58 protein-coding genes and 1 pseudogene (1 of these 59 only partly in view) are annotated in these 54708 nt (G+C 58.8%); 33 read left to right on the top strand and 26 right to left on the bottom strand.

The window, feature by feature from the left end; genetic code table 11:
* Positions 1 to 529: the 5' portion of a thioredoxin-disulfide reductase gene (gene trxB / locus ACR0AI_RS17365; RefSeq protein WP_480675868.1), read on the bottom strand. The gene continues 413 nt to the left of window position 1, outside the view; the window shows 529 of its 942 coding nt (coding positions 1–529); its start codon is at positions 527 to 529; its stop codon lies beyond the left edge, outside the window.
* Between the two features lie 225 nt (positions 530 to 754).
* On the opposite strand from trxB, the gene ACR0AI_RS17360 reads away from it, so the two are divergent.
* Positions 755 to 1255, top strand: coding sequence for an Lrp/AsnC family transcriptional regulator (locus ACR0AI_RS17360; protein ID WP_170637470.1), 501 nt, complete (start codon positions 755 to 757; stop codon positions 1253 to 1255).
* A gap of 117 nt (positions 1256 to 1372) precedes the next feature.
* Here ACR0AI_RS17360 and ACR0AI_RS17355 read toward each other — a convergent pair whose 3' ends face one another.
* From ACR0AI_RS17355 to lgt, 5 genes are all read right to left on the bottom strand, one after another.
* Positions 1373 to 2155, bottom strand: a complete 783-nt coding sequence (locus tag ACR0AI_RS17355; RefSeq protein ID WP_170468290.1) for a Hint domain-containing protein — start codon at positions 2153 to 2155, stop codon at positions 1373 to 1375.
* Positions 2156 to 2480: 325 nt separating this feature from the next.
* Positions 2481 to 2609: a hypothetical protein gene (locus ACR0AI_RS17350; RefSeq protein WP_480675866.1), complete on the bottom strand. Its 129-nt coding sequence runs from the start codon at positions 2607 to 2609 to the stop codon at positions 2481 to 2483.
* A gap of 273 nt (positions 2610 to 2882) precedes the next feature.
* The gene (gene pgeF / locus ACR0AI_RS17345; RefSeq protein WP_480675864.1) at positions 2883 to 3641 is read right to left on the bottom strand and encodes a peptidoglycan editing factor PgeF; all 759 of its coding nucleotides are present in this window, start codon (positions 3639 to 3641) and stop codon (positions 2883 to 2885) included.
* On the bottom strand, positions 3638 to 4705 hold the full coding sequence (locus tag ACR0AI_RS17340; RefSeq protein ID WP_480675862.1) for a class I SAM-dependent methyltransferase: 1068 nt from the start codon (positions 4703 to 4705) through the stop codon (positions 3638 to 3640). Before ACR0AI_RS17340 ends, pgeF begins: the two co-directional genes overlap by 4 nt.
* On the bottom strand, positions 4702 to 5589 hold the full coding sequence (gene lgt, locus ACR0AI_RS17335) for a prolipoprotein diacylglyceryl transferase (protein WP_480675860.1): 888 nt from the start codon (positions 5587 to 5589) through the stop codon (positions 4702 to 4704). Before lgt ends, ACR0AI_RS17340 begins: the two co-directional genes overlap by 4 nt.
* Before the next feature lie 97 nt (positions 5590 to 5686).
* On the opposite strand from lgt, the gene ACR0AI_RS17330 reads away from it, so the two are divergent.
* From ACR0AI_RS17330 to ACR0AI_RS17310, 5 genes are all read left to right on the top strand, one after another.
* Positions 5687 to 5935: an accessory factor UbiK family protein gene (locus ACR0AI_RS17330; protein WP_050604795.1), complete on the top strand. Its 249-nt coding sequence runs from the start codon at positions 5687 to 5689 to the stop codon at positions 5933 to 5935.
* Positions 5936 to 6245: 310 nt separating this feature from the next.
* Positions 6246 to 6746: a type III secretion system chaperone family protein gene (locus tag ACR0AI_RS17325; protein WP_170468281.1), complete on the top strand. Its 501-nt coding sequence runs from the start codon at positions 6246 to 6248 to the stop codon at positions 6744 to 6746.
* A gap of 38 nt (positions 6747 to 6784) precedes the next feature.
* Positions 6785 to 7600: a pyrroline-5-carboxylate reductase gene (gene proC, locus ACR0AI_RS17320; RefSeq protein ID WP_480675858.1), complete on the top strand. Its 816-nt coding sequence runs from the start codon at positions 6785 to 6787 to the stop codon at positions 7598 to 7600.
* Entirely contained in the window at positions 7593 to 7931 is a 339-nt protein-coding gene (locus tag ACR0AI_RS17315) for a tRNA-binding protein (RefSeq protein ID WP_480675856.1), read from the top strand. Before proC ends, ACR0AI_RS17315 begins: the two co-directional genes overlap by 8 nt.
* The gene (locus ACR0AI_RS17310) at positions 7931 to 8881 is read left to right on the top strand and encodes a 2-hydroxyacid dehydrogenase (RefSeq protein ID WP_480675854.1); all 951 of its coding nucleotides are present in this window, start codon (positions 7931 to 7933) and stop codon (positions 8879 to 8881) included. Before ACR0AI_RS17315 ends, ACR0AI_RS17310 begins: the two co-directional genes overlap by 1 nt.
* Here the strand turns inward: ACR0AI_RS17310 and ACR0AI_RS17305 are convergent.
* A complete protein-coding gene (locus ACR0AI_RS17305) occupies positions 8878 to 9456 on the bottom strand; it encodes a thymidine kinase (RefSeq protein ID WP_480675852.1) in 579 nt (192 codons plus the stop codon). The genes ACR0AI_RS17310 and ACR0AI_RS17305 overlap by 4 nt on opposite strands.
* A 358-nt stretch (positions 9457 to 9814) precedes the next feature.
* Between ACR0AI_RS17305 and ACR0AI_RS17300 the strand changes: the two genes are divergently transcribed.
* A complete protein-coding gene (locus tag ACR0AI_RS17300; protein ID WP_170374695.1) occupies positions 9815 to 10276 on the top strand; it encodes a hypothetical protein in 462 nt (153 codons plus the stop codon).
* A gap of 87 nt (positions 10277 to 10363) precedes the next feature.
* Here ACR0AI_RS17300 and ACR0AI_RS17295 read toward each other — a convergent pair whose 3' ends face one another.
* Complete coding sequence (locus ACR0AI_RS17295; RefSeq protein ID WP_480675850.1) at positions 10364 to 11488, bottom strand: beta-ketoacyl-ACP synthase III; 1125 nt, start codon at positions 11486 to 11488, stop codon at positions 10364 to 10366.
* A gap of 168 nt (positions 11489 to 11656) precedes the next feature.
* On the opposite strand from ACR0AI_RS17295, the gene ACR0AI_RS17290 reads away from it, so the two are divergent.
* Genes ACR0AI_RS17290 through ACR0AI_RS17280 form a run of 3 tightly spaced genes read left to right on the top strand, consistent with a single transcriptional unit; the run spans position 11657 to position 16211 of the window.
* A complete protein-coding gene (locus tag ACR0AI_RS17290; protein WP_170718857.1) occupies positions 11657 to 12124 on the top strand; it encodes a MarR family transcriptional regulator in 468 nt (155 codons plus the stop codon).
* Positions 12121 to 13158 (top strand): efflux RND transporter periplasmic adaptor subunit, encoded by a 1038-nt coding sequence (locus tag ACR0AI_RS17285; RefSeq protein ID WP_480675847.1) that lies wholly within the window; start codon positions 12121 to 12123, stop codon positions 13156 to 13158. Before ACR0AI_RS17290 ends, ACR0AI_RS17285 begins: the two co-directional genes overlap by 4 nt.
* Positions 13159 to 13169: 11 nt before the next feature.
* Positions 13170 to 16211: an efflux RND transporter permease subunit gene (locus ACR0AI_RS17280; protein ID WP_480675845.1), complete on the top strand. Its 3042-nt coding sequence runs from the start codon at positions 13170 to 13172 to the stop codon at positions 16209 to 16211.
* Between the two features lie 55 nt (positions 16212 to 16266).
* On the opposite strand, the gene carB is transcribed toward ACR0AI_RS17280, so the two are convergent.
* Positions 16267 to 19611 carry a carbamoyl-phosphate synthase large subunit gene (gene carB, locus ACR0AI_RS17275; RefSeq protein WP_480675843.1) on the bottom strand — a complete coding sequence of 1115 codons (3345 nt, stop codon included), beginning with the start codon at positions 19609 to 19611 and terminating at the stop codon, positions 16267 to 16269.
* Positions 19612 to 19788: 177 nt separating this feature from the next.
* Between carB and ACR0AI_RS17270 the strand changes: the two genes are divergently transcribed.
* From ACR0AI_RS17270 to aspS, 4 genes are all read left to right on the top strand, one after another.
* Entirely contained in the window at positions 19789 to 20916 is a 1128-nt protein-coding gene (locus ACR0AI_RS17270; RefSeq protein WP_480676123.1) for an aminodeoxychorismate synthase component I, read from the top strand.
* Positions 20871 to 21515: an aminotransferase class IV family protein gene (locus tag ACR0AI_RS17265; protein ID WP_480675841.1), complete on the top strand. Its 645-nt coding sequence runs from the start codon at positions 20871 to 20873 to the stop codon at positions 21513 to 21515. Before ACR0AI_RS17270 ends, ACR0AI_RS17265 begins: the two co-directional genes overlap by 46 nt.
* Positions 21512 to 22183 carry a CPBP family glutamic-type intramembrane protease gene (locus tag ACR0AI_RS17260; RefSeq protein WP_480675839.1) on the top strand — a complete coding sequence of 224 codons (672 nt, stop codon included), beginning with the start codon at positions 21512 to 21514 and terminating at the stop codon, positions 22181 to 22183. Before ACR0AI_RS17265 ends, ACR0AI_RS17260 begins: the two co-directional genes overlap by 4 nt.
* Positions 22184 to 22260: 77 nt before the next feature.
* On the top strand, positions 22261 to 24036 hold the full coding sequence (gene aspS / locus ACR0AI_RS17255) for an aspartate--tRNA ligase (protein ID WP_480675837.1): 1776 nt from the start codon (positions 22261 to 22263) through the stop codon (positions 24034 to 24036).
* Between the two features lie 327 nt (positions 24037 to 24363).
* Here aspS and ACR0AI_RS17250 read toward each other — a convergent pair whose 3' ends face one another.
* Positions 24364 to 25080, bottom strand: coding sequence for a response regulator (locus ACR0AI_RS17250; RefSeq protein WP_480675835.1), 717 nt, complete (start codon positions 25078 to 25080; stop codon positions 24364 to 24366).
* Between the two features lie 135 nt (positions 25081 to 25215).
* Here ACR0AI_RS17250 and mce point away from each other — a divergent pair, with 135 nt between their 5' ends.
* Both mce and ACR0AI_RS17240 read left to right on the top strand, forming a co-directional pair.
* Complete coding sequence (gene mce, locus ACR0AI_RS17245) at positions 25216 to 25620, top strand: methylmalonyl-CoA epimerase (protein WP_480675833.1); 405 nt, start codon at positions 25216 to 25218, stop codon at positions 25618 to 25620.
* Between the two features lie 21 nt (positions 25621 to 25641).
* Positions 25642 to 25914 (top strand): DUF1467 family protein, encoded by a 273-nt coding sequence (locus ACR0AI_RS17240; protein ID WP_170374730.1) that lies wholly within the window; start codon positions 25642 to 25644, stop codon positions 25912 to 25914.
* Positions 25915 to 25916: 2 nt separating this feature from the next.
* Here ACR0AI_RS17240 and ACR0AI_RS17235 read toward each other — a convergent pair whose 3' ends face one another.
* The 3 genes from ACR0AI_RS17235 to ACR0AI_RS17225 all read right to left on the bottom strand — a co-directional run bounded on the left by ACR0AI_RS17235 (position 25917) and on the right by ACR0AI_RS17225 (position 27611).
* Positions 25917 to 26609, bottom strand: a complete 693-nt coding sequence (locus tag ACR0AI_RS17235; RefSeq protein WP_480675831.1) for an EI24 domain-containing protein — start codon at positions 26607 to 26609, stop codon at positions 25917 to 25919.
* Positions 26606 to 27184, bottom strand: coding sequence for a nitroreductase family protein (locus tag ACR0AI_RS17230; RefSeq protein ID WP_480675829.1), 579 nt, complete (start codon positions 27182 to 27184; stop codon positions 26606 to 26608). Before ACR0AI_RS17230 ends, ACR0AI_RS17235 begins: the two co-directional genes overlap by 4 nt.
* A gap of 187 nt (positions 27185 to 27371) precedes the next feature.
* Positions 27372 to 27611 carry a hypothetical protein gene (locus ACR0AI_RS17225; protein WP_170460576.1) on the bottom strand — a complete coding sequence of 80 codons (240 nt, stop codon included), beginning with the start codon at positions 27609 to 27611 and terminating at the stop codon, positions 27372 to 27374.
* Between the two features lie 120 nt (positions 27612 to 27731).
* On the opposite strand from ACR0AI_RS17225, the gene ACR0AI_RS17220 reads away from it, so the two are divergent.
* The 4 genes from ACR0AI_RS17220 to ACR0AI_RS17205 all read left to right on the top strand — a co-directional run bounded on the left by ACR0AI_RS17220 (position 27732) and on the right by ACR0AI_RS17205 (position 29402).
* A complete protein-coding gene (locus tag ACR0AI_RS17220) occupies positions 27732 to 28433 on the top strand; it encodes a M48 family metallopeptidase (RefSeq protein ID WP_480675827.1) in 702 nt (233 codons plus the stop codon).
* A complete protein-coding gene (locus ACR0AI_RS17215; RefSeq protein ID WP_170460595.1) occupies positions 28430 to 28798 on the top strand; it encodes a YigZ family protein in 369 nt (122 codons plus the stop codon). Before ACR0AI_RS17220 ends, ACR0AI_RS17215 begins: the two co-directional genes overlap by 4 nt.
* A gap of 68 nt (positions 28799 to 28866) precedes the next feature.
* Positions 28867 to 29118, top strand: coding sequence for a DUF6455 family protein (locus ACR0AI_RS17210; protein WP_170492215.1), 252 nt, complete (start codon positions 28867 to 28869; stop codon positions 29116 to 29118).
* Positions 29119 to 29132: 14 nt separating this feature from the next.
* Positions 29133 to 29402, top strand: coding sequence for a DUF6455 family protein (locus ACR0AI_RS17205; RefSeq protein ID WP_170637424.1), 270 nt, complete (start codon positions 29133 to 29135; stop codon positions 29400 to 29402).
* A gap of 23 nt (positions 29403 to 29425) precedes the next feature.
* Here the strand turns inward: ACR0AI_RS17205 and ACR0AI_RS17200 are convergent, their stop codons facing one another.
* A complete protein-coding gene (locus ACR0AI_RS17200; RefSeq protein WP_170718881.1) occupies positions 29426 to 29668 on the bottom strand; it encodes a CDGSH iron-sulfur domain-containing protein in 243 nt (80 codons plus the stop codon).
* A 229-nt stretch (positions 29669 to 29897) separates the two neighbouring features.
* Between ACR0AI_RS17200 and ACR0AI_RS17195 the strand changes: the two genes are divergently transcribed.
* Both ACR0AI_RS17195 and ACR0AI_RS17190 read left to right on the top strand, forming a co-directional pair.
* The gene (locus tag ACR0AI_RS17195; protein ID WP_425085163.1) at positions 29898 to 30083 is read left to right on the top strand and encodes a hypothetical protein; all 186 of its coding nucleotides are present in this window, start codon (positions 29898 to 29900) and stop codon (positions 30081 to 30083) included.
* 139 nt (positions 30084 to 30222) lie between these two features.
* Positions 30223 to 30579, top strand: a complete 357-nt coding sequence (locus ACR0AI_RS17190) for a diacylglycerol kinase (protein ID WP_480675824.1) — start codon at positions 30223 to 30225, stop codon at positions 30577 to 30579.
* 34 nt (positions 30580 to 30613) lie between these two features.
* On the opposite strand, the gene ACR0AI_RS17185 is transcribed toward ACR0AI_RS17190, so the two are convergent.
* Together ACR0AI_RS17185 and rimO are read right to left on the bottom strand one after the other, a co-directional pair.
* Positions 30614 to 30901 carry a hypothetical protein gene (locus ACR0AI_RS17185; protein WP_480701414.1) on the bottom strand — a complete coding sequence of 96 codons (288 nt, stop codon included), beginning with the start codon at positions 30899 to 30901 and terminating at the stop codon, positions 30614 to 30616.
* A 154-nt stretch (positions 30902 to 31055) separates the two neighbouring features.
* The gene (gene rimO, locus ACR0AI_RS17180; protein WP_480675820.1) at positions 31056 to 32444 is read right to left on the bottom strand and encodes a 30S ribosomal protein S12 methylthiotransferase RimO; all 1389 of its coding nucleotides are present in this window, start codon (positions 32442 to 32444) and stop codon (positions 31056 to 31058) included.
* 97 nt (positions 32445 to 32541) lie between these two features.
* On the opposite strand from rimO, the gene ACR0AI_RS17175 reads away from it, so the two are divergent.
* On the top strand, positions 32542 to 34488 hold the full coding sequence (locus ACR0AI_RS17175; RefSeq protein ID WP_480675819.1) for an AsmA family protein: 1947 nt from the start codon (positions 32542 to 32544) through the stop codon (positions 34486 to 34488).
* A gap of 28 nt (positions 34489 to 34516) precedes the next feature.
* Here ACR0AI_RS17175 and ACR0AI_RS17170 read toward each other — a convergent pair whose 3' ends face one another.
* Genes ACR0AI_RS17170 through ACR0AI_RS17155 form a run of 4 tightly spaced genes read right to left on the bottom strand, consistent with a single transcriptional unit; the run spans position 34517 to position 39073 of the window.
* Positions 34517 to 36013, bottom strand: a complete 1497-nt coding sequence (locus ACR0AI_RS17170; RefSeq protein ID WP_475216533.1) for a phosphomannomutase/phosphoglucomutase — start codon at positions 36011 to 36013, stop codon at positions 34517 to 34519.
* Positions 36014 to 36028: 15 nt separating this feature from the next.
* Positions 36029 to 36862, bottom strand: coding sequence for a 3-deoxy-8-phosphooctulonate synthase (kdsA, locus tag ACR0AI_RS17165; RefSeq protein ID WP_170689277.1), 834 nt, complete (start codon positions 36860 to 36862; stop codon positions 36029 to 36031).
* A gap of 5 nt (positions 36863 to 36867) precedes the next feature.
* Positions 36868 to 38436, bottom strand: coding sequence for a KpsE/RkpR family capsule polysaccharide export protein (locus tag ACR0AI_RS17160; protein WP_480675816.1), 1569 nt, complete (start codon positions 38434 to 38436; stop codon positions 36868 to 36870).
* Positions 38414 to 39073, bottom strand: coding sequence for an ABC transporter ATP-binding protein (locus tag ACR0AI_RS17155; protein ID WP_480675814.1), 660 nt, complete (start codon positions 39071 to 39073; stop codon positions 38414 to 38416). The genes ACR0AI_RS17160 and ACR0AI_RS17155 overlap by 23 nt, the downstream gene beginning before the upstream one ends.
* A 237-nt stretch (positions 39074 to 39310) precedes the next feature.
* Here ACR0AI_RS17155 and ACR0AI_RS17150 point away from each other — a divergent pair, with 237 nt between their 5' ends.
* Both ACR0AI_RS17150 and ACR0AI_RS17145 read left to right on the top strand, forming a co-directional pair.
* Positions 39311 to 39898, top strand: a complete 588-nt coding sequence (locus ACR0AI_RS17150) for a uracil-DNA glycosylase family protein (RefSeq protein ID WP_480675812.1) — start codon at positions 39311 to 39313, stop codon at positions 39896 to 39898.
* On the top strand, positions 39891 to 40679 hold the full coding sequence (locus ACR0AI_RS17145) for an SseB family protein (protein ID WP_480675810.1): 789 nt from the start codon (positions 39891 to 39893) through the stop codon (positions 40677 to 40679). Before ACR0AI_RS17150 ends, ACR0AI_RS17145 begins: the two co-directional genes overlap by 8 nt.
* A 58-nt stretch (positions 40680 to 40737) precedes the next feature.
* On the opposite strand, the gene yghU is transcribed toward ACR0AI_RS17145, so the two are convergent.
* On the bottom strand, positions 40738 to 41616 hold the full coding sequence (gene yghU / locus ACR0AI_RS17140) for a glutathione-dependent disulfide-bond oxidoreductase (RefSeq protein ID WP_480675808.1): 879 nt from the start codon (positions 41614 to 41616) through the stop codon (positions 40738 to 40740).
* A 229-nt stretch (positions 41617 to 41845) separates the two neighbouring features.
* Between yghU and ACR0AI_RS17135 the strand changes: the two genes are divergently transcribed.
* Positions 41846 to 42364 carry a YHS domain-containing (seleno)protein gene (locus tag ACR0AI_RS17135; protein WP_170643114.1) on the top strand — a complete coding sequence of 173 codons (519 nt, stop codon included), beginning with the start codon at positions 41846 to 41848 and terminating at the stop codon, positions 42362 to 42364.
* A 70-nt stretch (positions 42365 to 42434) separates the two neighbouring features.
* On the opposite strand, the gene ACR0AI_RS17130 is transcribed toward ACR0AI_RS17135, so the two are convergent.
* Positions 42435 to 43097, bottom strand: a complete 663-nt coding sequence (locus ACR0AI_RS17130) for a J domain-containing protein (protein ID WP_480675806.1) — start codon at positions 43095 to 43097, stop codon at positions 42435 to 42437.
* Positions 43098 to 43281: 184 nt separating this feature from the next.
* Positions 43282 to 44148: a methylenetetrahydrofolate reductase [NAD(P)H] gene (gene metF, locus ACR0AI_RS17125; RefSeq protein WP_480675804.1), complete on the bottom strand. Its 867-nt coding sequence runs from the start codon at positions 44146 to 44148 to the stop codon at positions 43282 to 43284.
* A 94-nt stretch (positions 44149 to 44242) separates the two neighbouring features.
* On the opposite strand from metF, the gene ACR0AI_RS17120 reads away from it, so the two are divergent.
* Both ACR0AI_RS17120 and ACR0AI_RS17115 read left to right on the top strand, forming a co-directional pair.
* The gene (locus tag ACR0AI_RS17120) at positions 44243 to 45148 is read left to right on the top strand and encodes a LysR family transcriptional regulator (RefSeq protein WP_170374775.1); all 906 of its coding nucleotides are present in this window, start codon (positions 44243 to 44245) and stop codon (positions 45146 to 45148) included.
* 98 nt (positions 45149 to 45246) lie between these two features.
* The gene (locus ACR0AI_RS17115; RefSeq protein WP_480675802.1) at positions 45247 to 46032 is read left to right on the top strand and encodes an inositol monophosphatase family protein; all 786 of its coding nucleotides are present in this window, start codon (positions 45247 to 45249) and stop codon (positions 46030 to 46032) included.
* A gap of 6 nt (positions 46033 to 46038) precedes the next feature.
* On the opposite strand, the gene ACR0AI_RS17110 is transcribed toward ACR0AI_RS17115, so the two are convergent.
* Together ACR0AI_RS17110 and putA are read right to left on the bottom strand one after the other, a co-directional pair.
* The gene (locus ACR0AI_RS17110) at positions 46039 to 46782 is read right to left on the bottom strand and encodes a rhomboid family intramembrane serine protease (RefSeq protein WP_480675800.1); all 744 of its coding nucleotides are present in this window, start codon (positions 46780 to 46782) and stop codon (positions 46039 to 46041) included.
* A 42-nt stretch (positions 46783 to 46824) separates the two neighbouring features.
* On the bottom strand, positions 46825 to 50223 hold the full coding sequence (gene putA, locus ACR0AI_RS17105; protein WP_480675798.1) for a bifunctional proline dehydrogenase/L-glutamate gamma-semialdehyde dehydrogenase PutA: 3399 nt from the start codon (positions 50221 to 50223) through the stop codon (positions 46825 to 46827).
* A 103-nt stretch (positions 50224 to 50326) separates the two neighbouring features.
* On the opposite strand from putA, the gene ACR0AI_RS17100 reads away from it, so the two are divergent.
* The 3 genes and pseudogenes from ACR0AI_RS17100 to ACR0AI_RS17090 form a co-directional block, all read left to right on the top strand.
* Positions 50327 to 50815 (top strand): Lrp/AsnC ligand binding domain-containing protein, encoded by a 489-nt coding sequence (locus ACR0AI_RS17100; RefSeq protein ID WP_170637391.1) that lies wholly within the window; start codon positions 50327 to 50329, stop codon positions 50813 to 50815.
* 30 nt (positions 50816 to 50845) lie between these two features.
* On the top strand, positions 50846 to 51412 hold the full coding sequence (locus tag ACR0AI_RS17095) for a tetratricopeptide repeat protein (protein ID WP_480675796.1): 567 nt from the start codon (positions 50846 to 50848) through the stop codon (positions 51410 to 51412).
* A 257-nt stretch (positions 51413 to 51669) separates the two neighbouring features.
* Positions 51670 to 52375: pseudogene (locus tag ACR0AI_RS17090) on the top strand (integrase arm-type DNA-binding domain-containing protein); the annotation flags it as partial.
* A gap of 213 nt (positions 52376 to 52588) precedes the next feature.
* Here ACR0AI_RS17090 and ACR0AI_RS17085 read toward each other — a convergent pair.
* Positions 52589 to 53467: a LysR substrate-binding domain-containing protein gene (locus tag ACR0AI_RS17085; protein ID WP_480675794.1), complete on the bottom strand. Its 879-nt coding sequence runs from the start codon at positions 53465 to 53467 to the stop codon at positions 52589 to 52591.
* A gap of 98 nt (positions 53468 to 53565) precedes the next feature.
* Here ACR0AI_RS17085 and ACR0AI_RS17080 point away from each other — a divergent pair, with 98 nt between their 5' ends.
* Together ACR0AI_RS17080 and ACR0AI_RS17075 are read left to right on the top strand one after the other, a co-directional pair.
* A complete protein-coding gene (locus ACR0AI_RS17080) occupies positions 53566 to 54270 on the top strand; it encodes an SDR family oxidoreductase (RefSeq protein ID WP_480675792.1) in 705 nt (234 codons plus the stop codon).
* On the top strand, positions 54260 to 54514 hold the full coding sequence (locus tag ACR0AI_RS17075) for a DUF6552 family protein (RefSeq protein ID WP_480675790.1): 255 nt from the start codon (positions 54260 to 54262) through the stop codon (positions 54512 to 54514). The genes ACR0AI_RS17080 and ACR0AI_RS17075 overlap by 11 nt, the downstream gene beginning before the upstream one ends.
* Positions 54515 to 54708: the final 194 nt, after the last annotated feature.

Below are 54708 nucleotides of genomic sequence, written 5' to 3'. Positions count from 1 at the left end.
GGTGGATCAAGGTCACCTTGCTGGCGAAATTGGTGAGGAATAGCGCTTCTTCCACGGCGGTGTTGCCGCCACCGATCACAACGATCTCCTGCCCGCGATAAAAGAACCCGTCGCAGGTCGCGCAGGCCGAGACGCCGAAGCCTTTGAATTTCTCTTCCGACGGCAGGCCAAGCCATTTGGCCCGTGCGCCGGTCGCCAGAATGACCGCGTCAGCGGTGTAAACCGTGCCGCTATCCCCTTTTGCGGTGAAGGGACGTTTCGAGACATCCAGATCGCTGATGATGTCGCCGATGACCTCGCAGCCCATCGCCTTGGCGTGGTCCTGCATACGGACCATCAGATCGGGGCCTTGTACCTCGGAATCGCCGGGCCAGTTTTCGACCTCGGTGGTGGTTGTCAACTGGCCGCCGGGCTCGATCCCTTGCACCAGAATGGGTTCCAGCATCGCGCGGCTTGCATAAACCCCGGCTGTATAGCCTGCGGGCCCCGACCCGATGATCAGAACCTTGGTGTGTCGTGTGTCGGCCATGGTACCCCCGCTCGAACTGCCTGAATTGGGCCTTTTACCCGTCGCAAGGATATAGCGATGGGCGGGCAGGGCTTAAAGCCCCTTCATGAAGGGAACCTGATATGCCTTGTCGGTATGGCCCTGCGCAAATGAGCGATCTGAAAACAAAGAAAATTGCGCAGCTACGAAACATTATTGCGCGTGGGCTGGGTGCTGATATAAGAACCGAAAAATCAGGAGCGTTTTATGGTCACGACCCGGCTGGATGAAATTGATCGCAAGATTCTGGCGGAATTGCAGGCAGACGGTCGCATGACCAATGTGGAGTTGGCCAAAAGGGTCGGTATCTCAGCCCCTCCGTGTCTGCGCCGCGTCCGTACGTTGGAGGAATCGGGTTATATCACCGGCTACCACGCCGAAGTGAACGCCCGCGAGCTTGGGTTCGAGGTTCAAGTCTTTGCGATGGTTGGATTGGACAGCCAGGCGGAGTCGGAGCTCAGCGCATTCGAGGCGCAGTGCGGACTATGGCCGCTGGTCCGTGAGTGTCACATGCTGAACGGCGAGGTCGACTTCATCCTGAAATGCGTCGCGCCCGACCTCAGCAGTTTTCAGCAGTTCCTGACCGGAGAACTACTGACCACGCCAAACGTGGCCAGCGTCAAGACATCGCTTGTTATCCGCGGCGCAAAAGACGACCCAGGCGTCCCGTTCGATGTGCTGGAAGACCGAATGAACCGCTCGGCGTAAACCACATCCGTCGTGTTTCTGTTGGGCAGGCTGGCAGCATAGCCACCACCGCCAGGGTCAAAGCCCATCCTATCAAAATCTGCATAAAGCCCCCACTCTGCAGTACTCTTTAACACTTCACGCTGATATCGCGTCGATCTCTCCGTCTCCGGCGCGCGGCATAAGCAACGGGCCAAAATCGTTCAGCGATTCGATATGCGCGAACAGGTTCAGATAGATCGACCGTAACGAATGGCTGATCATGCGAACCGCATTAGCACCTGGATGATAGGTTTCAAAGGGCAGGCCGTCTACACGGATGACGGAGTGTTTTTTCAGGCAAATGTGAAACAATTCTACCGGAGTGGGCGGCATTGTTTCTACAACTCCCATTCCGTCCTGAAATTCGGCGACAGGCGTCAGAATCGGTGACCCGCCATGCAGGCGCCGCAAATGGGCTGGGGTGCCAAGCAGACGCGCGGCAGGTCCTGCAATCACACCGGACATCGGTTTTTGCATACCAAAGGTATCGGCCATGATGCGGGTCAACGGACGGGTGCGCCCGCGAGAGTCCTCGCGACCCGGTATCAGCGTCACCGAGCCCTTCCACAAAACGGTCTCGGAGGTCCCATCCTGCGTCAGTACTGTGTCGCCGGGCAGCAGGTCCTCGATCGCCATCGGCCCTTGTTCGGTTTCCACAAGTGACCCCCGTGAGAAGGCGCAAAAGGCGTCCTCGAACATCGGCAGGGCAGGTGCGATATGCCGGGTTTGCGCAATGTCTCCGTTTTTGAGCAGGGCGCTCACTTCGTAACGGCGCAGCTGGGCTTTCTGTTTTGTAGTCGGTCGCGGAGTGTCGCGAAGCAATGCCGAGGTTTCGACAGCATTTCTGGCAGCAATGGCCAGTGATTTTGGAATAGTCATAAATATTCCGTTCCTTCTAGAACCGGATCAGACGGGGCATACCCCCATGCAGGCCCATCTGTCGGTTCGGTTCTTTGTCTTGAAATAAATGGTCAACCCCTGGGCACTGGCGATGGCCGCAGCGCACAGCGAAGCAATTTCGCATTCCATTGGTCAATCCATTGACCCCCCAGACAAACTCGTACAGCGCGGGCGAAAATGCCCACAAACACGCTCCGAACTCAGGATGCAGTTTTCGTTGCATCCCACGCACACCGGACCGGAGCACTACCCGGTGCGCGTTTACCAAATGGAACCGGCAGCTTGGTTCCGTTGGCTTTCTGTTTCAGCGTCGCGTCGCCAGACGGCGTGCAACCCTGACAGAATGGCTTGAAACTCGCTTCCACGGCATATCCAGTTTCGGGTCCTGTGCGGCCTGAATGACCGAGCTGAGAAAGCGAGATTTCTGTTTCATTTTCTGGTCCTGCTCGATCGGAGGTCTGAGCCTCATTCCGTGTGTGTAGACTTAACGTGCCGCGTGTTTGCGGCAGGGATAAGGCTTAACCGGGATCAAAAACGGACAAAAAATAAAGGTTGGCGGTTCCTCTGTTTGAGGTGCCAGCATTCATTTGTCGGCAAAGACAGATAACCTTCTGAGTACTGGCACAAAATTCACTACGATTCTGTGTCAGATAAACACAATAAATGTGGCGGAAAGGTGGCGGTTTTGCCTTAATTGGGGCCTAATCTACAATCTGATCGCCGAAATCAACCGCCCGTAATCCGCCTCTTTGGCGTGTGTTGTCCGGCGGTACGAATAAAAGCGATCCGGATCGGAATAAGTACAGTGCCGGGTCCATTCTGCCTGCCCAACACCCGCTTGACGCAGTTTATGCAGACCAAAGGCTGGCAAATCAAATTGCATCCGGTCCTCGGTGCCATTGGCGAAGAATCGGCTGTTTTCTGGAGACTCCGCCATGAACGCATCCAGAAACTCGGGGCCGACCTCATAGGCCGGCTGCGAAATGGATGGCCCGATCACGGCACGCGTGTTTTCGCGCGTGGCGCCCAATGCCTCCATCGCGTCCAACGTGGCCTCCAACACGCCGTCCAAAGCTCCGCGCCAGCCAGCATGGGCGGCGCCGATCACGTTCGCGTCAGGGTCGCAGAAAAGCACAGGCTGGCAGTCCGCGGTCAGAATTGTCAGAGCCAACCCGGGCGTGGCGGTCACAAGTGCATCCGCCTTGGGTTTGTCACCCGTAAGGGGCGCATCTACCGTCAGCACATCGGGCGAATGAACCTGATGAATACCAACCAGCGCCTCGGGCGCGACATCCATCGCATCAGCAACTCGTCGGCGATTCAGGGCTACGATCTCTGTCTGATCGGATGATCCATAACCGCAGTTCAATCCAGCGAAGACACCCGAGGATGCGCCGCCTCTACGGCTGAAAAAGCCGTGTTTTACGGGGTCGAGCATATCCGATGTGAGAATTTCCAAAGTCATGGTTCCAGTCCCGGTGGAGGCACAGCTTGGGGCGGGTAGAGGCCCAGCACTTTGAACAGATTTCCCATTTCATCTGGATGCGTCAACCGGCGATGTGCGGCCACCAGTTCATCAAGCTTGGAGCCGCCTATGCCCTTGGCCAGAGCCTGTGCACGGGCGGTGATTCCCAGACGTTCCAGAAAAATACCCTGTGGTGTCAGGCGGGTATGAGCACAGCCTGCGGCCTTCGCCGCCAGCGCCAGGGGCTCAAAATCCACATGCGCGGTCAGGTCTGTCTGACCGGGGGTTTGCAGAGGGTCAACACGCTCATGCGCCTTTAGGGCCTGAAGCGTATCGCCAAGCGAGCGCCAGTCACCATAGTCCACGATCAGAGCAGCCCCTCCGTTCTGCGCGATTCGGCTGGCGAGGATGGTCAGAATCGGAATTGCAGCAGCGCAGAGTTCGACGAGATCCCCGTCTCGCGTATCGGACAGCCGGTCCTGCAGTGCCACTTGTGGTGCGGCCGGGCCAAGGCCAAAACTCAGCGCGCCATCGGCCTCACCGATCAATCGTTCGCACCAAGTGACGCCCTCACGCAGGAATTGACGGATGGGCAGGGCGTCAAAGAACTCATTCGCCACGAGAAAGAGCGGCATGTCCGGCAACTCGCCGACATTGGTGATCCACTGCGGGTTGTGATCTTTCAGGGTTGCCTTTTGCACGTCTCGGAGCGTCTCGGAGGCTTCCAGTAGAACAACCTTGGCCGCCGCATGAAAACCGGGAACCGAGCGGGTCGCCCGTAGGATATCCACCATCAGCGTACCGCGACCCGGTCCAAGTTCGGCCAGAGCAAACTTAGATGGCTGCCCCTGATCCATCCAGCTTTGCGCCAGTGATAGGCCGATCAACTCGCCGAACATCTGACTGATTTCCGGTGCAGTCGTGAAGTCCCCCTGCGCGCCGAACGGATCGCGCGTTGGGTAATAGCCCAAAGTTGGGTGTAGCAGGCATTCGGTCATGTAGTCGGCCAGCGTCATCGGGCCGTCTTGCCGGATTCGGGCGATCAGAAGTGCGTGCAGGCTCATGCCGTTCGCCGGGCGCGCAGGGCGAACCATAGCCCAAGAGCAATCATCGGCAGGGACAGGATTTGCCCCATTGTCAGGCCGTAGCCGCCGATATGCCACGCCAGCCCAAGCGGGTTGCCGGGCGAGATGAACTGCGCATCGGGCTGACGGACAAACTCGACCAGTAAGCGGGACGCCCCGTAGCCTGCGAGGAAAACGCCCATGATCAGGCCGGGTTTCCGAAACGCGCCGCGCCGGTAGACCAGCCACAGAAGGACTGCGCCCAATAGGACACCCTCTAGCGCGGCTTCGTATAGTTGCGAGGGGTGACGGGCACACATACCGGCCACGACGCCGGGGCAGTCCTGCGCCGCGAAGCCGGGAAAGATCACGGCCCATGGCAATTCGCTTGGTCGGCCCCAAAGTTCGGCGTTGATGAAATTGGCAAGCCGCCCCAGCAACAGGCCGGGCGGGACGGTGTAGGCCACCAGATCGCCCAACGACAGAGTCGGAATGTTGTGACGGCGACCATAGAGGTATGAGGCGACAATCACCCCAAGCAGCCCTCCGTGAAAGGCCATGCCGCCTTGCCAGACCTTCAGGATATCTGCCGGGTGCGACAAGTAGTAGGCCGGTTGATAGAACAGCACAAAACCCAGCCGTCCACCTAAAATGACGCCGATGATGATCCAGGTCAGCAGGTCATCCAACTGTTCGGGCTTCATGGGTGGCGTCTCATTGCGCCAAAGGGCCGGACGCCGCAGGGCCATCACGGCCAGACGCCAGGCAATCAGAATGCCGACAATATAAGCCAGCGCGTACCACCTGAGCGCGAACTCCATCCCGAACAGTGAGATCGAGAACAGCTCGGGCGACAGATCGGGGAAATTCAGAACAGCCTGCATGTGCGTCTCATTGCCCGGGGTTTGCAGGGCAAGTCAACCTTGAGCCTGCGCCAATCCTTCCCCATATAGGATACAACCGCGATTTCGGAGAAAAGCCATGCAAACCCGCAACAAGATCCTCGACGACGTTTCACAGCTGATGACCAACGCCATGGGTGTGGCACAGGGCGCACGCGAAGAGGCCGAGAATGCGATGAAGTCGATGATTGACCGTTGGCTGGCCGACCGTGATTTCGTCACGCGTGAAGAATTCGACGCTGTGCGCGCCATGGCCCAGAAGGCCCGCGAAGAGAACGCCGCGCTTGAGGCGCGCATCGCCGCGCTTGAGGCGAAACTGGACAAGTAACGTCCATACCCAAATTTTTAAGTCAAGATTAGCGCCGCGCAATCCAAGGTCGGATTGTGCGGTGTTGTGTATCATGCCGCCTTGCAGAAATTAATCAAGACAAAGCTGCGTGAAACGCCAATATTTTGATCGTCGTTGCCGACTGTCCACAACTTATTGCTGTTATCCCCAAGAAATGGGGTTGCCAGACACCCTCTTGCGGCGCACCATATTTGGTACAGGCCTACGGGGGAAGCCCGGCTTGTAGAGCAGGCAACTAGCGCTGGGGCGCTGCCAGCCCCGAAATGCTAGAGAGTAGTGAGGTGGCATTATGGCCCTTTCCGAGCAGTTTCTCGAAGAAGACCTTCATCCAATCGATATTGTTGAACATCTGGCCGAACATCACGACTGGGATTTTGACCGCATCGGCGACGATCAGATCGCCATGGCTGTCGAAGGGCAGTGGCGGACCTATTCGATCACGTTGGCCTGGTCCAACTATGACGAAACGCTGCGCATGGTTTGCTCATTCGAGATGGAGCCTCCGGCGGAGCGTGAGAGTGAGCTGTATGAGCTGCTCAACAAGATGAATGATCAGTGCTGGGCGGGCGCTTTCACATACTGGGCGAACCAGAAGCTTATGGTCTATCGCTACGGCCTGGTTCTGGCGGGCGGTCAGACTGCAAGCCCTGATCAGATCGACACGATGATCAACGCCGCGGTGTTGAGCGCCGAGCGCTACTACCCGGCGATTCAACTGGTCACTTGGGGCAATCGCGATCCGGAAGAAGCGATGCAAGTCGCCATTGCAGAGGCCTACGGCCGAGCGTAAACCTTTGCCCTGAACCGTTGAATAGGGGAGGGGCAAGCATGGACATGTCGCGCGTGGCCGAGCAGGGCCTTGTGTTATTGGGATGCGGAAAGATGGGGTCCGCGATGTTGGCGGGTTGGCTGGATCATGGCCTGCCCGCCGCTTCCGTTTGGGTGATTGATCCTTACCCCTCGGACTGGCTGAAACTGCAGGGCGTCAACATCAACACGCCACTGCCCGAATCCCCCGCAGTCGTGCTGGTGGCCGTCAAACCGCAAATGATGGGCGAGGCGCTGCCCGCAATACAGGCCCTCGGTGGCGGTGGCAGCCTGTTCGTTTCCGTTGCGGCTGGCACCTCGATTGCAACGTTCGAAGACGTGCTGGGCGAGGGCACACCGATTATACGGGCCATGCCGAACACTCCGGCGGCGATCCGTCAGGGCATCACGGCGATGATCGGCAACGCACATGTGTCCGGCGACGATTTGGACCTTGCGGAAAACCTGCTGTCGGCTATTGGGGAAACCGTGCGTCTGTCAGATGAGGCTCAGATAGATGCGGTCACCGGCGTCAGCGGCTCTGGCCCCGCCTATGTGTTTCACCTGATCGAAACGCTGGCCGCCGCAGGGCAGGCGCAGGGTCTGCCGCATGAGCTGGCCATGAAACTGGCGAAATCCACGGTTGCAGGTGCCGGTGCCTTGGCCATGGCCGCCGAGGAAGACCCCTCGCAGTTGCGGGTCAACGTAACCTCGCCCAACGGCACGACACAGGCCGCGCTAGAGGTTCTGATGCACGAAGCAGAGGGTTTCCCAAATCTGCTGCACCGCGCCGTCAAGGCTGCGACCGACCGTTCCAAGGAGTTGGGCCGTGAGTGAGATTTCCTTCGACGACTTTCTGAAAGTCGACATCCGCGTCGGTGTGGTCATCCACGCCGAGCCCTATCCCGAAGCCCGTAAGCCCGCCATCAAGATGTGGATCGATTTCGGCGACGAAATTGGCGAGCGCAAAACCTCGGCCCAGATCACTGCGCATTACGATCCGTCGACACTGATCGGCAAGCAGGTGATGGCTGTGGTCAACTTCCCGCCGCGCCAGATCGGGAAGTTCATGTCCGAGGTTCTGGTGTTGGGTCTACCGGACGAAATTGGTGAGATCGTGTTGATCGGTCCGGATGGCAAAGTCCCCGTTGGCGGAAGGATGCACTGATGAAACTCTGGATCACACGCCCGATGACATCGGCGGTCGAAGCACGGGCAGCCGCCGAGTTCGATGTTGAGGTTCGCCCCGCAACCACTCCGCTTTCCGAGGATGAGATGGTGGGGGCGTTGCAGGAATATGACATTGTTGTGCCCACCCTGGGCGACCTGTTCTCGGCCGAAGTCTTCGCCAAAGTGCCTGAGCCCCGCTGCAAGCTGTTGGCCAATTTCGGCGTCGGCTACAATCATATCAATGTCGAGGCCGCGCGCGCCTTAGGCATCGCTGTCACCAACACGCCCGGAGCGGTCACGGATGCGACCGCTGATATCGCCATGACCTTGCTCCTCTCGACCGCGCGGCGCGCGGGTGAGGGGGAGCGTCTGGTGCGGGCTGAAAACTGGCAGGGTTGGCATCCCACGCAGATGTTGGGGCATCACGTCACCGGCAAGCGGGTGGGTATCGTCGGCATGGGCCGCATCGGTCAGGCTATCGCGCGGCGCTGTCACTTCGGTTTCGGCATGCGAGTCGCGTACCAATCCCGTAGAGCCAAGCAGCTTGATTTTGAGGCCGAGTTCATCCCCGATCTCTCGGTACTTGCGGCCTCGGTCGATTTCCTGGTTCTGGCCGTTCCGGGCGGGGCTGAGACACGCCATCTGATCAATGCCTCAGTGCTTGAGGCCATGAACCCCTTGGCCATTCTGGTGAACATCGCTCGGGGTGAGGTGGTGGATGAAACTGCTCTGATCAGCGCGTTGCAAGCAGGCAAGATCGCCGGGGCCGGGCTGGACGTCTACGAGTTCGAGCCTACTGTGCCAAAGGCACTGCGCGAGATGCAGAATGTCACTCTGCTGCCGCATCTGGGCACTGCCACAGAAGAAGTGCGAACCGGCATGGGGCATATGGCCTTGGATAATGTGGCCGCCTTTGCCGCCGGGCGCGACTTGCCGAATCCGGTCTAGTCGCCGACCGCCTCACGCCAGTGTTTGCGGCAGAGCGAGACATAGGTCTCGTTCCCGCCAATCTGAACCTGAGCACCCTCGGTGATCGCACGGCCATTCTCGTCCTGCCGAATCACCATCGTGGCCTTGCGTCCGCATTCGCAGATGGTGCGGACCTCTCGCATCTCATCGGCCAAGGCCAGCAAGGCGGCTGAACCGGGGAAGAGTTTGCCCTGGAAATCTACCCTTAAGCCATAAGCCAGCACCGGGAGCTTCAGGTCATCCACGGCGCGGGCCAGTTGCCAGACCTGATCCTCGGATAGAAACTGGGCCTCGTCCACAAAGACACAGGCGATCTGATCGGCCTTCTGGCGCGTTTCGATCATGGCAAAAACGTCATCCTCCGGGCGGAAGGTATCGGCCTCTTCGGAAATCCCGATACGCGAGGCGATCCGCCCCACACCGGCGCGCCCGTCCACGGCGGCGGTCATCAGATAGGTCTTCATGCCGCGCTCACGGTAATTGTGTGAGGCCTGCAGCAATACGGTCGATTTGCCCGCATTCATCGTCGAGTAGTTGAAATAAAGTTTTGCCATGCGGCGGGTCTAAAGCGCGAAAGCCAATCGAACAAGCCATCAATCGAGCAGGGGGAAGCGACGTCGCCGTTACGATTGCAGAGGCCGAGCAGATGCTCTTTGGGGATGGAACCTTGCGCATGCAACAGCGACGCCATCGGTCAACATGTGACCAAAACGGAGTGAGGCTGAACAATATTGCCTCACGATTACTCATTACCGGCACTGAACGGCCGCCACTCACTCACAAAACCCTCGCATATCTGAGGGATAGTCAATTTATGGCATTTCAATTATGACTCGGTTATGGGAAATTTCCCTATGCTTTCCCCCAAAACGGACAGAAGGGGCGGCGCGCGCAGGTAGCAAGGGTAGAACTATGGCAGATATCGGGGCCTATCTTAAGAAACACACCGAAGCCTTGGTGAAAGATGTCGGGATCGAAGCCGCGTGCGAGATCACTGGCAAATCCAAGGCGACGCTGGGCCGTTACTATTCGGATAATTCGGAACACGCGGATCGATTCATGCCCGTCGATGCAGTGGCGCGGCTAGAGAACGCGGCTAACTATCCGCATGTTACCTCGGCGTTGGCGGACTTGAAGAACATCACCCTGTCTTACGGGGATCGCAACACGGATTCTCCGCGTACAGGTGGCGTGAACGCGGATGTCATCGCCCTGAGCCAGCGTTTCGCCATGCTGATGACCGAGTATCAGGCGGCCATCGAAGACGGGATCATTACCGTCAACGAAGCCAAGCGCCTGCTGAAAGAAACCAGCCTTTTGCAGCAGGTTCTTATTGAGATGAAACTGCATCTCGAAGAAGAAAGCGTCAGTTAAGAACTGGCATCGGGCGCCTTTGGGACGTCGTTGTTTGAACGCATTGACTGCGCTGCCACCTGACGGCTTCTCTAATACAGCGTCGGATCAGGACTTCCGTTTCACGATAACGGACCCAACCGAATAGCCAGCCCCGAACGAGCAGATCAGCCCGATATCCCCGTCTTCAAGATCGTCCGAGTATTTGGAGAAGGCGATAATCGACCCGGCTGAGGACGTGTTTGCATAGTCTTGCAGGATGTTGGGTTGCTCACCCGCCTCGGGTACACGTCCAAGGACCTTCTTGCCGATGAAATCGTTCATGGTCTTGTTGGCCTGATGCAGCCACAGGCGTGTAAGGTCGTCACTGCTGATGCCTTCGGCCTCCATGTGGTCGCTGATATGCTGGCTGACCATGGGCAGGACTTCCTTAAAGACCTTGCGCCCGTTCTGCATGAACTGCATGTCGCGCCGGTCGATCAACCCATCAGGGCGTGAGCGGCGCAGGAAGCCGTTATTGTTGCGAATATTGTTCGAGAAGCTGGTGGCGCAGCGGGTCGACAGGACCTCAAAATGCGGGCCTTGCGCGTCTTCGATGCGTTCGATCAGGGTGGCGGTGGCCACATCGCCAAAGATGAAATGACAATCCCGGTCGCGCCATTCCAGATGGCCCGAGCAGATTTCGGGGTTCACCACCAATGCGGACCGAACCGAACCCGACCGCACCATATCCGCTGCCGCCTGAATGCCAAACGTGGCCGAGGAACAGGCGACATTCATGTCAAACCCAAATCCATTGATGCCCAAAGCCTGCTGTATTTCGATGGCGATGGCCGGGTAGGCCCGTTCGTGGTTAGAGGCCGCGCAGATCACCAGATCGACATCTGCCGCTGTCCGACCAGCCTGCGCCAGTGCTTTGTTGCAGGCATCCACCGCCATTTCGGTCATGATCCCCGGCTCGTCATCGCTGCGCTGGCGCAAAGCGGGGTGCATGGTGTCGGGGTCCAACACGCCGGATTTATCCATCACATAGCGGTTTTCGATGCCGGACGCCTTGACGATGAACTCCTCGGAGGAGTGCTGCATCGGCTCCATCTGTCCGGCCTCGATTGCCTGGGCGTTCTCTGCATTCACCTTGTCGGCATAGGCGTTGAAGGCTTGCACCAGCTCGGCATTGGTGATGACGTTTTCGGGCGTGAAAACGCCTGTACCGGTGATTGCAGGGATATACATGGCAAGTCCTGAACGTTTTGGGTTTGCTCAAAATGCAGTCACAGGGGCATTTGATCAAGTCTTGGTTACCCGAGGGAAGCTAGGCTCGAAGACGATTCTCAACTTCAGTTATTGAATAGTTCATAATTTGAAGTATATGACCCGCAACGACGTCTCGGAGACTCTTCTATGTCTGACAGTATCAGCGACAGGCTTGGCCGCCTGAGCCCTGAAATTCAGGCCATTATGGGCGTCTATGCGCTCTATTGGAAACTCGAAGAGACCTTCGACACCATCGAAACTGACCTGAGCCACCCCGAATGCCATATGCTGATCAAGCTGGATGAGCCCAAACGGATGGGTGTTCTGGCAGCCGATATGCTCAGCGTGCCCTCCACCATTACGGCCACTGCGGATGCTCTGGAAGAAGCTGGCTATCTGGCACGCCAGCGCGATCCCAACGATCGCCGTGCCTGGCTGCTGGTGCTGACCGAACAAGGCGAGCGCGCGCGGGATATGTTGGTGTCAGCAGCCGGTGATCTGTTTCACAAGGCCTCTGGCCTGAACGCAGAAGAAACAGCCGAGTTCGCCCGGATGGCGAGCAAGATTCGTGACAACGTACTGAAAACGGGAATTCCCGAGGGATTGAAGAAATGAAACAGCTGACTTCTCTGGGCCTTCTGCTGGCCGTATTGGCGACGCCGCTTGTCGCGCAAGAGACTGCGAAACCGGTCAAGTTGATGCAGGTGCAGGAAACGGCACCGGGTTTCACACGGCAGTTTTTCGGCCGCGTTGCTGCGCGTCAGACCGTTGATCTGGCCTTTCAGGTTCCGGGGCAGATTGTCGAGATGCCCGTCACCGAAGGGTTCGTCATCCCAAAGGACGGTCTGATTGCCCGTCTGGATCAGGAGCCGTTTGAACTCAGGCTGGATCGTGCCCGCTTGCAGAAAGAACAGGCCGACCGCACCGTCGCGCGCCTGTCGCGGTTGCGCGGCACTACCGCCAGCCAAGTGGCGGTCGATGATTCCGAAACCGAAGCGCAACTGGCCGCTATCGCTGTACGCGACGCGGAATACGAACTGGAACACGCGACACTGACAGCCCCTTTCGACGCGCTCGTGTCAAGCCGCGCAGTTGAGGCCTTTACCACCGTGTCGGCGGGGACGCCGATCGTGCGTATTCACGATATGTCGGAACTGCGGATCGAGGTGGACGTCCCCGAGATTCTGTTCCAACGCTCGGGGCAACAGGATGACATTACGATCAACGCCAAATTCCCCGTAAGCGACGAAGTCTTCCCGCTAGAAATCCGCGAGTTCGACGCCGAGACCTCGAGCGTGGGACAAACTTTCCGCATTCAGTTCGGCCTGACCCCGCCTGAGGGCCTGCAGATTCTGCCCGGCTCGTCCGTGTCGGTGAACGTGCATGTCAGGGATGGCCGCACCGGGATCGTTCTTCCGGCGTCTGCCATCGTCGCTGGCGCAGACGGCGGGCTGGGCGTGATGGTCTTCTCTCCGGCTGGCGCAGACGAGGGCACGGTACGCCTTGCACCCGTAACCATCGAACCGACTCAGACTGGCGAAGTCCGTGTTCTGACCGGCTTGTCAGACGGCGATGAGGTGGTTGTTGCAGGTGGCTCGGCGTTGACAGATGGCCAGAGCGTGCGCCGTTTCACCGGCTTCTCGAACTAAGGGGCGGGCTGATGAGAATTGCACGCGCATCTATCGACCGGCCGCTTTACACGTGGCTGATCATCTTGATCGCCCTGTTTGGCGGCATATGGGGCTTCCTTTCCCTGGGGCGTCTGGAGGACCCGGCTTTTACAATCAAAAACGCGGTCATCATCACGCAATACCCCGGCGCTACGGCCGAGCAAGTGGCGCTGGAAGTGTCCGAGCCTCTGGAATCGGCGATCCAGCAAATGGGCGAAGTGGATACGATCACCTCGTTGAACCAGCCGGGGCAGTCCCTGATCGAGGTTGAGATCAAATCCACCTATGACGGCAGCGAATTGCCCGCCATCTGGACTCGCCTGCGTGCCAAGGTGCGCGACGCGGCGCGGGGCCTGCCATCCGGTGTAAATCAGCCCTTCGTCAATGACGGTTTCGGCGACGTGTTCGGCCTGTTCTATGCAGTCACGGCCGAAGGGTTCTCGGACGCTGAAAAGCACGAATTGGCGACGTTTCTGCGGCGTGAGCTGTTAACGGTCGACGGCGTTGCCGATGTCGAGGTTCAGGGCCTGCCGCAAGAGGCGATCTTCATCGAACCGGATCTGTCCATCTCGGTGAACCAGAATGTCCCCATCCAAGCCATCAACGAGGCGATTGCCAACGCGGATTCGGTCAACTCCTCCGGCTCGGTTCGGTCCGAGAACGACCGCACCACCATTCTGACAGCCGAAGGGTCGGATAGTGTATCGGCCATCGCAGGGTTGTCGGTCGGCTCGCAAGGGCAGGTGATCAACCTGTTTGACATGTCCAACGTTTACCGCGCCCGTCAGACCGACCCGGATATCATGATCCGCTTCGATGGGACCGAGGCCTTTACGCTGGGCATTGCCGGTTTGGCCGCCGAGAACATCGTCGAAGTAGGTAAGCGCGCAGATGCCAAATTTGCGGAACTGGATACGCAAATCCCCTTTGGCGTGGAAATTCTGCCCATCTACCAGCAACACGTGGTGGTCGAGCAAGCCTCGAACGACTTTCTTGTGAACCTGGCCATGTCCGTGATCATTGTGGTCGCTGTTCTGGGCCTCTTCATGGGCTGGCGCGCTGCCATTGTGGTCGGGACAACGTTGCTACTGACTGTGGTCGGCACGTTGCTGTTCATGGCGCTGTTCTCGATTGAGATGGAGCGGATTTCGCTGGGTGCCCTGATCATTGCGATGGGGATGTTGGTGGACAATGCCATCGTGGTGGCCGAGGGCATGCAGATCTCGATGCTGCGCGGCAAATCCTCGCGCGATGCAGCGGATGAGGTGGCATCGAAAACGCAGATCCCACTGCTGGGCGCGACTGTCATCGGCATCATGGCCTTTGCGGGCATCGGTCTCAGCCCCGACGCGACCGGAGAGTTCCTGTTCTCGCTCTTTGCAGTTATCGGGATCTCATTGCTGCTCAGCTGGGTTCTGGCAATCACAGTAACACCGATGTTGGCGCATTACTTCTTCAAGCAGGGGAAAGAGGGTGAAGTTGACGCTTATGGCAGCCTTCTGTTCCGTGTCTATGGCGCGATCCTGCGCTGGGCGTTGCGGTTCCGCTGGCTCGTTGTGGCCGGGCTGATCGCTGTGACGGTGGCCTGCTATGCGGGCTTCGGCCTGATGAAGCAGCAGTTCTTCCCGGACTCGAATACGCCGCTGTTCTTTGTCCACTATAAGCTGCCTCAGGGCACACCGATCTCGCGTACGTCGGCGGATATGGCCGTGGTCGAGGATTGGCTGGCGGAACGAGACGATGTGGTGTCCGTCACCACGTTTGTCGGGCAAGGCGCGACCCGTTTCATGCTGACCTATAGCGCTGAAGACCCGAACCCAAGCTACGGTCACATGATCATTCGGACGGAAACGCTCGAGGATATCCCAACGCTGCAGGCCGAGCTTGAAGCCTTTGGGGTGGCTCAGTTCCCTGAAAGCGAGTTTCGCACCAAACGTCTGGTCTTTGGTCCGGGTGGAGGCACCCCGATTCAAGCCCGCTTCTCGGGTAGCGACCCAGCCGTGCTGCGGCAGTTGGCGGACGAAGCGGTTCAACGCATGGCGGCTGCTACGCCGAACGCGCTGAACATCCATCATGACTGGCGCGAGAAAGAGCTGGCGGTGCAACCGATCTACGCAACCGAACGCGCGCAGACAGCCGGTGTTTCGCGTGAAGATATTGCGGCCACGCTGCAATTCTCGACCGACGGCATTACCGGTGGCGTCCTGCGAGAGCGCGACCGCCTGATCCCGATCATTCTGCGCCGCCCTGCAGAGGGTGACTATTCGATTGTCGACCAAGTCGTGTATTCAGATCAGTCAGGCCAATTCGTACCCATCGAACAGATGGTAGATGGGTTCGAATACCAGCTGCTCAACACCGAGGTCCACCGGCGCAACCGGGTTCTGACCATCACCGTTGGCGCAGATATCCCGCCGGATGTGACCGCGGCGCAGGTGCATTCCGAGCTGCGCGCAACGATTGAAGAGATGGACCTGCCACCCGGCTATCGTATGGAATGGGGCGGCGAGTTCGAGGACTCGGGCGATGCGCAAGAGAGCCTTGGCAGGCAATTGCCGCTTAGCCTGTTGATCATGGTGCTGATCTCGGTCCTGCTGTTCAATGCAATCCGCCAACCGGTCATCATCTGGCTGTTGGTGCCCATGTCCGTGAACGGCGTGGTGATCGGTTTGCTGGGCACCGGACTGCCGTTCACCTTTACGGCGCTTCTGGGTCTGCTCAGCCTGTCGGGAATGCTGATCAAGAATGGCATCGTTCTGGTCGAAGAGATTGATCTGGTCCGCGCAACAGGCAAACCGCTGCAGGAGTCAATCATCGAAGCATCCGTCTCGCGTCTGCGGCCGGTGATGCTGGCGGCAATTACAACGATCCTTGGGATGGCGCCGCTGCTGACGGATGCGTTCTTTGTCTCAATGGCAGTTACAATCATGGGCGGGCTGGCTTTTGCCACGGTCCTGACCATGGTCGCGGCTCCGGTATTCTATCTGCTGTTCTTCCAGCGAGATGAGAAGCGGCAAGCGATCGCTGCTTAAATGAAAAACCCCCGGTCAACGACCGGGGGTTTTGCTTTTTCCTTGGTGCTGCAGGTCAGCCCTGCAGCGATTTCACCTCGACGTCACCTTCGGCCTGCGCCTTGATCGCCAACGCTGCTGCGTAGCTGGCGGCGGCGGTGGTGAAATAGGGGATCTTGTCATACAGAGCGATTGAACGGATTGATCGGCTGTCTTCCACCGCCTGTGCGCCTTCGGTTGAATTCATCACCAGCTGAACACCGCCGTCTTTCATCAGGTCAGTCACATCGGGGCGACCCTCATAGACCTTGTTGACCACTTCGCAAGGTACGCTCTGCGCGTCCAACCAGGTTTGCGTGCCGCGTGTGGCGACCAGTTCGAAGCCCTGATCGACCAGAACTCGCGCGGCTTCCAACATATCCGGCCCTTTGTCGGCATCCTTGATCGAGATGAATGCGCGGCCCGATGACGGCAGCACCATGCCAGCGCCTATCTGTGCCTTCAGGAAGGCGCGCGGGAAGTCGCGATCCCAGCCCATGACCTCACCAGTCGAGCGCATTTCCGGGCCCAGAATGGTGTCGACGCCGGGGAAGCGGGCGAAGGGCAGCACGGCCTCTTTCACCGAGAACCACGGCATGTCCGGGTCGGCCAGCGTCATCTGGTCGGCGATCTTGCTGTCGTCGACTGTTTTGTAGGGCGGGCGTTTCGGGAAGTCCGCCAGTTTCTCACCCGCCATGACCCGCGCTGCGATGGACGCAATCGCGCTGTCGGTGGCTTTGGCGACGAAGGGAACGGTACGCGAGGCGCGCGGGTTTACTTCGATCAGGTAGATCTCACCATCCTTGATTGCGAACTGAACGTTCATCAGGCCGACCACGTTCAACGCTTTGGCCAGTTTGAACGCCTGTTCTTTGATCTGTTCGATGATCTCTTTCGAAAGCGAATAGGGCGGCAGCGAACAGGCCGAGTCACCCGAGTGAACGCCCGCCTCTTCGATGTGTTGCATGATGCCTGCAACGTGAACGTCGGTGCCATCGCACAGAGCATCGACGTCGAGTTCCACCGCACCCGCCAGATAGCTGTCCAGCAGAACCGGGCTGTCGCCCGAGACCACAACAGCCTCGTTGATGTAGCGCCGCAGTTGATCCATATCGCGCACGATCTCCATCGCGCGGCCACCCAGAACGTAAGAAGGGCGGATCACCAGCGGGAAGCCGATCTCTTCGGCAATCTCAAGCGCCTGTTCATCGGTCGAAGCGATGCCGTTTTTCGGCTGCTTCAGGCCCAACTCGTTGACCAGCGCCTGGAAGCGTTCACGGTCTTCGGCCAAGTCAATCGCGTCGGGCGTCGTGCCGAGGATCGGAATGCCTTCGGCCTCAAGCGCGTTGGCCAGTTTCAATGGAGTCTGGCCGCCGAACTGGACGATGACGCCGTGCAGCGTGCCGTTTTCCTGCTCTTTCGTCAGGATTTCCATGACGTGCTCAAAAGTCAGCGGCTCGAAGTACAAACGGTCCGAGGTGTCATAGTCGGTCGAGACCGTCTCGGGGTTGCAGTTGACCATGATGGTCTCATACCCCGCATCGGTCAGCGCGAAACAGGCGTGACAGCAGCAATAGTCGAACTCGATGCCCTGACCGATCCGGTTCGGACCACCGCCGAGGATGACGACCTTTTTGCGGTCGCTTGGACGCGCCTCACACTCGACTTCACCCATCATCGGAGCTTCGTAGGTCGAGTACATATAAGGTGTCTGCGCTTCGAATTCGGCGGCGCAGGTGTCAATGCGTTTGAACACGGCCTTTACGCCCAGATTGCGGCGGGCGCGGCGGACGTTGTCTTCGTCACGGCCAGTCAGGTTGCCCAGACGTGCGTCGGTGAAGCCCAGCATTTTCAGTTTTCGGATGCCGTCCTCGGTGACCGGCAGGCCGTCTTTGCGGACCTGGCGTTCGGCCTCGATGATCTCGCGGATGCGGGCCAGGAACCAAGGGTCGAATTTGGTAACGCCGAAAATCTCATCATCGGAAAGACCATGACGCATGGCCTGCGCGATGGTGCGCAGGCGGTCTGGGGTCTGCTGGCTGATCGCTTTGATCACGGCAGCCTTGTCGTCCGCTTCTTCCCAAACGCCGACGTTCAGGCCGGGTATTTCGATCTCATCAAAACCGGTCAGACCCGATTCCATCGAAGCCAGCGCCTTTTGCATCGATTCGTGGATGGTGCGACCGATGGACATTGCCTCACCTACCGACTTCATCGCGGTGGTCAGGTAGGGCTCAGACCCCGGGAATTTCTCGAAGGCGAATTTCGGGATCTTTGTGACGACATAGTCAATGGTCGGCTCGAACGACGCGGGCGTGACTTTGGTGATGTCGTTGTCCAACTCGTCCAGCGTGTAGCCGACGGCTAGTTTCGCGGCGATCTTGGCAATCGGGAAACCGGTCGCTTTGGAGGCCAGAGCGGATGAGCGCGATACCCGCGGGTTCATCTCGATCACGACCATGCGACCGTCTTCGGGATTGATCGCCCATTGTACGTTCGACCCGCCGGTTTCGACACCGATCTCTCGCAGAACGGCGATCGAGCCGTTGCGCATGATCTGGTATTCCTTGTCGGTCAGGGTCAGGGCAGGGGCCACAGTGATCGAGTCACCCGTGTGCACGCCCATCGGATCGACGTTTTCAATCGAACAGACGATGATGGCGTTGTCGGCGGTGTCGCGGACCACCTCCATCTCGTATTCTTTCCAGCCCAGCAGGCTTTCATCGACGAGGATCTGGTTCACTGGCGAGGCATCCATGCCCGAGCGGCAGAAATGAATGTAATCCTCGCGGTTATAGGCCACGCCGCCGCCGGTACCGCCCAGCGTAAAGGCAGGTCGGATGATGGCGGGCAGGCCGATTTCCTCCAGCTCGTCCAAGGCCATCTGAACACCGGCATCCAGATCGGTAGAACCGTCTTCACGCTTGGGCGCGGTCACGATGGTTGCCTTGGGGTTTTCAAGGCCCAACCGGTCCATCGCCTCACGGAACAGGGCGCGGTCTTCAGCCATTTCGATCGCGTCGCGCTTGGCGCCGATCATCTCGACGCCGAACTTGTCCAGCACACCCATCTCTTCCAACGCGAGCGAGGTGTTTAGGCCTGTTTGGCCGCCCATGGTGGGTAGCAGGGCATCGGGGCGCTCTTTCTCGATGATCTTGGCGACCACTTCGGGCGTGATCGGCTCAATATAAGTTGCATCGGCCAGACCCGGATCAGTCATGATCGTCGCGGGGTTCGAGTTCACTAGAATGACCCGGTACCCTTCCTCGCGCAGCGCCTTACAGGCCTGAGCGCCGGAATAGTCAAACTCGCAGGCTTGTCCGATAACAATGGGACCCGCCCCAATGATCATGATCGACTGGATGTCGGTTCTTCTCGGCATGGCCTTGTTCCTTCGATTGTCAGCGAGTCAGGGCACCGCCCCAGCGCCCAAATTGTCCTGCGTTATAGGGACCGCGCGAAAAGGTGCAAGAGGTATCGGGAACAGAGGTGAAATTGCCGCTTTCCCCCCTTTCCCTTGGCAGAGTATTCTCTATATCGCGCATCACGGCTTATGAGGATGCACTTGCGTATTCGTTTTGATCAGGGACCTGCCGGTCCGGGAACCCGGTTCGACCGGCCATCCCACATCATCCGGGCGGATGCCGCGGACGAGGTGCCACAGGCGTTGGCGGCCCTCGATGACGCGCGCGCGGCGGGTAGTTGGCTGGCCGGTTATGCCAGCTATGAGCTGGGCTATGTGCTGGAACCTCGGCTGCTTGGTTTGTTGCCGCGTGAACGGAAACTGCCGCTGCTGTGTTTCGGTGTCTATGACGCGCCGGATCAAAGCGCGCTACCCAAAGCCCAAGGCGGCGTATCCGCGTTTCAGCCGCGTTGGGATGAGAGCCGCTACAGTCAGGCATTTCAGGCAGTGCATGATGCCATCGGGACAGGGGATATCTATCAGGCGAACCTGACCTTCCCGATTGATCTGACGGTTGAAGGAGATAGCGCGGCGCTTTACGCGGCGCTGACATCTGGCCAACCGGTCGGCCACGGAGCGTTGGTTCAGCAGGACGGTTTGCCGGACCTTCTCAGCCGCTCGCCCGAGCTGTTCTTCCGCACGGATGAAACCGGTCGGATCGAGACACGCCCCATGAAGGGCACCCAGCCGCGCAGCGAGGACATGGCGGAAGACGCCCGCCGCCGCAACTTCCTGTCCTCGGATGAGAAGAACCGGGCCGAGAACCTGATGATCGTTGACCTGCTGCGCAATGATATCAGCCGCGTGGCGCTGCCCGGTTCTGTTCACGTGCCCGAGCTGTTCAAGGTCGAAACCTATGCCACGGTGCATCAGATGGTCTCACTGGTGCGGGCGCGGCTGCAGGTTGGGGCCGGGTTGTCCGATATCATGACGGCTCTGTTCCCCTGTGGTTCGATCACCGGCGCGCCCAAGATCCGCGCGATGGAGATCCTCTCTGAACTGGAGCCCTGGGCGCGCGATATCTATTGCGGAACCATTGGCTGGGCCGCGCCAGATGGCCGGTCGGAATTCAACGTCGCCATCCGCACGTTGATGGTGGACGATGGAAAGGCCACGCTGAACGTCGGCGGCGGCGTGGTTTGGGACAGCACAGCCCCATCTGAATACGAGGAGGCCCTATGGAAAGCCCGCTTCGCCCACCAGTTGAGCCTGGTTTCCGCCTAATCGAAACACTGGGCTTTCACCCCGATCAGGGCTTCGTGCGGCGTGACAGGCATCTGAACCGCATGGCGCGCACGGCAAAGGCTTTGGCGCTGTCCTTCGACCGCAATGCGGCGCTTGCAGTTTTGGCTGGCGTGACCAGCGATACCCCCTTGCGGTGCCGACTGACCATGGATGTTGACGGAGGCTTTGACCTGACCAAGGCCGCCTTGGTTGGCAATCCTGAGATCTGGTGGTTGGGGATTTCTCAGACCCGGCTGAACTCGGATGACATATGGTTGCAGCACAAAACCACGCGCCGCGTGGTTTATGATACTGCCCGAGCCTCCCTGCCGGATGGCATTGACGAGCTGTTATACCTCAACGAGCGGGAAGAGCTGTGCGAAGGAACCATCACCAATCTGTTCATTGAAATGCCGGACGGGCGCAGGCTTACTCCTCCTGTGTCCTGCGGTCTTTTGCCGGGCATTCTGCGCGAGCAGCTTTTGGAGGAGGGTTGGGCCGAGGCCGTTCTAACCATGAATGATCTGAGTTCCGCCAAGGCGATTTATATGGGCAACTCTCTGCGCGGTCTAATCCCCGCAAATATGGTGGCGCTATGAGCAACGACAGCGCATTGGATCACCGCCCGGTGGCGATTGGGCGTCTGCGGCTTGAATTCGGTGCGTTCTTTGTAGCGGTCCCTCTGCTGATTGCAGTCCTGTTTCCGCCCAACTGGATGTTCCCGGCCTTGTTCGCATTCACTGGGTTGGGCATTGTCCTCTTGCATGCCACACCGGGCTTTCAATGGGCCGAGCTTCGCTACAATTGGGCGAACTGGTCGCTCCGCGAACTGGCCGCTTTCGCAGTCGTTACGGCACTGTTCTGCACGGCGCTGATCTACCTAACCCGCCCGGACGCCGCCTTTTTCCTTTTGATACACCGGCCCGAGATGCTGGCCTTTATCTGGGTCGGCTATCCGCTACTGTCTGCGCTACCGCAAGAGCTGTTATTCCGCCCGCTGTTTTACCGCCGCTACCATGCGATCCTGCCTGACAGCCGCAAGGCCGACCTCCTGAACGCGGCCATCTTTTCCTTCGCCCATCTGATGTACTGGAGCTTGATCGTCGCCGTCATGACTTTTGTTGGCGGCCTGCTGTTCAGCTGGGCCTATCGCAAACGAGGGTCCTTCTTCTACGCCACGCTGCTGCACGCGATTGCGGGGAATATCATCTTTGCCGTGGGTCTGGGCGTGTATTTCTATTCCGGCAACGTTCAAAGGCCGTTTTGACTGCGCGACCTGCCTTGACTTTCGTGGCCTGACAGGGTGTATCGGCGCGACGAATTCTGCGCCCGAAGGGATATTCCATGCACGCCTATCGCAGCCACACCTGCGCCGCTCTGACCGCCGCCAATGTCGGTGAAACCGTCCGCCTGTCCGGTTGGGTGCATCGGGTCCGAGATCATGGCGGCGTGCTGTTCATCGACCTGCGCGACCATTTCGGTGTGACACAAGTTCTCTGCGATGGCGACAGCGCGGCTTTTGCCGAGCTTGAAAAAGTGCGCTCGGAATGGTGTATCCGCATCGACGGCACCGTCAAAGCGCGTGACGCCGATCTGGTGAACTCGAAACTGCCAACTGGCGAGATCGAAGTCTACGTGCGTGAACTGGAGGTTCTGGGCGCGGCCGACGAACTGCCGCTGATGGTGTTCGGCGATCAGGAATACCCCGAGGAAACCCGCCTGCGCTATCGCTACCTCGACCTGCGCCGCGAGGCGATGCAGCAGAACATGACCCTGCGCTCGGACGTTGTGGCCTCGATGCGTCGCCGCATGTGGGATCAGGGCTTCCGTGAATATCAAACGCCGATCATCACCGCCTCGTCGCCCGAAGGCGCGCGTGACTTTCTGGTGCCCTCGCGCCTGCACCCGGGCAAGTTCTATGCACTGCCGCAAGCGCCGCAGCAGTTCAAGCAGCTGATCATGGTGTCTGGCTTCGACAAATACTTCCAAATCGCGCCGTGTTTCCGTGACGAAGACCCGAGAGCGGACCGGTCGCCCACCGATTTCTACCAGCTGGACCTTGAGATGTCGTTTGTCGAACAGCAGGATGTGTTCGATACCATACAGCCCGTTCTGACCGGTGTGTTCGAAGAGTTCGGTGGTGGCCGCAAGGTTGATCAGGACTGGCCGCAGATCTCCTACAAGGATTCGGCCCTGTGGTACGGTAGCGACAAGCCTGACCTGCGGAACCCTATCAAAATGCAAGTGGTCTCTGACCACTTCCGCGGGTCTGGCTTTGCGATTTTCGCGAAGCTGTTGGAGCAGGAAGGCACCGAGATTCGCGCCATCCCAGCGCCGACTGGGGGCAGCCGTAAGTTCTGTGATCGAATGAACGCGTTTGCACAGAAAAAGGGTCTGCCGGGGATGGGCTACATCTTCTGGCGCGATCAGGGAGAAGGGATGGAGGCCGCTGGCCCGCTTGCCAAGAACATCGGCCCCGAGCGGACCGAGGCGATCCGTCAGCAGCTGGGTCTGGGTGTCGGTGATGCCGCGTTCTTCCTGGGGGGCAAGCCGAAAGCCTTTGAAAAGGTGGCCGGTAAAGCCCGTGACGTAATCGGTGACGAACTGAACCTGACCGAAAAAGACCGCTTTGCCTTTGCCTGGATTGTGGATTTTCCGATCTACGAGCAGGATGAAGAAACCGGCGCGATCGACTTTGAACACAACCCGTTCTCGATGCCGCAGGGCGGTATGGAGGCGCTGAACGGCAACCCGCTGGACGTGCGCGGGTACCAGTATGATCTGGCCTGTAACGGGTATGAATTGGTCTCGGGCGCGATCCGGAACCACAAGCCGGAAATCATGCTGAAAGCCTTTGAGCTGGCGGGCTATGGTGAGGACGAAGTGAAATCCCGCTTTGGCGCCCTGTTCAACGCGTTCCACTACGGCGCGCCGCCACACGGTGGTTGTGCTGCGGGCATCGACCGGATCGTGATGCTGCTGGCGGATGAAGCCAACATTCGCGAGGTCATGATGTTCCCGATGAACCAACGCGCCGAAGATCTGATGATGGATGCGCCGTCCGAGCCAAGCTCGGATCAATTGATGGAGCTGGGGCTTCGCATTATCCCGCAGGATTAAAGAAACAGCCGCCCGCTTCTAGCGGGCGGTTTGCGTTTGAGGGGGCGAAACCAAGCAATTGCTGCGTATCACCTGATCGCGTTGATCACCGAGGCAAGAATGCGTTTGTGTTTCGATTCTGTCTCGTTACCTCAATCCCCAGATATGCCTGTGACATTCTCGGGACATTGGTGTCACTTGATGATTCAGGTGAAACCCGAAACGCTTTAGTCCAGAGGATTGGCCACCCCGACCCGTTTCGCCCGGATGGCCCGAGCCGAGCTGCGGGCCTGTAGGTATATCCACAAACACAACAAGGATGCGGTGATGAAATAGGCGGTTACCAATTCAGATAGCCTCTTTCTGCTGCAATCTGTCTTGAACGATCCCGGCGACTTGCGCGGCGCGGGCGGTGATCGGCATACCCTCAGAGCGCGACGCGGCAAGGCCCTTTGCCGCCTTGACTAGTGCCAGATCATTGGCCTCACGCGCGACGCTGCCGAGAAACTGGGCTGCATAGTCCAAAGTGCGGTGATCATTCGGACCGGCCAGCACGTCGGCGATATGGGCCATGTCGTCTTGATAAGCGAGCGGGTCGGGATGGATCTGCTCATCCCGGACCGCGTGCAGCTCGCTGGGGCGGCGGTCTTCGGGCAGCAGCTCGAGAATGGTTCTTTGAAAGAAGGCCATGGATTTGATTGGTTTGTCCAGAAATCCATCTGCCCCGGCCTGTATCGCCTGTTCGCGGGTGCAGTCATCGCCGGACATACCAAGGATGACACCGATCCGAGGGGTGGCCTGCGCCAGTTCGGCAATCAGATCAGCGCCCGAGCCATCCGGCAGCCCCATATCCACGACGATGATGGAGGGGCGATAGATCTGCAGGTGGCGCCGGGCCGATTTCAGACAATCTGCACGCCGGATCCGCGCGCCGCTATGCAGGCACATCAGGCGGATCACGTCGCAGGAATATCGGCTGTCTTCGACAACCAGAATGGTCTGTCCCCGCAACGGTCGGGTCGCGGTGGGTGTGGCAATGGTGGTCAATGGTCCCGAATCGTCCATGGCAGCTCTCCTATCCAGCAGATGCCTCACGCTAGGAACTTCTGGCTAACACAGGGTTAACGGGCAATTTGGCGCACTTGTTCTTTGCCCGGGCAGCCCCCATAACCCAAGCAACGCAGGACAGAGGAGACTATCATGATTGGACGCTTGAACCACGTTGCCATCGCCGTTCCGGACCTTGAGGCCGCATCGGATCAATACCGCAATGCGCTGGGCGCCAAGGTGGGTACGCCTCAGGATGAACCCGATCATGGTGTGACGGTTGTCTTCATCGAATTGCCCAACACGAAAATCGAGCTTCTGTATCCGCTGGGTGATGACAGCCCGATCAACGGGTTTCTGGAAAAGAACCCCGCCGGAGGTATCCATCACGTCTGCTATGAGGTCGACGATATCATCGCCGCGCGTGACCACCTGAAGGAAACCGGCGCGCGTGTGCTTGGCTCGGGTGAGCCCAAGATCGGTGCTCATGGCAAACCTGTGCTGTTCCTGCACCCAAAAGACTTCAACGGTTGCCTGGTCGAGTTGGAACAGGTGTAACGCCAGCCCGGAGGGCCTGACATGACTATCACTGCCGCTTTGGTTCTGTTTGCTGTCATCTGGTTCATGACGCTGCTGATTGTTCTGCCTATTCGCATCAAGACGCAGGGCGATCTGGGGGATATCGTTCCGGGCACCCATGCGGGTGCGCCGGAAGAGCATCACATGAAAAAGAAGATGTGGATCACCACCGGCATTTCGATCGTTCTGTGGGCGATCATCGCCGGGATCATCCTGTCGGGCGCGATTTCGGTGCGCGACTTCGACTGGTTGAACCAGTTGGAGCCGCGCTGACCTCAGGTGCTCGACAGTTTGTGATAGATATGGGTGAACGTGGCCGCCCCGAGGATCGGGATCACCAGGTTCACCAAAGGAACGGAAAGCGGGATCGCCATCAGCGTTCCTGCGGCCCAGATGGTTGTGACGTGTTTGGCGCGTAGCTTGCGTGCCCCGTCACGGCCCAAACGGCGCATCGCCGCCAGCGTAAAGTACTCTCGACCCAGCAGAAAACCGTTCATCGCCCAGAAAATGAAGGGCGCGAAGGGTGGGAAGATCGCGTAGAGGATCAGGGCCAGAATATTGGCCAGGATCAGAACGCCTAAAAAGCCCACCCCATCCATGACGGCCTCGGAGACCGGTATCCTTGGGGCTTTGGGCAGGGTTGGATAGTGCTTGTCCTCGACGGCCTGGGCCACGTCTTCGAGAAAGATCGAGGTGATAGCCGAGGCGACCGGCACCATCAGGAACACCGGCAACACCAGCACCAGAAAAATGCCTGAGTAGTTCAGCACGTCGTTCAACCAGGAAACCGTGCCAACAAATGGCAGTGAAATCTCGTTGCCGGATAGCGAATTGATAAACCAGATCGCGCCTGCGCAGGCAAGGATCAGCAAAAGAACCGTCAGCCCGATGCCCCGAAACAGGACAGAGCGGAATTTTGGGTCTCCGATCTGACCCAGCGCTAAAAAAAACGCGTTGAGGATGATCATTCCGCGACCCATTCCGTCAGGGCTGCAACATCGGGCCGCGGGCGCTCGGGCGGAGCGCTGCCTTCGGTGGCGATGTGAATCAGGCCCGCGACGCTTTCATTGTCTGCCAGCCCAAATGCTTTTTGGCAGAAGGCACGGTCATGGGTCTGCCAGCCGGACAGCCAGTTGGCGCCCCATCCGGCGGCCAATGCCGCGTTCAACAGCGCCAGACAGACCGCGCCAGCCGAATAGGTCTGTTCGATGGCGGGGATTTTCTCGGACGGCTTCTGAACCTCAATCACGGCCACGGCCAGATGTCCCAAGTCGAACTGGCTGCGGGCCTTTGCGATGTCTTCGGGGCTTTTGCCCAAAGCGGTGCCGCATTCCTCGGTCAGGCTGGCCAGACGCGCCATCGCGCCTTTTTCCAGCACGATGAACCGCCAAGGCTCAAGCTTGCCATGATCAGGGCTGCGGGCCGCAGCGGTCAGCAGCGGCACCAGCTCATCCCGCGTCGGAGCCGGGGCGATCAGCGTTTTTGCAGGGCGAGAGCGACGCGCCTGCAGAAAATCCAGCGCGGCGGGGTTTTTCAGGGACATATGTTAATTTCCTTTACATCAGCGGTTTGTATTTTGGTTGCCACGGCTTGGGTTTCAAGGGGCAGGACAAGTTCGCTGGGTCTTTTCTGGCCGGACGGTGGGGCCTACGGAAAAGGGGTTTGAATGGCTACATTTGGGATATCTAAGGCATCGGCGTGTCGCCGTCCATGCGCGTGCTCTGGGGGCCTTAATCCTGCGTTTCGCGAATTTGATAGACGCCTTCGGGCAGGTCCAGCGCGGCTGCCAGATCACGTACCTGTTCAGGCGACAGTGTTATTTTCTGGACCTCACCGGTGCGGGGATCGAATTGCTCCAACGTTACACATTCCGCGAAGCTGTTGATGACAACGTCCTCGTTCAAAGGCTTGTCGCCTTCATCCACCAGAGTAATCACCGTCGAGTCGAATTCATGCTCAATCGAAAACATGAGTTCAGAGTGCGCGTGACAGCCTCGCAATGCAAGTCGTTTGGGCGCGATACGGGTATGGTCGTGTCGTCATGCGCGCGCTATGTTCCCGTTAAGGCCTGACCGCTTGAAGGAAACCTGATGCGTCGACTCATTCTTCTGGTGATTGCACTGTTTCTGGCGGCATGCAGCGCGGAAACCCTGCGCGAGCAATCCGTCGCCGAGTGGGAGGCCTCGGACGCGCCCGTGACGGTTGAGACCTTCCGCGAGGTGAGCCAAGCAATCGGTGACGAAGCACGCGCGCAATGTTTGCGTACCTCAAAGGGGCAGAACTGCGACTTCCGAATTCTGGTGGACTTGAATCCCAAGGCCCCGGCCAATGCGTTTCAGACACTGGACGATAAAAAGCAGCCGGTGATCATTTTTACCCGCTCGATGATTCAATCTGCCCAGAACGCGGATGAGCTGGCCTTTGTCATGGGCCATGAGGCGGCGCATCACGTTCTGAGTCATATCGCCCGTCAAAGCGAAAACGCCAGCGCCAGTGCCGCGAAATTCGGAGACTTGGCGCGGCTTCGCGGCGGCAGCGACGCCGAGATTGAAGAGGCGCAGAAACTGGGCGCTAAAGTGGGTGTGCAGGCCTATGTCCAGACCTTTGAGCTTGAGGCCGATCAACTGGGTACAATCATTACCTATAATGCCGGATATAACCCCTTGGTCGGTGCCAAGTATTTCGACCGCATTCCGGATCCCGCTGACAAGTTCCTCAGCACACATCCGCCCAACGCGCAGCGCGTGCAGATCGTTCAGCAAACGGCCCGGCAGTTTGGATTGACCCAATGACGGATGTGCTGCGGATGGGGGTCGTCTTGACGGATCGGGGCTCGAAATACGCGGTGTCGGGCGCGCATGTCGAATCGCGGGCCGAGATTGACGCGGTGCTGGACGCGTTGCGTTCGGACAAAAGCTATGCCAAGGCCACGCATAATACATGGGCGGCGGTTTTGCCGACTGGCGGGCTAAAGGCCGATGATGGCGAAAGCGGCGCTGGCATGGTGATCTTACGTATGTTGGAGCGTGAAGGCCTGCGCAATCACGTGATCATCGTCACCCGCTGGTATGGCGGCAAGAAACTGGGCGGAGACCGTTTTCGTCGTGTTCAGGACGCCACGCGCGCCTATCTGGACCGGATCAGCGCCCCAATTTGACCTGAATCAAAGTCCTATGGTCCATGCTTGCTACCCTATTTGCCAGCGCGACAGGGAAAGGACGCAACATGCCCAGCCTGAAATCACTGCGATTGCATGCCGGTTTGGTGGACGACATGGCAAACATGCTGGATGTCGATCTGGAGGAAGCCACTATCCGGGGCGATGTGTCCATGGACCAGCTTTCGGAGGCGGTACTGCGCTGCACCGATTGCCCCAATCCCGACAATTGCCAAACGCTGCTGGCTCAAGCATCGTCTCTAAGCCGGACCCCTGAATACTGCCGCAACAAAGACTTGCTGCATAAACTGATGCCCTAGCGCGGGTTGGTAGGATGCCGCATCTGGGAAACATCATGACCCATTTTCGTCTGGTCCTGCGCATGGGGCAGACAACCGGCGCGGATCTTGTTCATGCGCATCGGTCCGGCAAGCTCAGCCAAGAGGAATGGGCCGAGATGATCCAGTTCTGCCGGGGGTGCTCATCTGCGCAGGATTGCCCCGAATGGATGGATCGGCAGGCCGCGGGCGCAGACGCGCCGCAGACCTGTCCGAATCGGGCGAAATTTGCCGCGCTCAAGGCCGCGCAAACCGAACAGGCCTGAAGTCTCAGAACCTGAACTGCCTTTCAGAGCTTTGAATGCGATCCGTCGCACAGGGGTGGCTTGGACGTATGTTTACACCCGCAGAAGAACACCTTTTTGCTGGCCTCAGCGGTGTATTTGACCGGCTCGAAACTGCTGCCTTTGTGGGAGCCATCGCAGAAAGGTTGCCGCTTGGACTGGCCGCAGGAGCACCAGAAATAGCTTTTCCCTTCTTCGACCTCGACGGGAATGGGCGAGTCCTGGGCGATGATCGGGGGCTGAGACATGTGGCTACTCCGTCCTTTGGCTGGTGTCTGAAAAAAGTCTAGGGTTAAGTTTCGAAAAAGGTAGCCTGTCTTGGCGAGTAGGTCGCAATTTGCCGGTCATGCTGGCATGGAATCGCTGCGTTTCACGGTTTTGTGATTGATTCTGTTGCCAGATTGCTTGTCAGCCCGTATTCTGGTCGTGGCCCCGAAAATTGGGCAATATCAGCAAAGTAATAAAGGAATGATGGACATGAAACTGAAGTTTGCCGCCGTTGGTGCGTTTGCTCTGATCCTGACTGCTTGTGCGCAGCAGGAAGAACCGACCCCAGTATACGTTCAGCCGAGCTATGATAAAGCTGGCACACCAAGCTGCCCGGGCGGGTATCAGCTGGCAACAACCGAAGCAGGCCAGACTGTCTGTGACCCGATACAATAAAGGTTTTGCAGGCGGCCCCAATGCGGGCCGTCTGCACATCAAACGAAGTGGATGCCGCCCTTGGGGCGGTTTTTTCTTGCCCATTGCACCGCAGGCGCCAACGGTTCAGAACGGCACGACAGCAATCGCCCGAGGACCCATGCTCAATTTCTTTTCCCGCCTCAAGGACCGCACCAAATGGAGCTGGCAAGGATTGCTCGCCACCTGGCGGGAGGAGTATTCCTTTCGCGTTTGGGGCTATGCAAACCTGATCTCGGCGGCGCTTGCCGTGTGGCTGCCGGTCAGCGGGGCCGAGCGTGGGTTGATCCTTGTCATGGGTGTTCTCGTGCTTGTGGCCGAGCTGTTCAACACGGCTATCGAACGCGCGGTTGATTATACGTCGACCGACCATCACCCGCTGGCGGGGCAGGCCAAAGATGCTGCGAGCGCGGCCGTTGCATTGACCGCGATTGCCGCCGGGGTTGCCTGGGCGGTGGCGCTGATTGGCCTGATATAGTCCGCCTTAAGCTACGCTTGAAACTCTGGAGCGCTCAGCGAAACTTGCGATGTATCTTGTGGCGCAGGCGAAATGATCTGTGTTTCAGATGCTGCGGCCTGTGTTGCTTGAAAACCAGTTTACGATGCGGATGCAGGACGCGCTTGGCCGGTTTGACCTTGTGTTTGAGGACTGGAGCCGAGTGATGTCGGTGAACAAAGTGTTTGCTGCGTTTGTAAATCACCAGCTTGTTGCCTCCGACTGACAAGATCTTGACCGCGCCGCCATGCTCGTGCTGCGCCGTCGCCGGCGGCGCCAGCATCATGGCTGCCACCGCCATCATTTTGAAATGCGATGAAATTGTCGGAAACCGAAACATGAAACCCTCCAACCAGTGTCGAGTTCAATATCGCGGCTTTGGCGGGCAAGCGCCAATAAACTCGGCTCACGCTTGCCCCATCTGTTTTGTAGATTTCAGATCATAGAGTTAGGGGTGTTCAAACCCGTTTGCCCCACAAGTCATACTCACCCGCTTCATCGACCTCGACCGTCACGAGGTCTCCGGGCTTTAGGGTTTCGAACCCTTCATCAATGAACAGGTTGCCGTCAATCTCGGGCGCGTCGGTCTTGGTTCGGCAGGTCGCGGCCTCGTCGTCGACCTCATCCACGATGACCTGAAGGGTCTGACCGACCTTGGCTTCCAATTTGGCCTCAGAGATCGCCTGCGCTTTCTCCATGAAACGGTCCCATCGGTCCTGCTTGACCTCGGGGGCTACATGATCGGGCAGATCGTTCGAGCGCGCGCCATCGACGTTTTCGTACTGAAAACAACCAACACGATCCAATTGCGCCTCGTCCATCCAGTCCAGCAGGGTCTGGAATTCGGCCTCGGTCTCGCCCGGATATCCAACAATGAAGGTCGAGCGCAGAGTGATGTCCGGGCAGATCTCGCGCCAGGCCTTGATCTCATCGAGTGTTTTGGCGGCTGCCGCCGGACGGGCCATGCGCTTGAGCACGTCCGGGTGGGCGTGTTGAAAGGGGATATCCAGATAGGGCAGCACATTGCAGCCCGCATCCGCCATCAGCGGGATCAACTCGCGCACATGCGGGTAGGGGTAGACATAGTGCAGCCGGACCCAGGCATCGAGCTGCCCCAATTCGCGCGCCAGATCTGTGATATGGCTGCGCACCTCGCGATCCTTCCACGGGTTCACATCGTATTTCCGGTCCAACCCATAGGCCGAGGTATCCTGACTGATCACCAACAACTCGCGCACGCCGTTTTCGACCAGCTTTTCAGCCTCCCGCAGCACCGCATGGGCCGGACGGCTGGCAAGCTTGCCGCGCATGTCGGGGATGATGCAGAACTTGCACTTGTGGTTACAGCCCTCAGAGATCTTGAGATAGCTGTAGTGCCGCGGAGTCAGCTGCACAGAACTAGCAGGCAACAGGTCAACGAATGGGTCCGGATCAGGCGGCACCGCCACATGTACCGCGTCCAAAACTTGCTCGTATTGATGCGGGCCGGTGACCGCCATGATGCGCGGGTGGTGTTCCCGGATATAGTCCGGCTCGGCCCCCAAACATCCGGTCACGATGACCTTGCCGTTTTCCACCAGAGCCTCGCCGATGGCGTCCAGAGATTCGGCCTTGGCGCTGTCCAGAAACCCGCAAGTGTTCACAATCACGGCATCGGCCCCGGAATAATCGGGCGAAATACCGTACCCTTCGGCGCGCAGCCGGGTCAGGATGCGCTCGCTGTCTACCAGCGCTTTGGGGCAGCCCAATGAGACCATACCAATGGTCGGCTGGCCTGAGCGCGGCGTGTCGGTGAACCGGGCAGACGGGGCAAGGTCGGGGCGGAGGTTTGGCGGATTGCTACTCATGCGGCCGCGTATAGTTTGGATTGGTTCCCCTTGCAAATGCGGCCGTGGGTTTGAATGATACCCCAAACACAAGCCAAAAAAGGCGGAGAGCAGTTCGATGAAATGGCTGATACGTATCCTGTTCATCTTGGTGGCCGTTGTGGGCCTTGTTGTGGGCGCGCTTTTGTTGATGCCCGGCGACAAGCTGGGGGCGCTTCTGGCCGAACAGGTCAAGGCAGAAACGGGGCGCGACCTGACTTTCTCGGGCGATGTTTCGATCTCGTTCTGGCCGGTTCTGGGCCTCGAAACTGGGCCAGTTACCTTCGGCAATGCCGATTGGGCGGGGTCCCAGCCGATGCTGAGCGCTGAAAGCCTGTCTTTCGGTGTGGATGCGGCGGCGCTGTGGGGGGGCGAGGTTAAGATCAAACGGGTTTTTGCCGAAAGTCCGGTTCTGCGGCTGGAATACGCCAACGGTCGGGGCAATTGGGAACTGACCGCACCCACCTCCGCACCTAGTTCCGGCGGAAGAACAGCGCCTGCGCCTCAGGCGACGCAACCGATCACGCTCGACCGGCTTGAACTGAGCAACGCGCGCTTGATCTTTATCGAAAACGGCGCGACCAAGTGGAATTTCCGGGACGTCAACCTCTCGGCGCAATGGCCGGATATCTCGGCCCCGATGATCATGGAGGCTAATTTGGCTGTGCCCGGTGGCACTGTTCAGGTGAATCTAAAACTACCTGATCTTCCAGCCTTTGCCTCGGGCTCTGCTGCCCCGCTGGAGCTTTCGATGACAGCACCGGGCGGGCGTATCGCGTTCAACGGGCGCGCGACCATCGAAGGAGAGATGGACGGCAAGACCGAGGTCAAGACCAGCAATACCGACGCCATGCTGGCCGCGTTCGGGCAGGCGGGGGTGGCGGTGCCCAATGGTCTTGGGCGCGTGGCAGATGTGTCGGGGCAGATGACCTACACGCGGGACGGTCGCGTCTCTTTGCGAAACATGACTGCAGTGCTGGATCACAACCGGTTTGATGGCGAGGCGGATATCGTGATATCAGACCCGCCCCAGATCACAGCCCGGTTGCGGGCCGGGGATCTGGATTTTTCAACCTTCGCAGACACTGTCGAAACAGGCTCCGGGGGCGGTGGGGTCTCTGCCAGCGACGGGTGGTCGACTACACCCATCGACGCGTCGGCGCTGGGTTTGGCAAACGGTTCGATTCGACTCACCGCGTCCTCCATCGCTGTGCCGGACATGACGCTTGGACAAAGCGACCTGACGCTCAACCTCGACCGGTCGCGTGCAGTTCTGAGAATGCAACCTGCGACTCTGTTTTCCGGACAGTTGAACGGTCAGGTGGTGGCCAATAACCGCAACGGCCTTTCCGTCGGCGGAAACTTCAAAGCTGAAGGAATCGACGTGCAGCAGGCGCTTTCGACGCTCGGAGGGGTCGAACGGCTGACAGGTACGGCCTCGGCCTCGCTGGAGTTTCTGGGCGTGGGGCAGACCGAAGATGCGATCATGCGGTCGCTGTTCGGGAAGGGCGATATTTCTGTCGGGAAAGGCGTAATCTCTGGCTTCGACCTGAACCGGCTGATGGGGCGCGGTGAAGGGTCCGGAGGGACCACGGTGTTCAACAGCCTGACGGCCAGTTTCACCATGGATGGCGGCAATCTGACGAACAACGACCTGCTCATGTCGCTGGACAATTTCAGGGCGGATGGCGCGGGACGCGTCGGGATCGGCGCGCGTGATATCGACTATCTGTTCACGCCGGTCGCCCTGCGCGCCAATTCAGGCGAAGGGATCGCTGTGCCTGTGCGTATTGTCGGCCCGTGGAGCGACCCTTCGATCCGCCCAGACCTGACAAAAGTCATCGAGGCGGCGGCTGAAGGAAAGCTGAAAGATCTGGAGAACGACGCCAAAACCAAGGTTCTGGAAAAGGTCGGGTCAGAGCTAGACTCGACCATCACAGACACTAATCAAATCGAAGACGTGCTTAAGGACAAGCTAGAGGAAGAAGCCAAGAAAGGTTTGCTCAAGCTGTTCGGAGGGGATTGATCGGGGCGCGCATCGACGCCCCTTTCTATTAGATCGTTTGGTCGTAGTCGCCGACGCCGGGTTCTGTCCGGATGACGGCATCGATGTCGGCAAAGATCGCCCGCATCTCGGCTTCGCTCTCGCTGCTTTCGCAGACGACCACCAGATTTGGGGTGTTTGACGAGGCTCGCACTAGGCCCCAGCTGCCATTATCCAGAATGACACGTGCGCCGTTTACGGTGACAACCTCTTTGATCGCACGGCCCGCGAAGCTATTGCCTGCGTCGGCCTTGGCGACCAGCTTGTCCACGAGGCGCTGCAGGATATCGTATTTCTCGGTATCCGCCGCGTAGGGCGACATGGTCGGGGTGGACCACGTCTTGGGCAGGGCCTTGCGTAGGTCGGACATGCTCTGACCCGGGTTGCGGTCCATCAATTTGCAGATTTCCACCGCAACGCGCATCCCGCAGTCATATCCGCGCCCAACAGGCTCGGCGAGGAAGTAGTGGCCGGATTTCTCGAACCCTGCAAGGGCTCCGATTTCCTTGACCCGGCGTTTCATATGGCTGTGGCCGGTTTTCCAGTAGTCTGCCTTGACGCCATGGGCTTGCAGTTCCGGGTCGCTGGCAAACAGGCCGGTTGATTTTACGTCGGCCACGAAGGTCGCGCCGGGATACAGCTTGGCCAGATCGCGCGCCATGATGACACCGACCTTGTCGGCAAAGATCTCTTCGCCCTCATCATCGACCACACCGCAGCGATCACCGTCACCGTCAAATCCCAAGGCCAGATCGGCACCGCTGGATTTCACCGCATCCGCCATGTCATGCAACATCTCCATGGCTTCGGGGTTCGGGTTGTAGTTCGGGAACGTGTAGTCGAGTTCGGTGTGGCTGGGCACAACCTCGACACCGATCCGCTCAAAAATCTCGGGCGCAAAGGCCGAGGCGGTGCCATTACCCGTGGCGCAAACCACCTTGAGCGGGCGGGACATTTTAAAATCGCCGACCAGATCGTCGATATAAGCCTTTTTCACGCCGTCGACGAATTCGTACGAGCCGCCCTCGCGCGCCACAGTCTCGCCATTCAACACGATGTCGCGCAGTTCGGACATCTCATCCGGGCCGTGGGTCAGCGGACGGTCGAAACCCATCTTAACCCCGGTCCAGCCGTTGGGGTTGTGGCTGGCGGTGACCATCGCCACCGCCGGAACATCCAGATGGAACTGCGCGAAATAGGCCATTGGGCTGAGGGCAGGGCCGATGTCCTTCACCTGAATACCCGCCTGCATCAGGCCGAGGATCAGTGCGTTTTTGATGGCCAGAGAATAGTCGCGGTAGTCATTGCCAACCGCAATGACCGGCGCGATGCCGCGTTTGTGCATCTGAGTACCAATCCCCAGACCAAGGGCGGTCATGCCCGGCAGGTTGATCTCATCGGGGTATTTCCAGCGTGCATCATATTCGCGGAACCCCGTGGGCTTAATCATTGGGTCGCGGAGAAAGCTCCAGGTGTTGGGGGTCACCTCGGGGATGGGTTTGGTCATTACAGGTCTCAATCGTTAAATCTGAATCGGGTTCGCTTTTGCCAGAGCATCAAAACGCATCAATGTGTCAACAAGATGGGGCATCTGATCCAACGGGATCATGTTGGGGCCATCAGACGGTGCTGTGTCTGGGTCCTGATGGGTTTCAATGAACACCGCTCCGATTCCCAGCGATACGGCGGCGCGCGCCATCACCGGCGCAAACTCGCGCTGCCCGCCCGAGGAGCCACCCTTGCCACCCGGCTGTTGCACCGAATGCGTCGCGTCCATCACGACCGGATAGCCCGTCTTCGCCATTTGCGGCAGGCCGCGCATATCGGCCACCAGAGTGTTGTATCCGAACGAGGTTCCGCGTTCCGTCAGCAGAATGTTCTGGTTCCCAGTGCTTTCGATCTTGTCGACGATGTTACCCATTTCCCAAGGGGCGAGAAACTGGCCTTTCTTGACGTTCACAGCCTTACCCGTTGCGCCCGCCGCCAATAGCATATCGGTCTGGCGACAGAGAAAAGCAGGGATCTGAAGAATATCGACGGCCTCGGCCGCGATGGCGCATTGGGCTTCCGTGTGGACATCGGTCAGCACCGGAATGCCCATGGTGCTGCGGATGTCATCCAGAACCTTCAGTCCTGCATCAATCCCCATGCCGCGTTTGCCGGACAAAGAGGTTCGGTTCGCCTTGTCATAAGACGCCTTGAATACATACTGCGCGCCAGCCGCGTCGCAGGCTTCTTTCATGGCGCCCGCGATCATCTGGGCATGGTCTGCCGTCTCAAGCTGGCAGGGGCCGGCAATGATGGTCAGAGGAAGGTCATTGCCGACCGTCAGGTCGGAGATTTTTACATGTTTCATGTGTCTTACGAGGATACCTGTTCACGAAGGACCGACGCGGTAAGCGAGATCATCAGGTAGATACCAGCAAACAACAGGAAAGCCAAAATCGTATTTTCGAACTTTCGGGGATAGGTCGGATCCTGCGCTTCAACGGGGTTCACCGAGACCGTCAGATACCGCACTTTGCGGTTCGCCTCGGAGCGCGTGGTTTCCATTTGTTGCATTGCCGTTTGCAGCATCATGTCACGCGCTGCCAGATCGGCCTGCGCCATCTGGATTCGGACGCTCAACCGCGCCAGCGAGTTTTCGCCTGCGGATGCGTCCAGCATCTCGGCGTTCAATTCGGCCAAGACAACTTCTAGGCGGGCGATATCGGCACTGACGCCATCGACCTTGGCCTGGTTTGGGCGACGGTTGTCTTGTAAGGCGGCCAGTTCCAGCTCTTTATCCTGAATGGCGACCTCGATCTCGTTGATCCGACCGCGTAGGCCGGCGATGACGTTTTCTGGGTCCAGCAAGGCACCCTGCAGCTGCAACTCGATCAATGCTTCCTGCGCCTTGCGCCGCTCTGACTGGGCCGCCTCGAACCCTTCGCGCGCATCGCGCATCTGATCCTCGCGCTTGAGCCCGGACAGGCTGTTGATCCGCTCTTCGGCGTAAGAGATCAGGCGTTGCGACAGTTCGACAGCGATTTCAGGTTCGGGGGCGGCGACTTCCATGCGGACAATCCCGTCACTTGGGTCATATCCGATGGTCACCATACGTTTATACAGCTTGTGGGTGTCTTCCAGACTGGCGTCCTGAGGCAGCCTCTGGATCGGGTCGATCCATTCCTGCTTGAAGATCTGAGAAAAGCCCATGTCCCGTTCCAACCGCTCTAATGCGTCCTTGGATTCGAGAAACTCTTGGGTGGAAACCGAATCCTGCGCGGTTGCATATTGGGTTCCGCTCAACAGGCCGCCAATCGTTCCGCCGCCGCCGTCCGCTTGCAGGATCGAAAAGGCCGAGTCGCTGGCATACATCGGTGTCGCTTCGCGATAGAAATAGTAGCCAACCACAAAAGTGGGCAGAAAGACGAACACCGCAAGCCGTGCGAACAGCGCCGCCAGTTTCTTTTTTCGGCGGAGGGCGATGTCCTTCTGGATCTGACCGATTTCGCGATCGCGCCGCTCGGCCGGGCTCATCTCAGGTCCGGGCAGGGTTTGTGGGGCCTCGCTCACCGGTTGCGGCAACTGGACGGGTGCTGTTTCGTCAGCATCCGTTTTCGCCGAAGCGTTGGCCGAGGCAAGCTCCAGCAGATTGCTGCGCCGGAATGGATCAATGCCCTTCTCGCGTAGCAGGCGCACCGCGTCATAGTCCGAAGTCGCCGCCAGACCGTGTTTGCTGGCCAGACGCCGGGCGATACGCAATTGTCGACCGGTCAGGCCCTCGCGCTTGATATCGTCCAGCTCGGTCCCGGGCTGCGTTTCGCCCGACGAGGCCTGCGTGGCGCTGCGGATGCGCGCCATGGCGTCCGAGCGGGCCTCGGGCGAGGTGCCTGATTGCGCCTTGTGGCGCCAGTTGTATTTTCTAACCTTGGGTTTCGTAGTCATATAACTGCTTTGCCTCTTCCAAGGTTTCAAACATGCGCAGCTGGCCGTCGACCAAAACGGCCGCCTGTTTCACGAATTTTTCCAGCGTTGCGGGGCTGTGCGATACGATGACCAGCGTTGTCGTGCGCAGCTTTTCCTGCAGGATCGCGCCGGCCTTATGGTTGAATTCCACATCCGTGGACGCGGGCATGCCCTCATCAATCAGATACATGTCGAAGTCCAGTGCAAGCATCAGCGCAAAGGTGAATCTGGCCTTCATGCCCGACGAATAGGTGGCCAGAGGTTGGTTGAAATACTCGCCCAGACCGCACAGCCAGCTGCAGTAGGCTTCGACATAGTCGGGGTCCATACCGTAGATTTTGGCGATATAGCGTGCGTTCTCCAACGCAGACATTTTCGAGGAGACACCACCGGTGAACCCCATCGGGAAAGACACCTTGCACTCACGCCTGATGACCCCTTCATCGGGCTTTTCCAAACCTGCCATCATATTGATCAAAGTGGTTTTTCCCGTCCCGTTCGGCGCAAGCACACCCAGCGACGTCCCGAGTTCGACCCGGAACGAAGCCCGGTCGAGGATCACCTTGCGGCGCGTCCCCGTCCAGAAGGATTTACTGACATTCTCGAACTCAAGCATGCTTGGCCTGCTGCTCAATCCTTTGGTTTGATCGCTCTTTTTGGTGAGCGTTTGGATGCGAATTCTATCGTTTCATGTTGGCTATATTATGTCGAATTATGAAACAAATGATCAATGCACCTTCGCAAAGTGCAGATCACATCGTGGCAAACATCGACACGAAAAGATGTTTTGGCGGCAAGTTCGAGGGTGGCTATCATCCTTTGATTCTCACGATTTCGGGGCAAGACAGCGGCTATGAGTGATCTGCAAAAGGAAATCTCGGCCTGTCGGCTGTGTGCGGAAGCGTTCGCGCAAACCGCGACGCAGCACGCGCCGCGTCCTGTCGTCTGGTTCCGCGCTGGCACTCCGATCCTGGTTGCGGGGCAGGCTCCGGGCGCACGGGTACATGAGTCGGGGCGGCCTTTTACAGACCCGTCGGGGGATCGCTTGCGGGATTGGTTGGGGATCGACGAGGGGGTGTTTTACAATCGGGATCGTCTGTCCATTGTGCCCATGGCCTTCTGCTTTCCGGGATATGACGACCGCAAAGCGGATCTTCCGCCCCCCGCCTTGTGCCGTAAAACCTGGCATGACCGGGTCGTTCGGGCGCTTGATCCGGTCCCTCTGACAGTGTTGGTCGGGGGGCACGCACATAAGTACCATCTTGGAGTGCGCAGTTCAGTCACCGAGACCGTCCGCAATTGGCGGGACCACGCGCCGCACATCTTTGCCTTGCCTCATCCGTCCTGGCGCAATACGGCATGGATCAAGAAAAACCCGTGGTTCGAGACCGACCTGCTGCCGGCCTTGCGGGCACGGGTGCAAGAGGTTCTGAATGACTGAAGCAACGGCGCTGGACACAGCGCATACCGCGATGGAAACTGCTCCGCAGGACGATGCCGTCCGGCTGCGCTTTTTTGAGCGGCTGGCCGATAGTGAGCTGTTCCTGATGCTGACCGAAGAGGCGCAGGGCGAGAATATCTCACCCGAGCTGTTCGACGTGGCCGATGGCCGCTTTGTACTGGCCTTTGATCGCGAGGAACGGTTGGCGCAGTTCGCCGGACGTCCCGTTCCCTATGCGGCGCTTTCGGGGCGTATCCTGTCTTCGATGTTGGCAGGGCAGGGGATCGGTCTGGGCCTGAACCTCGTGGTCGCGCCATCCTCGATGCTGATCCCGTCCGAGGCGCTGGGCTGGCTGGCGACAACGCTGGAACATGCGCCCGCCGAGGTCGAAGAGAAACTGGCCGAGTTTTTGCCTCCGACCGGCCTGCCGGAAACCCTGTTGCGCGCGTTGGATACGAAGCTGTCGACTGCAATCGGTCTGGCGCAGGAGGCCTATCTGGTCAGCACCAAATCCGAAACCGGCGCTTCGGGCCACTTGCTGGGCTTTGTCGGGGCCGTGGACGGGGCGCAATCGGCGCTGGCCAAGGCTGCATCCGAGGCGCTGACCTTTTCGGGGATCGAAGCCGGAGCGATGGATGTCGGGTTCTTTGCACACGAAGCGCCCGCTGCTGCGTCTTTGGCGAAGGTTGGTTTGCGGTTCGACCTGCCTCAGCCAGAGGCCCGAGACCTAACCCGACCTGTGCCCGGTAGCGATCCCGAGAACCCGCCGATCCTGAAATAAAGAAGCGCGGTGAAGTCTTTTGCACCGCGCCAAATGTCCCGAACGAACCTCGAAGAGATTAATCCGCTGCCGCTTCCAGCTTGTCCTGCGTGCGGGTATCAAAATCGCTGGCCTCATGGCGTTCATGAAGCTGCGTATGCGGCTCGCCAAACGCGCGGTTGACCATGCGGCCCCGCTTTACGGCCGGACGCGCGTCAATCGCCTTGGCCCAACGCATGACGTTTTCATAGGATTCCACATCGAGGAACTCGGCAGCATCATAGAGACGTCCAAGAACCAGCTGCCCATACCAGGGCCAAATCGCCATATCCGCGATCGAGTAATCCTCGCCTGCGATATAGGTGTTTTCGGCCAGTTGACGGTCCAGCACGTCCAGCTGGCGCTTGGCTTCCATGGCGAAGCGGTTGATCGGGTACTCCCATTTCTCAGGCGCATAGGCGTAGAAATGGCCGAATCCGCCGCCCAGATAAGGCGCGCTACCCATCTGCCAGAACACCCAGTTCATCACTTCGGTCCGTTCCGGGCCTGACTCAGGCAAGAACGCTCCGAATTTTTCGGCCAGATGGAACAGGATCGAAGCGCTTTCGAAGACGCGCACTTGTTCCTCGCCCGACCGATCCCAGAGCGCTGGGATTTTCGAGTTTGGGTTCGCCTCGACAAAGCCCGAGCTGAACTGGTCCCCTTCGCCGATATTGATCAGCCACGCATTGTATTCGGCTTCTTCGTGACCCAGCGCCAAAAGCTCTTCGAGCATAACTGTCACTTTGACGCCATTTGGCGTGGCCAGCGAATAAAGCTGCATGGGGTGGCGGCCAATGGGCAGGTCCTTGTCATGGGTTGCGCCGGCGATGGGGCGGTTGATATTGGCGAAGCGTCCGCCGCTTTCGCTATCCCAGGTCCAGACTTTTGGGGGAGTGTAAGTGGATTGATCGCTCATCTGATGCCTTTCTTGCCAATCGCAGGGCTGCAAAGCCGATGCGCTAACAGCTAATGTTGCAAATCCCCGAGTCCAACCCCGCTTGACGCGGGAAACTGTAATAATTCTCTCACGAAATCTCGTTGATGGTCACACCGGCGCGAGCGGGCCTACGAAGCGCCCCAGAATCGCTTATTGTCTGTGGTGTCAGCCAAACGGCACCCCCGATACACGAAAAAGGAATGACCACATGAAACGTTTTGCCCTGTCTTTTGCTGCGGCCATGGCTCTGGCAATTCCGGCTTTTGCAGGCCCCCAATATGTCGACGGAACCGGATTCGCGGTCTCTGGCTATGATGTTGTCGCCTATCGCGGCCTTGATCAGGCACCGGTGGGGACGTCGCAGCCAGAAGGTGTACGCGGCAATGCCGACATCACGGCGGAATACAATGGCGCAACCTGGGCTTTTGCATCGGAAGAAAACCGCGACAAGTTCCTTGAGAACCCGGCCTACTACGCACCTCAATATGACGGGCATTGCGCCTATGGCGTCTCAAAAGGTGGCAAGGTTCCGGCAAACCCGAACCTGTGGCGTATCGTTGATGACAAGCTGTACCTGAACATCACCGACGTTGTTGTGGGCTTCTTCGAAGAGGACATCCCCGGCAACATCAACCTGGCCGAAGGTAACTGGCCCGGTATCGAAAGTGCGGACGCATCTACCAGCGTGATCCCGAAATTCACCTCGGAAGGTCCGGTCAGCAACTGATCGCGTAGCCAGTGTCTTGAAGAAAATCCAGCCCGGCTCCCCCCACTGAGCCGGGCTTTTTTCTGGCTGATTATCCAGCCAGCCAGAATTCGTCGATCATGTCCTGATCGGCTTCGAACCGAATACGGACACTTTTTGCCCCCGGAAATTTGCGTTCGCAAATGGTATCAGGAATCACCACCTCGCCCGGACCGGCGTTGTTGGACTTGAAGCTCAGAATCTCGGTCTCGACATGCCGTCTGTTGCTCAGCACCGAGGTCGGAAGGGCGATACGGTTCGCTCCTTCGGTGACTGGCGTTGCCACGAAAAAGGTCAGGTGACGACCGTAGCATCCCACGGCATCGGGCACATGGTCTGATGCGGCCGGTTCGACATCTGCGTCCCGAGGCGATGGCGAACCCGCCATATGCGGCAGTGCTTGCGTCGGGTTCAGCATGGATTTGCAGGCGGAGATGTCTTCGGGCGGCAACTCGATCACGCGTTTTTTGAGGCGTGGCCGTTTCGGCATCTGCGGGCCCGATGCGCCTTTTGCGCCCAACCCTTGTTTGCGTAGAAAATCATAGGCAGTCTTGGCGCGCGAAAAGTCTTCGCAATCCCCCGGCATGTGGTCCGGATGCGCCCGGAAGGCAATATTGCGCCAAGCTTCGCGGATTTCGTCGGAACTGGCAGAGGGCGACAACCCTAGGTCCGCCAGCGCGCTGTTTCGCGCTGCGATCTTATCGACAGGTTTCATACTCAAAAACACTCACTAACATACACGAGACCAGTTTGAATACGGTCACGATTTTGTCAAATTCTTCTCAGGATTGAACTAGTTGCGGGGGACAATGATCTGGCCGTGCAGACATTGTTCCAGCGGCAAAGCAAAATGCCCGCGTTTTCGGATGGCGCGGGCATTTCGTCTTTTTCCACAGGGATCAGGCGACGTTCTGCAGTTCAGCCTTCGGTGTGATCCCAAGTGCGAAACACACGTCGCGGGTCAGCTCGGGCCGGTTCAGGGTGTAGAAGTGCAGCTTGTCCACACCGCCCTCCAGCAGGTCCGAACACAGCTCGGTGCACAGTGCCGTGGCCAGCAGATCCTCGCGATCATCGCGCAGGGCTTTTTCAAAGGCGTGATCGACCCAGTCGGGTATCCGTGTGCCGCAGCGCTGGGCAAAGGCGCGCGCGCCTTTCCAGTTTTCGATCGGCAGGATGCCCGGTACGATCGGCTTATCGATCCCGGCTTTGACACAGGCATCACGGAACCTGAAGAAGGTCTCGGCCTCGAAGAAGAACTGCGTCAGTGCTTCATCGGCGCCCGCGTCCAGCTTGGCCTTTAGCCAGTCGATATCGGCCCGCGTATCCCGTGCTTCGGGATGAATGTCGGGATAGGCGCCAACCCGAATGCTGAACATCTCGGTTTCTGCGAGGGCCTCGATCAATTCAACAGAGTTGGCAAAACCTTCGGGGTGAGGGACAAACCTGTCCTGACCCTTTGGCGGATCGCCCCGCAATGCGACGATGTTCTCTACACCGGCACGGGCGAAGGTGTCTGCAATCTCTAACGTTTCCTGACGCGAGGCATCGACGCAGGTCAAATGCGCCGCAACCGGCAGTCCCGATGACTTGTGTAAAGTCGCGACTGCATCCCGCGTTAGCTCGCGCGTGGTGCCGCCAGCGCCATAGGTGACCGAAACGAACCTGGGCTCCAGAGGGGCCAGCGTCTGCACCGTATCCCACAGCCGGAATGAGGCCTCCAGCGTTTTGGGTGGAAAAAACTCGAATGAGATTTCAGGTTTGGTCATCGCAGCCTCTCAGGATCAACTGAGGGTCTTGTCGCACGGTACGCATTGTGAGACAAACTCATATTCCTCAAGAACAACATGAGTCTCACTTCACATGCATATCGAATTCCGGCACCTGCGCACCATCAAGGCGATCCATGACTGTGGCGGCCTTGCGCGCGCCGCCGATCAGCTGAACATCACCCAATCGGCGCTGAGCCACCAGATCAAAGGGCTGGAGGATCAAGCCGGGGTCGAATTGTTCCTGCGTCGGTCCAAGCCGATGAAGCTGTCGGCGGCGGGTCTGCGTCTGTTGCGGCTGGCCGAGCAGATTCTGCCTCAGGTCGAGGCCGCGCAGCATGAGTTCTCATCCCTGCGCGATGGCCGTACGGGTCGGATGCATATCGCGATCGAATGCCACGCCTGTTTCGAATGGCTATTTCCAGTGTTGGAGTCCTTCCGCAAGTCCTGGGGCGATGTCGACGTGGATATTCGCCCCGGTTTGGCCTTTGACGCGCTGCCTGCCTTGCAAAAGGAAGAGGTTGATCTGGTCGTATCCTCCGACCCCGAAGACCTGCCAGGTGTCGAGTTCGTAGAATTGTTCGACTATAACCCGGTATTCGTCGCGGCATCTTCCCATCCGCTGGCCGAGAAAGACTTCATTGAGGCCGAGGATTTTCGCGGTCAGACCCTGATCACCTATCCGGTCGAGCGCACGCGATTGGACGTGTTCAGCCAGTTGCTGATCCCGGCGCGGGTTGAACCGGCTAGCATCCGTCAGGTCGAACTAACCGCCGTGATCTTGCTGCTTGTCGCCTCAAATCGAGGGATTTCTGTCTTGCCGGATTGGGTCGTGCGTGAGGTCAAGTACAACTCGGACTACGTCACCCGCCCGCTGACAAAAGAAGGGATCACCCGTCGTCTCTACGCAGCTGTTCGCACTGAGGATCTGGAAAAACCCTTTGTGCAAGAGCTGGTCAAACTGGCGCGGGACGAGGCGCGGAAGTTGCAGGCGCAGTAACGGCGTTTCGCTTGGGTCTGCTATGCGCATCATTCCTCTTGGCAAGGGCGCATTGCATCAGTATACGCGCGGTTTGACCGGACAGGAGCCTTTTCACAATGGTTGGCAGTGCAAATCTCAACATCATGATCAAAGCCGCGCGCAAGGCGGGGCGGTCTCTGGTCAAGGATTTCCGTGAAGTCGAGAACCTGCAGGTGTCGATGAAAGGCGCGGGCGATTTCGTGTCCAAGGCCGATATCGCCGCCGAAGCCATCCTGAAAGAGGAACTGCTGGGCGCACGCCCGACCTATGGCTGGCTGGCCGAAGAGGGCGGCGCGATTGACGGCGAGGATCCGACGCGCCGCTGGATTGTCGATCCGCTGGACGGCACAACCAACTTCTTGCACGGGTTGCCGCATTGGGCGATTTCGATCGCGCTGGAACACAAAGGCAAGATCGTCGCCGGTGTGATCTACGACGCCGCCAAGGACGAGATGTTCTTCGCCGAAAAAGGCGAGGGTGCCTGGATGAACGATATGCGCATCCGTGTCTCGGGCCGTCACCGCATGATCGAGTCTGTTTTCTCGACCGGTTTGCCCTTCGGTGGTCGCTCGGATTTGCCTGCCACGCTGCAAGATTTGGCGCGCCTGATGCCCACATGTGCCGGCGTACGCCGCTGGGGCGCAGCCGCGCTCGACATGGCTTATGTGGCGGCGGGTCGCTACGAGGGCTTTTGGGAACGCCGCCTGAACGCTTGGGATCTGGCCGCCGGGATCATCATCGTGAAAGAGGCCGGTGGTCTGGTTCAGCCGCTGAACCCCGAAGGCAGCATTCTGGCAGACGGCGAGGTCATCTGCGCCAACGAGCCGATCTTTGACAGCTTTGCCAAGGTCATCCGGGGCTAAACGCCTTTACCTGCGCGGCACGCGCGGGATGCGGGATTGCGACAGCTTGTATTTCGTCTCGGGGTGAGGCGGGTGACCGTGCGTGCGGTCCCAGTAGGCTGGCCCTCCGCGTTTCAGCCAGAGCGGGATACACAGGATCAGCCCCACGAAGAACCCACCGGTATGCGCCCAATAGGCAACTCCGCCCTCGTCGGGGTTGCTTGAGAGACTGCCAAAAAACTGAAGTGCCAGCCAAACCCCGAGCATCACGAAGGCCGGGATGCTAAAGACTCGGAAATAGACGATCAGTATCAGCAGAATATCCACTCGGGCTTTGGGAAAAAGCAATAGATACCCGCCCATCACGCCAGCAATCGCCCCTGATGCGCCGATTGTGGGCACCACCGAGCCGGGTGCGGTTATCACGTGGACTAGTCCAGCTCCGATCCCGGCGACAAGGTAGAACAGCAGAAAGGGCAAGTGGCCCATTTCGTCTTCCAGATTATCGCCGAAAATCCAAAGAAACAGCATGTTGCCCGCCAGATGCATCCAGCCGCCATGCAGGAACATCGAGGTCACGAAGGTCTCGAGTGCGACCCCTTCGGCGCTACGGGCGGGAATGATTGCGTAGTCGAAATAGAACTGCCGAAGCACCCGTGCGTTATCCATGATCCCGACATAGCTGATGAAGATCAGGATATTCGCGGCCAGCAGGGCGTAGACAACATAGGGCGTGCGCCCCGAGGGGTTGTGATCTCGGATCGGAAACATGGCGCGACGCTGGGCTTTTCCGCGCCCAGCGTCAAGGTCAGGTTATGCCGCACCACCCAACAGCGCCGCATTGCCGCCCGCCGCCGTCGTGTCGACGCAGACATGGCGTTCCGCCAATACCCGCGTGCGATCCGGCATGCCGGGGATCATGGGCAGGATCGGCCCGTCGCGCCGCGCCAGGTGATGTTCGATCTGAAGGGCAGTTTCCTCGTCACCCCACCACAGAACGCCCGCAAAGCCGGTCAGGTTTTCCAGTCGATGCAGGTCGAGCATGCCCGTCGCCTCAATCGCCGTTCCACCCAAAGCCAGAACCGCATCTGCCTGAGCGCGCGCAGCGCTCTCGCCGGGGCCAAGACACAACAGCGGAGGCCGGGCAAATTCAGACAACCGGTTTGATTCCCCCGTAGGTCCGGGCAGGGTTTGGGTTCGAACCGGGGCCGGTTGCCCTTTCGGCGCGGGCAATTCCGCAGTTGCCTGCCATGTCTCTGAGGTGCTCTGACGATCCGGAGCGCAGTACCGGGCCATGTAGTTCGGTCCGCCCGCCTTGGGGCCAGTGCCCGAAAGCCCCTCGCCTCCGAAGGGCTGAGATCCCACGATGGCGCCGATCTGGTTGCGGTTCACATAGACATTGCCCGCGTGGATCGCCTCGGTCACGTGCTGAACCCTGTCGTCGATGCGGGTGTGCAGGCCGAAGGTCAGCCCATAGCCAGTGGCGTTGATGTCGTGGATCACCGCATCGATCTCTTGAGCCTTAAACCGGGCGACATGCAGAACCGGGCCGAAAATTTCACGCTCAAGATCGGCGATGCGACCGATTTCGATCAGGGTGGGGGCAATGAACGTCCCCTCGGGCGGCGTGTTGAGCTCTTTCAGAACGCGCCCTTCTGCACGGGCTTTCGCGACATGGTCCGCGATTCCCTGACGCGCGGCCTTGTCAATGACCGGCCCGCAATCGGTTGAGATCAGCCACGGATCGCCCACTTGCAGCGCGTCCATCGCGCCTTTGAGCATGGTCAGCACATCCTCGGCGATATCCTCTTGCAGATAGAGGCAGCGCAGGGCCGAACAGCGCTGACCAGCTGATTGAAACGCGCTTTCGATGATGGACTGCACCGCCTGTTCCGGCAGCGCCGTACTGTCCACGATCATCGCGTTCAAACCGCCCGTCTCGGCGATGAGAGGTGTGCCGGGCCGCATGTTTTGCGCCATGGCCGAGCGGATTTTCAATGCTGTCGCCGTCGATCCGGTGAACGCCACGCCCGAGACGCGCGCATCCGAGGTGAGCGCGGCCCCGACCTCTGGCCCGCCCGGCAGTAATTGCAACACATCTCGGGGAACTCCGGCTTCGTGCAACAACTGAACCGCGCGATGCGCGATCAGAGGCGTCTGCGGCGCGGGTTTGGCGAGGACGGCGTTGCCGGTTGCCAAAGCCGCCGAAATCTGTCCGGTGAAGATCGCCAGGGGGAAGTTCCACGGGCTGATACAGGTGAAGACCCCAGCCGGTTTGGCATCGGGGATGTTCGCCGCGTAGTAGCGCAGGAAATCCACCGCTTCGCGCAGCTCGGCAACGGCATCGGGCAGGGATTTCCCCGCCTCGCGTGCCAGAACGGCGAAGAGTTCTCCGAAATGGGCCTCATACAGGTCGGCGGCTGCGTTCAGAGCTTTGGCGCGTTGCTCTGCCAGGGCTTGCCATGGGCTGGCCGAGGCCAGGGCAAGCTCCACATCCGCAATACTGGTCGACGCAACTGTGCCGGGCTTGTCCTGGGGTTTGGCCGGGTTAATCACCGGCTCTTCAGCCATGGGTTTCGCGTCCTCGGACAGCAAAGGCTCCGCGCGCCAATCAGTTGCTTGGAACCGATCCCGCGCTGCGTCGATCTGGTCCAGCGTCGGCGTGTGGTGCAGATCAAAGCCCTTGGAGTTGGGGCGCTCGGGCAAAAACAGCTCTGGCCCGGTGGGTAGAGGCGCGGGCGGTGTCTCAATCGCGGTGAACGGATCAGTGGCGACCTCTTCCGGTGGGACGGCCTCATCTACAATCTGGTTCACGAAGGATGAGTTCGCGCCGTTCTCCAGCAGACGCCGGACCAGATAGGCCAGCAAATCGCGATGCGCGCCGACCGGCGCGTAGATGCGGCAACGGGTTTTGTGCTTGTCCAGAACCAGCCCGTGTAGCGTTTCGCCCATCCCGTGCAGGCGCTGAAACTCGAACGGCTGCCCCTCGGCCATGTGCAGGATCGCGCTGACGGTATGCGCGTTATGCGTGGCAAATTGCGGATAGATCCGGTCGGTCATGCCCAGCAGTTTGCGGGCGTTCGCGATATACGAGACATCGGTCGCGGGCTTGTGTGTGAAAACGGGGAAGCCATCGACCCCTTCGACCTGCGCGCGCTTGATCTCCGTATCCCAATAGGCGCCTTTGACCAGCCGCACCATCAGCTTGCGATCATGGCGCCCGGCCATTTCGTAGAGCGTATCCAGAACGAGCCCGGCGCGCGGGCCGTAAGCTTGCACGACGATGCCGAACCCATCCCAACCGGCCAAGGCAGGCTCGGCCATGACCTCCTCGATCACTTGCAGGGACAGGGACAGCCGGTCGGCCTCCTCGGCGTCCACATTCAGGCCCATGCCGGCAGCCTTGGCCAGCAGGGCCAGCGCGCGCAGGCGGGGGACAAGTTCGTCCATGACACGCGCCTCCTGCGCCAGTTCATAACGCGGATGCAGGGCGGACAGCTTGACCGAGATGCCGGGATTGGCGCGGATGTCGTCATGGGTACACGCCTCGGCAATGGCGGCGATGGCGCGCGAATAGGACAGGTGATAGCGGGCGGCGTCGGCTTCGGTCCGGGCCGCTTCGCCCAGCATGTCGTAGGAGTAGGTGTAGCCCTTGGCCTCCATCCCGCTGGCGCGATCCATGGCCGATTGAATGGTCTCGCCCAGAACGAACTGACGCCCCATTTCCTTCATCGCGCGTCCAACGGCGGTGCGGATGACCGGCTCACCCAGCCGCTTGATCGCCCCGCGCAGGGCACCGACGGGCGAGGCCTTCCCCTCATCCAATACCTTGCCGGTCAGCATCAAGGCCCAGGTCGAGGCGTTGACCAGCGAGGATGAGGACTGTCCCAAATGTTTGCCCCAGTCCGAGGGCGCGATCTTGTCTTCGATCAGCGCATCAATCGTATCCGCATCGGGTACTCGCAGCAGCGCCTCGGCCAGGCACATCAGCGCCACGCCTTCGTCGGTGGACAGGCCGTATTCGGCCAGAAACACTTCCATCATGCCGGGCGAAGTGCTGGAGCGGATATCGCGAACCAACTGAGCGGCGGCGTCGCAGATGGCGTGACGGTCCGCCTCGGAGAGGGCGGCCTGATCGGTCAATGCCTGCAGAACGGTCGTTTGATCGGCATAGGTATGGGTGTCGATGGATGTGCGCAGGCTGTGGGACATAGTTCCTCCGGGCGTTTTTATCAGTATACGCGCATTTTCTCGGGACAACGGACCAAGTTTTGTCATACACCGGTCAAATGAACTGATTTATGACGGTATATCGATGCAAAAGGACTTTCCTGACCTCGACCGTTTTGACCGTGCGATTCTGCAGGCTCTGGCGGAAGATGGACGCGTCTCGGTCGCGGATCTGGCGCGGCGGATCGGGTTGTCGAAATCGCCGACTCAGGCGCGGTTGAAGCGGCTTGAGGCCGACGGCGTGATTACAGGATACCGGGCAATGTTGGATCCGATCCGTTTGGGGCTGGATCACGTGGCCTTTGTCGAGGTGCGCATGACTGACACGCGGGAAAAAGCGTTGGCCGAGTTCAATGCCGCGGTCCGCAAGATCGCGGAGATCGAGCAAGCCCATATGATCGCGTCGAATTTCGACTATCTGCTGAAGGTGCGCACCGGGTCGATGTCGGAATACCGCGCGGTGCTGGCCGAGAAGATCTCGTCTCTGCCGCATGTCGCCAATACCTCGACCTTTGTTGCGATGGAAGCGGTGAAAGAAACCGGTTTGCTGGGTGGCATCGACCGCGAAACTTGACCAAAGCGGATTGTGCGTCACACTTGGTCTATGATCCGCACGTTCATAGCACCTGTCTTTGCCCTTTGGCTTACAACTCCCGCTTTGGCGCAATCCTGCCCGTCTGCACCGGACCATTCGGAAGGAATGGGGGCGCTGATTGCACAAATTCAACAGGCCGAGTCGCAGTCTGAGGCGCGCGGGATTTCCAACCAGATGTGGGAGCTGTGGACCGATGCGCCCGATCTGCGCGCTCAGACACTTTTGGATCGCGGCATGGCGCGGCGCGAGGCATCGGATCTTTTGGGCGCTTTGCAGGAGCTGGACGCGCTGGTGGTCTACTGCCCGGACTACGCCGAAGGGTACAACCAACGTGCTTTCGTCAATTTCCTGCGGCAAGACTTCCCTTCAGCTTTGGTTGATCTGGATCGGGCGCTGGAGCTATCCCCAAATCACATCGCGGCCATGAGTGGCCGGGCCCTAACGTTGCTGGGTCTGCGGAGATTGGATGAGGCCCGTTCTGCCCTGACTGCGGCCCTTGAGCTGAACCCATGGCTGTCCGAGCGGGCCTTGCTGGAACCGGGCGGCGCGCTAGAGCCGCCGGGCGAGGATATCTGACAGACCCACTGCCCCAAGGAAATGCACGCCCGGCGTGATTTCGGTTCTTGACGCCCCCAGATGCTTGGATCACTCAAACCAAACGCTGAGCGGGTATAGCTTAGTGGTAAAGCCCCTCCCTTCCAAGCAATGAAGACTAGTTTCACTGAGTATTGTGTAGCTTATATACCTTTGATTTAGTACAATAATGTGTTGCATTTCGTACTAGGTCGTAGCGTCTTCTATCATGCCTTTTCCGACAAAAGGCCGATAAAAGACCAAAGCTCACAGAGACATTCGCGCGCGAGGTTCCGCAGACAAAAAAACGGTACCGCCAAGCATTGGGACAACGAGATCAGGGGGCTTGTTCTCTTCGTGGGGAAACAGTCGAAAACCTGGTACTTCCAGAAAGACATTGGGGGCCAAACGCGGCGTGTTTTGATCGGGCGCTACCCACTGATTTCTGCGGACGTCGCACGACAAACTGCTTTGGGTTTCGCGTTGGACTGGGGCAGGGGAGCAGGCAGGCAGCTGCAGATTGGAGCACCAACTCTTGAGACGGCCATGGAAACCTATTTGGCACGTCCCAAGCTACGGTCTGAGGCCCACCGATCCGGAGTGCGGCACCAGTTCGAGCTTCATTTGAAAGATTGGCTGCGCCTGCCTTTGGACGAGATCACCAAATCCATGGTTGTCGATCGTCACAGGTCCATGGCGGCGACACCGTCCTCGGCAAATCACATTTTGAAGTATTTTCGGACCGTCTGGAACCACGCCCGGCGGGTCCATGATCTGCCGGAATGCCCAACGATGGCTATCGAGTGGCATGAGGAATAACCGGACGGTTCGATCATCGAGGACTTGAGCGCATGGCGCTAATCAGTGGACGATCTGTACAACCCCATTCACAAGGTGTTCTACTAGTTGCTTTTGTTCACAGGTTTTCGCAAATCCGAGGCGCTGACGTTGGAATGGAAGCATATGGCCACAAAAATTTAACAACAAATGTGCGATACATGAACTGATCCTCCGTGTCTCCAGCGTAAGATGATGAAAGAACAGATCAATTCAATACTTTGCCTAAGTCTGTTTAGTTCTCAGAGCGGTCATTCGTCTCAACTCTTTCCAATGTCTGCTTCGTGGACTTTCCCACTATTCGCCCGAATGATGCGAATGACTGCTTTCCACTCAAGGCACTTAGGTATCTTCGGCGGAGCGCAACTTGAGCCATGCCACAACGTTGGCCACTGCCTCATGGTTTTTAGTGGCTCGCGACATGAGGACATAGAAGTCATTTCTGCCCACGTCCCAGGCTGCGCCAACCTCGACTAAGCGTCCGGCTTCAATGTCTTGAGCCACTAGAAACCGGCTAACCAAGGCCACGCCTTGCCCAGCGATGGCTGCGTCGACCGCAAGCGACGTTTGGCTCAAGCGGAGGTCACGGGGAGACTGGTCCTCGACGCCTAATTGCGCAAGGTAGCTGGGCCATAGATCATGGGTGTCATGGATCTTCGGCTGTTTGGTGAGGGTTTCTGGCTCAAGGAGACTACCGTCCTTGGCCGCGAATTTTGGCGCGGCTACCGCGATGAGCGATCGCTTGAACAAAAGCGTCACGTCCAGTGAAGCGCCGAAGGGTGGCGACCCTTGGCGCACTGCGAGGTCTATCCCGTCGCTATGAAAGCTCGAGATTTTCTCAGTGGCCATGATCCGCAAATCAATATTCGGGTATGCTGCCGAAAAGTCCGGTAAGTTGGGGATCAGCCATTTTGCTGCGAAAGTCGGGGTGACGCTGATAAGGACTTTGTTCGGCTCTGGCTTCAACTCTGCCGTTGCGGATCGAAGGTCAGCGAACACGTTAGCTATCCGGTTGTGAAAGCTGCGTCCGACCGATGTAAACCGTAGGCCCTTCGGCACCCGTTCAAACAAGGCCACATCAAGATGCGCTTCGAGCTGGCGCACTTGTTGCGCCACGGCCCCTTGCGTGACGCCCAATTCATCAGCGGCGCCCCGGAAACTAAGCCGGCGGCCTGCTGCATCGAAAGCACGCAAACTATTGAGCGGGGGAAGGTCAGTCATTTAACGATAGTATTTCTACCGTCATGTAACATCAATTCTCAATCGTACTTTTTCATTGAGCCATCCATATATAGTCCAATCATGAAAGGGTATTAGATATGTCAGTAGAAAAAGTAGCTCTGATCACAGCGGGCGGCAGCGGTATGGGAGCGGATGCAGCCCGCAAATTGGCGGAAGATGGGTTCAAGGTCGGCATCCTGTCCTCGTCCGGCAAAGGTGAGGCGCTCGGCGGCGAACTCGGCGGCTTTGGCGTGACCGGCTCTAACCTTGACGGAGAAGCACTGAACGCTTTGGTCGAGGGTGCGAAGGAACGTTGGGGCCGTATTAATGTCTTGGTGAACTCTGCTGGCCACGGACCGAAGGGTCCGGTTCTCGAAATCAGCGACGACGAATGGCAAAAAGGGATGGAAGTCTACCTGATGAACGTGATCCGCCCGACACGGCTTGTCACACCCACAATGCAGGCGCAGGGCGGCGGAGCAATCATCAACATCTCAACCTTTGCGGCATTCGAACCCGACCCTCTTTTTCCAACGTCGGGGGTATTCCGGGCCGGGCTTGCTGCATTCACGAAGCTTTACTCGGACAAATATGCGTCAGGCAACATTCGTATGAACAACGTCCTTCCAGGCTTTATCGACAGCCTGCCCGAAACCGAAGACCGCAAAGCGCGTATTCCCATGGGGCGTTACGGGTTGGCGTCGGAGGTGTCTTCTCTTATTTCGTGGCTCGCCTCGGAAGATGGTGGCTATATGACGGGACAAAACCTGCGTATCGACGGAGGCTTGACCCGTGCAGTCTGATGCTTTGGTCCTTGGATCGCCGCGCGAGCGCCTTGTCTTCGCGGTCAAGTGGGGCGCATCCGCCGTTCAGATCATGGGATATACTGCAACGGGGTTTGGTTGGGCACCTTGGAACCTATACATGTTTCTTGTCGGTGTCGTTGGTTGGTTCGCCGTTGGCGCATTGTGGAATGACAAGGCGCTCATGCTTGTCCACCTTGTCGCGCTAGGCGCAATGATTGCTGGTATGGTTAGCGGCAGATGAGAGAGAACAACCATATGGCGCTGGGAAGCATTAGGGAGGTGTGGGCTTGGAGCGGTCATTCGCCGAAACTTCCCGAGCGACCGCTTTGCGGAAGAAACAGACTTTCGACTTTTCACCGTGATCCGGTATCTTCACGACATCTTCAGTTCAAATGCTGGTACCTGACACATGGATCCGTTCCTCACTGAAAGGCT

Source organism: Ruegeria sp. BG3 (genome assembly GCF_056538485.1).
This window is presented reverse-complemented; position numbering and strand designations above follow the sequence as displayed.

Coding starts and splice junctions, on each gene's coding strand:
- carB (WP_480675843.1), bottom strand. CDS start 19,611: ATGCCGAGAAGAACCGACATCCAGTCGATCATGATCATTGGGGCGGGT.
- proC (WP_480675858.1), top strand. CDS start 6,785: ATGGACATGTCGCGCGTGGCCGAGCAGGGCCTTGTGTTATTGGGATGC.
- ACR0AI_RS17280 (WP_480675845.1), top strand. CDS start 13,170: ATGAGAATTGCACGCGCATCTATCGACCGGCCGCTTTACACGTGGCTG.
- ACR0AI_RS17340 (WP_480675862.1), bottom strand. CDS start 4,705: ATGAGCCTGCACGCACTTCTGATCGCCCGAATCCGGCAAGACGGCCCG.
- ACR0AI_RS17325 (WP_170468281.1), top strand. CDS start 6,246: ATGGCCCTTTCCGAGCAGTTTCTCGAAGAAGACCTTCATCCAATCGAT.
- ACR0AI_RS17085 (WP_480675794.1), bottom strand. CDS start 53,467: ATGACTGACCTTCCCCCGCTCAATAGTTTGCGTGCTTTCGATGCAGCA.
- ACR0AI_RS17130 (WP_480675806.1), bottom strand. CDS start 43,097: ATGAAACCTGTCGATAAGATCGCAGCGCGAAACAGCGCGCTGGCGGAC.
- ACR0AI_RS17135 (WP_170643114.1), top strand. CDS start 41,846: ATGAAACGTTTTGCCCTGTCTTTTGCTGCGGCCATGGCTCTGGCAATT.
- pgeF (WP_480675864.1), bottom strand. CDS start 3,641: ATGACTTTGGAAATTCTCACATCGGATATGCTCGACCCCGTAAAACAC.
- metF (WP_480675804.1), bottom strand. CDS start 44,148: ATGACCAAACCTGAAATCTCATTCGAGTTTTTTCCACCCAAAACGCTG.
- putA (WP_480675798.1), bottom strand. CDS start 50,223: ATGTCCCACAGCCTGCGCACATCCATCGACACCCATACCTATGCCGAT.
- ACR0AI_RS17120 (WP_170374775.1), top strand. CDS start 44,243: ATGCATATCGAATTCCGGCACCTGCGCACCATCAAGGCGATCCATGAC.
- ACR0AI_RS17265 (WP_480675841.1), top strand. CDS start 20,871: ATGGAAAGCCCGCTTCGCCCACCAGTTGAGCCTGGTTTCCGCCTAATC.
- ACR0AI_RS17185 (WP_480701414.1), bottom strand. CDS start 30,901: ATGATGGCGGTGGCAGCCATGATGCTGGCGCCGCCGGCGACGGCGCAG.
- ACR0AI_RS17305 (WP_480675852.1), bottom strand. CDS start 9,456: ATGGCAAAACTTTATTTCAACTACTCGACGATGAATGCGGGCAAATCG.
- ACR0AI_RS17285 (WP_480675847.1), top strand. CDS start 12,121: ATGAAACAGCTGACTTCTCTGGGCCTTCTGCTGGCCGTATTGGCGACG.
- ACR0AI_RS17200 (WP_170718881.1), bottom strand. CDS start 29,668: ATGTCTCAGCCCCCGATCATCGCCCAGGACTCGCCCATTCCCGTCGAG.
- ACR0AI_RS17170 (WP_475216533.1), bottom strand. CDS start 36,013: ATGACCAAACCCATCCCCGAGGTGACCCCCAACACCTGGAGCTTTCTC.
- ACR0AI_RS17115 (WP_480675802.1), top strand. CDS start 45,247: ATGGTTGGCAGTGCAAATCTCAACATCATGATCAAAGCCGCGCGCAAG.
- ACR0AI_RS17205 (WP_170637424.1), top strand. CDS start 29,133: ATGCCGCATCTGGGAAACATCATGACCCATTTTCGTCTGGTCCTGCGC.
- ACR0AI_RS17160 (WP_480675816.1), bottom strand. CDS start 38,436: ATGACTACGAAACCCAAGGTTAGAAAATACAACTGGCGCCACAAGGCG.
- ACR0AI_RS17360 (WP_170637470.1), top strand. CDS start 755: ATGGTCACGACCCGGCTGGATGAAATTGATCGCAAGATTCTGGCGGAA.
- ACR0AI_RS17080 (WP_480675792.1), top strand. CDS start 53,566: ATGTCAGTAGAAAAAGTAGCTCTGATCACAGCGGGCGGCAGCGGTATG.
- ACR0AI_RS17175 (WP_480675819.1), top strand. CDS start 32,542: ATGAAATGGCTGATACGTATCCTGTTCATCTTGGTGGCCGTTGTGGGC.
- ACR0AI_RS17145 (WP_480675810.1), top strand. CDS start 39,891: ATGACTGAAGCAACGGCGCTGGACACAGCGCATACCGCGATGGAAACT.
- ACR0AI_RS17260 (WP_480675839.1), top strand. CDS start 21,512: ATGAGCAACGACAGCGCATTGGATCACCGCCCGGTGGCGATTGGGCGT.
- ACR0AI_RS17220 (WP_480675827.1), top strand. CDS start 27,732: ATGCGTCGACTCATTCTTCTGGTGATTGCACTGTTTCTGGCGGCATGC.
- aspS (WP_480675837.1), top strand. CDS start 22,261: ATGCACGCCTATCGCAGCCACACCTGCGCCGCTCTGACCGCCGCCAAT.
- ACR0AI_RS17350 (WP_480675866.1), bottom strand. CDS start 2,609: ATGAAACAGAAATCTCGCTTTCTCAGCTCGGTCATTCAGGCCGCACAG.
- ACR0AI_RS17155 (WP_480675814.1), bottom strand. CDS start 39,073: ATGCTTGAGTTCGAGAATGTCAGTAAATCCTTCTGGACGGGGACGCGC.
- ACR0AI_RS17195 (WP_425085163.1), top strand. CDS start 29,898: ATGAAACTGAAGTTTGCCGCCGTTGGTGCGTTTGCTCTGATCCTGACT.
- yghU (WP_480675808.1), bottom strand. CDS start 41,616: ATGAGCGATCAATCCACTTACACTCCCCCAAAAGTCTGGACCTGGGAT.
- ACR0AI_RS17300 (WP_170374695.1), top strand. CDS start 9,815: ATGGCAGATATCGGGGCCTATCTTAAGAAACACACCGAAGCCTTGGTG.
- ACR0AI_RS17240 (WP_170374730.1), top strand. CDS start 25,642: ATGACTATCACTGCCGCTTTGGTTCTGTTTGCTGTCATCTGGTTCATG.
- ACR0AI_RS17215 (WP_170460595.1), top strand. CDS start 28,430: ATGACGGATGTGCTGCGGATGGGGGTCGTCTTGACGGATCGGGGCTCG.
- ACR0AI_RS17295 (WP_480675850.1), bottom strand. CDS start 11,488: ATGTATATCCCTGCAATCACCGGTACAGGCGTTTTCACGCCCGAAAAC.
- ACR0AI_RS17210 (WP_170492215.1), top strand. CDS start 28,867: ATGCCCAGCCTGAAATCACTGCGATTGCATGCCGGTTTGGTGGACGAC.
- ACR0AI_RS17310 (WP_480675854.1), top strand. CDS start 7,931: ATGAAACTCTGGATCACACGCCCGATGACATCGGCGGTCGAAGCACGG.
- ACR0AI_RS17150 (WP_480675812.1), top strand. CDS start 39,311: ATGAGTGATCTGCAAAAGGAAATCTCGGCCTGTCGGCTGTGTGCGGAA.
- ACR0AI_RS17225 (WP_170460576.1), bottom strand. CDS start 27,611: ATGTTTTCGATTGAGCATGAATTCGACTCGACGGTGATTACTCTGGTG.
- ACR0AI_RS17110 (WP_480675800.1), bottom strand. CDS start 46,782: ATGTTTCCGATCCGAGATCACAACCCCTCGGGGCGCACGCCCTATGTT.
- lgt (WP_480675860.1), bottom strand. CDS start 5,589: ATGCAGGCTGTTCTGAATTTCCCCGATCTGTCGCCCGAGCTGTTCTCG.
- kdsA (WP_170689277.1), bottom strand. CDS start 36,862: ATGAAACATGTAAAAATCTCCGACCTGACGGTCGGCAATGACCTTCCT.
- rimO (WP_480675820.1), bottom strand. CDS start 32,444: ATGAGTAGCAATCCGCCAAACCTCCGCCCCGACCTTGCCCCGTCTGCC.
- ACR0AI_RS17250 (WP_480675835.1), bottom strand. CDS start 25,080: ATGGACGATTCGGGACCATTGACCACCATTGCCACACCCACCGCGACC.
- ACR0AI_RS17290 (WP_170718857.1), top strand. CDS start 11,657: ATGTCTGACAGTATCAGCGACAGGCTTGGCCGCCTGAGCCCTGAAATT.
- ACR0AI_RS17235 (WP_480675831.1), bottom strand. CDS start 26,609: ATGATCATCCTCAACGCGTTTTTTTTAGCGCTGGGTCAGATCGGAGAC.
- ACR0AI_RS17355 (WP_170468290.1), bottom strand. CDS start 2,155: ATGACTATTCCAAAATCACTGGCCATTGCTGCCAGAAATGCTGTCGAA.
- ACR0AI_RS17100 (WP_170637391.1), top strand. CDS start 50,327: ATGCAAAAGGACTTTCCTGACCTCGACCGTTTTGACCGTGCGATTCTG.
- ACR0AI_RS17230 (WP_480675829.1), bottom strand. CDS start 27,184: ATGTCCCTGAAAAACCCCGCCGCGCTGGATTTTCTGCAGGCGCGTCGC.
- ACR0AI_RS17330 (WP_050604795.1), top strand. CDS start 5,687: ATGCAAACCCGCAACAAGATCCTCGACGACGTTTCACAGCTGATGACC.
- ACR0AI_RS17190 (WP_480675824.1), top strand. CDS start 30,223: ATGCTCAATTTCTTTTCCCGCCTCAAGGACCGCACCAAATGGAGCTGG.
- mce (WP_480675833.1), top strand. CDS start 25,216: ATGATTGGACGCTTGAACCACGTTGCCATCGCCGTTCCGGACCTTGAG.
- ACR0AI_RS17095 (WP_480675796.1), top strand. CDS start 50,846: ATGATCCGCACGTTCATAGCACCTGTCTTTGCCCTTTGGCTTACAACT.
- ACR0AI_RS17270 (WP_480676123.1), top strand. CDS start 19,789: ATGCACTTGCGTATTCGTTTTGATCAGGGACCTGCCGGTCCGGGAACC.